Source organism: Tsukamurella pseudospumae (genome assembly GCF_001575205.1).
Classification (GTDB): domain Bacteria; phylum Actinomycetota; class Actinomycetes; order Mycobacteriales; family Mycobacteriaceae; genus Tsukamurella; species Tsukamurella pseudospumae.
The window spans coordinates 57672-102698 of the sequence record NZ_LSRE01000003.1; the positions used below are offsets into that span (position 1 = coordinate 57672).

At 69.5% G+C, this 45027-nt stretch carries 39 protein-coding genes and 3 tRNA genes (1 of these 42 cut by a window edge); 20 read left to right on the forward strand and 22 right to left on the reverse strand.

Going from position 1 to position 45027, the window contains the following annotated elements; translation table 11 throughout:
• Together paaE and paaK are read left to right on the forward strand one after the other, a co-directional pair.
• Nucleotides 1-566, forward strand: the 3' portion of a protein-coding gene (gene paaE, locus AXK61_RS04035) for a 1,2-phenylacetyl-CoA epoxidase subunit PaaE (RefSeq protein ID WP_082789208.1). Its footprint begins 526 nt before the window's first position; only the last 566 of its 1092 coding nucleotides appear in the window; its start codon lies off the left edge, out of view; its stop codon occupies nucleotides 564-566.
• Between the two features lie 50 nt (nucleotides 567-616).
• Entirely contained in the window at nucleotides 617-1906 is a 1290-nt protein-coding gene (paaK, locus tag AXK61_RS04040; RefSeq protein ID WP_068743944.1) for a phenylacetate--CoA ligase PaaK, read from the forward strand.
• Nucleotides 1907-1909: 3 nt separating this feature from the next.
• Here the strand turns inward: paaK and AXK61_RS04045 are convergent, their stop codons facing one another.
• From AXK61_RS04045 to AXK61_RS04065, 5 genes are read right to left on the reverse strand one after another with little or no spacing between them, the layout of a single operon-like run.
• On the reverse strand, nucleotides 1910-3841 hold the full coding sequence (locus AXK61_RS04045; protein ID WP_414929984.1) for a S9 family peptidase: 1932 nt from the start codon (nucleotides 3839-3841) through the stop codon (nucleotides 1910-1912).
• Between the two features lie 44 nt (nucleotides 3842-3885).
• Nucleotides 3886-5070, reverse strand: coding sequence for an alpha/beta hydrolase family protein (locus AXK61_RS04050; RefSeq protein WP_082789205.1), 1185 nt, complete (start codon nucleotides 5068-5070; stop codon nucleotides 3886-3888).
• Between the two features lie 59 nt (nucleotides 5071-5129).
• Entirely contained in the window at nucleotides 5130-5789 is a 660-nt protein-coding gene (locus tag AXK61_RS04055) for a response regulator (protein ID WP_068743948.1), read from the reverse strand.
• Nucleotides 5779-7413: a sensor histidine kinase gene (locus AXK61_RS04060; RefSeq protein WP_175400018.1), complete on the reverse strand. Its 1635-nt coding sequence runs from the start codon at nucleotides 7411-7413 to the stop codon at nucleotides 5779-5781. Before AXK61_RS04060 ends, AXK61_RS04055 begins: the two co-directional genes overlap by 11 nt.
• Before the next feature lie 28 nt (nucleotides 7414-7441).
• Nucleotides 7442-8818 carry a CitMHS family transporter gene (locus AXK61_RS04065; protein ID WP_068571644.1) on the reverse strand — a complete coding sequence of 459 codons (1377 nt, stop codon included), beginning with the start codon at nucleotides 8816-8818 and terminating at the stop codon, nucleotides 7442-7444.
• Nucleotides 8819-8962: 144 nt separating this feature from the next.
• On the opposite strand from AXK61_RS04065, the gene AXK61_RS04070 reads away from it, so the two are divergent.
• The gene (locus tag AXK61_RS04070) at nucleotides 8963-9433 is read left to right on the forward strand and encodes an NUDIX hydrolase (protein WP_068571645.1); all 471 of its coding nucleotides are present in this window, start codon (nucleotides 8963-8965) and stop codon (nucleotides 9431-9433) included.
• Here the strand turns inward: AXK61_RS04070 and AXK61_RS04075 are convergent.
• The 3 genes from AXK61_RS04075 to AXK61_RS04085 all read right to left on the reverse strand — a co-directional run bounded on the left by AXK61_RS04075 (nucleotide 9412) and on the right by AXK61_RS04085 (nucleotide 11581).
• Entirely contained in the window at nucleotides 9412-11106 is a 1695-nt protein-coding gene (locus AXK61_RS04075; RefSeq protein WP_068743949.1) for a redoxin domain-containing protein, read from the reverse strand. The two genes, AXK61_RS04070 and AXK61_RS04075, sit on opposite strands and share 22 nt — an antisense overlap.
• A 1-nt stretch (nucleotide 11107) precedes the next feature.
• Nucleotides 11108-11374 carry a hypothetical protein gene (locus AXK61_RS04080; RefSeq protein ID WP_068571647.1) on the reverse strand — a complete coding sequence of 89 codons (267 nt, stop codon included), beginning with the start codon at nucleotides 11372-11374 and terminating at the stop codon, nucleotides 11108-11110.
• Nucleotides 11375-11507: 133 nt separating this feature from the next.
• Nucleotides 11508-11581: transfer RNA gene (locus AXK61_RS04085), tRNA-Arg, on the reverse strand.
• 109 nt (nucleotides 11582-11690) lie between these two features.
• Between AXK61_RS04085 and AXK61_RS04090 the strand changes: the two genes are divergently transcribed.
• Nucleotides 11691-12245, forward strand: coding sequence for a PadR family transcriptional regulator (locus tag AXK61_RS04090; RefSeq protein WP_068571648.1), 555 nt, complete (start codon nucleotides 11691-11693; stop codon nucleotides 12243-12245).
• 9 nt (nucleotides 12246-12254) lie between these two features.
• Nucleotides 12255-14285: an NADPH-dependent 2,4-dienoyl-CoA reductase gene (locus AXK61_RS04095; protein ID WP_068743951.1), complete on the forward strand. Its 2031-nt coding sequence runs from the start codon at nucleotides 12255-12257 to the stop codon at nucleotides 14283-14285.
• A gap of 33 nt (nucleotides 14286-14318) precedes the next feature.
• Here the strand turns inward: AXK61_RS04095 and AXK61_RS04100 are convergent, their stop codons facing one another.
• Nucleotides 14319-14717: a PPOX class F420-dependent oxidoreductase gene (locus tag AXK61_RS04100; RefSeq protein ID WP_068743953.1), complete on the reverse strand. Its 399-nt coding sequence runs from the start codon at nucleotides 14715-14717 to the stop codon at nucleotides 14319-14321.
• On the reverse strand, nucleotides 14714-15172 hold the full coding sequence (locus tag AXK61_RS04105; RefSeq protein ID WP_068743955.1) for a DoxX family protein: 459 nt from the start codon (nucleotides 15170-15172) through the stop codon (nucleotides 14714-14716). The genes AXK61_RS04100 and AXK61_RS04105 overlap by 4 nt, the downstream gene beginning before the upstream one ends.
• A gap of 187 nt (nucleotides 15173-15359) precedes the next feature.
• On the opposite strand from AXK61_RS04105, the gene cmrA reads away from it, so the two are divergent.
• Both cmrA and AXK61_RS04115 read left to right on the forward strand, forming a co-directional pair.
• Nucleotides 15360-16166 (forward strand): mycolate reductase, encoded by an 807-nt coding sequence (cmrA, locus tag AXK61_RS04110; RefSeq protein ID WP_068743956.1) that lies wholly within the window; start codon nucleotides 15360-15362, stop codon nucleotides 16164-16166.
• An 8-nt stretch (nucleotides 16167-16174) separates the two neighbouring features.
• On the forward strand, nucleotides 16175-16714 hold the full coding sequence (locus AXK61_RS04115; RefSeq protein ID WP_068743958.1) for a hypothetical protein: 540 nt from the start codon (nucleotides 16175-16177) through the stop codon (nucleotides 16712-16714).
• A 67-nt stretch (nucleotides 16715-16781) separates the two neighbouring features.
• Here AXK61_RS04115 and AXK61_RS04120 read toward each other — a convergent pair whose 3' ends face one another.
• Together AXK61_RS04120 and AXK61_RS04125 are read right to left on the reverse strand one after the other, a co-directional pair.
• Nucleotides 16782-18329: a helicase HerA-like domain-containing protein gene (locus AXK61_RS04120; protein WP_068743960.1), complete on the reverse strand. Its 1548-nt coding sequence runs from the start codon at nucleotides 18327-18329 to the stop codon at nucleotides 16782-16784.
• Nucleotides 18330-18356: 27 nt separating this feature from the next.
• Nucleotides 18357-19364 carry a pyridoxamine 5'-phosphate oxidase family protein gene (locus AXK61_RS04125; protein ID WP_068743961.1) on the reverse strand — a complete coding sequence of 336 codons (1008 nt, stop codon included), beginning with the start codon at nucleotides 19362-19364 and terminating at the stop codon, nucleotides 18357-18359.
• A 66-nt stretch (nucleotides 19365-19430) separates the two neighbouring features.
• Between AXK61_RS04125 and orn the strand changes: the two genes are divergently transcribed.
• From orn to AXK61_RS04155, 6 genes are all read left to right on the forward strand, one after another.
• Nucleotides 19431-20027, forward strand: a complete 597-nt coding sequence (gene orn, locus AXK61_RS04130) for an oligoribonuclease (RefSeq protein ID WP_068743963.1) — start codon at nucleotides 19431-19433, stop codon at nucleotides 20025-20027.
• Nucleotides 20028-20128: 101 nt separating this feature from the next.
• Nucleotides 20129-20204 (forward strand) — tRNA-His (locus AXK61_RS04135).
• Nucleotides 20205-20674: 470 nt separating this feature from the next.
• Nucleotides 20675-26209: a glutamate synthase-related protein gene (locus tag AXK61_RS04140; protein ID WP_068743965.1), complete on the forward strand. Its 5535-nt coding sequence runs from the start codon at nucleotides 20675-20677 to the stop codon at nucleotides 26207-26209.
• Nucleotides 26206-27987, forward strand: coding sequence for a sulfite reductase subunit alpha (locus tag AXK61_RS04145; protein WP_068743967.1), 1782 nt, complete (start codon nucleotides 26206-26208; stop codon nucleotides 27985-27987). The genes AXK61_RS04140 and AXK61_RS04145 overlap by 4 nt, the downstream gene beginning before the upstream one ends.
• Nucleotides 27987-28922 carry a hypothetical protein gene (locus AXK61_RS04150; protein ID WP_156485555.1) on the forward strand — a complete coding sequence of 312 codons (936 nt, stop codon included), beginning with the start codon at nucleotides 27987-27989 and terminating at the stop codon, nucleotides 28920-28922. Before AXK61_RS04145 ends, AXK61_RS04150 begins: the two co-directional genes overlap by 1 nt.
• A 143-nt stretch (nucleotides 28923-29065) precedes the next feature.
• On the forward strand, nucleotides 29066-30097 hold the full coding sequence (locus AXK61_RS04155; RefSeq protein ID WP_068743971.1) for an iron-siderophore ABC transporter substrate-binding protein: 1032 nt from the start codon (nucleotides 29066-29068) through the stop codon (nucleotides 30095-30097).
• A gap of 1 nt (nucleotide 30098) precedes the next feature.
• On the opposite strand, the gene AXK61_RS04160 is transcribed toward AXK61_RS04155, so the two are convergent.
• Nucleotides 30099-31313: an MFS transporter gene (locus AXK61_RS04160; RefSeq protein WP_068743973.1), complete on the reverse strand. Its 1215-nt coding sequence runs from the start codon at nucleotides 31311-31313 to the stop codon at nucleotides 30099-30101.
• A 104-nt stretch (nucleotides 31314-31417) separates the two neighbouring features.
• Between AXK61_RS04160 and AXK61_RS24790 the strand changes: the two genes are divergently transcribed.
• Nucleotides 31418-31729, forward strand: a complete 312-nt coding sequence (locus AXK61_RS24790; RefSeq protein WP_156485556.1) for a hypothetical protein — start codon at nucleotides 31418-31420, stop codon at nucleotides 31727-31729.
• A 39-nt stretch (nucleotides 31730-31768) separates the two neighbouring features.
• Here AXK61_RS24790 and putP read toward each other — a convergent pair whose 3' ends face one another.
• A complete protein-coding gene (putP, locus tag AXK61_RS04170; protein ID WP_068743976.1) occupies nucleotides 31769-33268 on the reverse strand; it encodes a sodium/proline symporter PutP in 1500 nt (499 codons plus the stop codon).
• A 194-nt stretch (nucleotides 33269-33462) separates the two neighbouring features.
• On the opposite strand from putP, the gene AXK61_RS04180 reads away from it, so the two are divergent.
• Both AXK61_RS04180 and AXK61_RS04185 read left to right on the forward strand, forming a co-directional pair.
• Nucleotides 33463-34365 (forward strand): chymotrypsin family serine protease, encoded by a 903-nt coding sequence (locus AXK61_RS04180; protein ID WP_156485557.1) that lies wholly within the window; start codon nucleotides 33463-33465, stop codon nucleotides 34363-34365.
• A 48-nt stretch (nucleotides 34366-34413) separates the two neighbouring features.
• On the forward strand, nucleotides 34414-34893 hold the full coding sequence (locus AXK61_RS04185) for a nitroreductase/quinone reductase family protein (RefSeq protein ID WP_068743982.1): 480 nt from the start codon (nucleotides 34414-34416) through the stop codon (nucleotides 34891-34893).
• Here AXK61_RS04185 and AXK61_RS04190 read toward each other — a convergent pair.
• Nucleotides 34880-36412 carry a PH domain-containing protein gene (locus tag AXK61_RS04190; protein WP_068743984.1) on the reverse strand — a complete coding sequence of 511 codons (1533 nt, stop codon included), beginning with the start codon at nucleotides 36410-36412 and terminating at the stop codon, nucleotides 34880-34882. The two genes, AXK61_RS04185 and AXK61_RS04190, sit on opposite strands and share 14 nt — an antisense overlap.
• The gene (locus AXK61_RS04195; protein ID WP_082789206.1) at nucleotides 36399-36941 is read right to left on the reverse strand and encodes a PH domain-containing protein; all 543 of its coding nucleotides are present in this window, start codon (nucleotides 36939-36941) and stop codon (nucleotides 36399-36401) included. The genes AXK61_RS04190 and AXK61_RS04195 overlap by 14 nt, the downstream gene beginning before the upstream one ends.
• A 175-nt stretch (nucleotides 36942-37116) precedes the next feature.
• Between AXK61_RS04195 and AXK61_RS04200 the strand changes: the two genes are divergently transcribed.
• A tRNA-Lys gene (locus tag AXK61_RS04200) sits at nucleotides 37117-37189 on the forward strand.
• Between the two features lie 190 nt (nucleotides 37190-37379).
• Here the strand turns inward: AXK61_RS04200 and AXK61_RS04205 are convergent.
• Entirely contained in the window at nucleotides 37380-38876 is a 1497-nt protein-coding gene (locus AXK61_RS04205) for a serine/threonine protein kinase (RefSeq protein ID WP_068743986.1), read from the reverse strand.
• 52 nt (nucleotides 38877-38928) lie between these two features.
• Entirely contained in the window at nucleotides 38929-39312 is a 384-nt protein-coding gene (locus AXK61_RS24795) for a hypothetical protein (protein WP_156485558.1), read from the reverse strand.
• A gap of 360 nt (nucleotides 39313-39672) precedes the next feature.
• Here AXK61_RS24795 and AXK61_RS25325 point away from each other — a divergent pair, with 360 nt between their 5' ends.
• Together AXK61_RS25325 and AXK61_RS24805 are read left to right on the forward strand one after the other, a co-directional pair.
• Nucleotides 39673-40011, forward strand: coding sequence for a hypothetical protein (locus AXK61_RS25325; RefSeq protein ID WP_068743988.1), 339 nt, complete (start codon nucleotides 39673-39675; stop codon nucleotides 40009-40011).
• 207 nt (nucleotides 40012-40218) lie between these two features.
• The gene (locus tag AXK61_RS24805) at nucleotides 40219-40803 is read left to right on the forward strand and encodes a hypothetical protein (protein ID WP_156485560.1); all 585 of its coding nucleotides are present in this window, start codon (nucleotides 40219-40221) and stop codon (nucleotides 40801-40803) included.
• A gap of 224 nt (nucleotides 40804-41027) precedes the next feature.
• Here AXK61_RS24805 and AXK61_RS04215 read toward each other — a convergent pair whose 3' ends face one another.
• Both AXK61_RS04215 and AXK61_RS04220 read right to left on the reverse strand, forming a co-directional pair.
• Nucleotides 41028-42143 (reverse strand): hypothetical protein, encoded by a 1116-nt coding sequence (locus tag AXK61_RS04215; protein ID WP_068743990.1) that lies wholly within the window; start codon nucleotides 42141-42143, stop codon nucleotides 41028-41030.
• A gap of 279 nt (nucleotides 42144-42422) precedes the next feature.
• Complete coding sequence (locus AXK61_RS04220; protein ID WP_068743991.1) at nucleotides 42423-43103, reverse strand: restriction endonuclease; 681 nt, start codon at nucleotides 43101-43103, stop codon at nucleotides 42423-42425.
• 366 nt (nucleotides 43104-43469) lie between these two features.
• Between AXK61_RS04220 and AXK61_RS04225 the strand changes: the two genes are divergently transcribed.
• Nucleotides 43470-44057 (forward strand): hypothetical protein, encoded by a 588-nt coding sequence (locus AXK61_RS04225; protein WP_068743995.1) that lies wholly within the window; start codon nucleotides 43470-43472, stop codon nucleotides 44055-44057.
• Nucleotides 44058-44070: 13 nt separating this feature from the next.
• On the opposite strand, the gene AXK61_RS04230 is transcribed toward AXK61_RS04225, so the two are convergent.
• Nucleotides 44071-44364, reverse strand: coding sequence for a DUF1330 domain-containing protein (locus AXK61_RS04230; RefSeq protein ID WP_068743996.1), 294 nt, complete (start codon nucleotides 44362-44364; stop codon nucleotides 44071-44073).
• A 239-nt stretch (nucleotides 44365-44603) separates the two neighbouring features.
• The coding region (locus AXK61_RS04235; RefSeq protein ID WP_175400005.1) for an ATP-binding protein at nucleotides 44604-45027 on the reverse strand (424 nt) is incomplete at its 5' end.

Consider the following 45027-nt stretch of genomic DNA (forward strand, 5'->3'; position numbering starts at 1 on the left):
ACGATCGGCTCGACGTGATCCACGTCCTCTCCCGCGAGCCCCGCGACGTCGAGCTGTTCACCGGTCGCGTCGACGCCGAGCGGCTGCGCGAGCTGCTGCGCACCGTCGTGCCCACCGGCGATGTCAACCACTTCTGGCTGTGCGGCCCGCACGGCATGGTCACCGACTCGGAGGCCGTGCTCGCCGAACTCGGCGTGGCGCGCAGCGCGATCCACCGCGAGCTGTTCTACGTCGACGACGGCACCCCACCGCCGCAGGAGAAGCACCGCGAGCCGGGCGTCACCGGCCCGAGCAGCGCGGTCACCGTCGTGCTCGACGGGCGGAGCGCGACCGGCACGATCTCCCAGGACGACACACTGCTCGACGGTGCCGAGAACTTCCGCCCGGATCTGCCCTTCGCCTGCAAGGGCGGCGTGTGCGGCACGTGTCGCGCGAAGGTGCTGTGCGGCACCGTCGACATGCGCCGCAACTACGCCCTCGAGGACGACGAGGTGGCCGCCGGCTTCGTCCTGACCTGCCAGACCTACCCCACCAGCGACACCGTCACCGTCGACTTCGACGCCTGACGCCCGGTCCCCCACGCCCTCCCAGCCGATCCAGCCCCAAGGAGCCCGTCATGACATCGACCGTCGCAGACGACGACATCGAGTTCGCCACCCGCGACCGGATCTCCGCGCTGCAGCTCGAGCGCATGCGGTCCACGCTCGCCCACGCCTACGAGAACGTCCCCCACTACCGCCGGGCCTTCGACGAGGCGGGCGTGCACCCGAGCGACCTCCACGAGCTCTCGGACCTCGCGAAGTTCCCGTTCACGACGAAGGCCGACCTGCGGGAGAACTACCCGTTCGGCATGTTCGCCGTACCACGCGAGCGGGTCTCGCGGATCCACGCCTCCTCCGGCACCACCGGCCGCCCCACCGTCGTGGGCTACACCGCCGACGACATCAGCATGTGGGCCGACGTGGTCGCGCGGTCGCTGCGCGCGGCCGGCGTCCGCGCGGGCGACCGGGTGCACGTCTCCTACGGCTACGGCCTGTTCACCGGGGGCCTCGGCGCGCACTACGGCGCGGAGCGGCTGGGCGCCACGGTGATCCCCATGTCGGGCGGGCAGACGGAGAAGCAGATCCAGCTGATCCAGGACTTCGAGCCCGACGCGATCATGGTCACGCCGAGCTACATGCTCACGATCGTCGACACCATGCTGGCCATGGGCGTCGATCCCCGCGCGACCTCCCTGCGCACGGGGATCTTCGGCGCCGAGCCGTGGACCGACCGGATGCGCACCGAGCTCGAGGAGGAGGTCGGCATCGACGCCGTCGACATCTACGGCCTCTCCGAGGTGATCGGTCCCGGCGTCGCGATGGAGTGCGTGGAGACCAAGGACGGCCTGCACATCTGGGAGGACCACTTCTACCCCGAGGTCATCGATCCGATGACGGGCGAGGTGCTCCCGGACGGCGAGCACGGCGAGCTGGTGTTCACCTCGCTCACCAAGCAGGCCACCCCGATCATCCGGTACCGCACGCGCGACCTCACCCGCCTGCTCCCCGGGACCGCCCGCACCATGCGGCGGATGGAGAAGGTCACCGGCCGCACCGACGACATGATGATCCTGCGCGGCGTCAACGTCTTCCCCACCCAGATCGAGGAGCTGATCCTCGGCATCGACGGCCTCGCGCCCCAGTTCCAGTGCGTGCTGGACCGTCCCGAGCGCATGGACCGGCTCACGGTCAAGGTCGAGAACCGGCACGACCGCCCCGTCGACGAGACCGCCGGCAGCACCCTGACCAAGATCATCAAGGACAAGATCGGCATCTCGGTCGACGTCGACGTGCTCCCTCCGGGCAGCATCGAGCGCACCGTCGGCAAGGCCCGCCGGCTGGTCGACAACCGCCCGAAGGACTGACGCTCAGGCCTGCTCGGCGCGCCCGCCGAGGTGCTCGGCGAGGAACCGCTCGGTGGCACGGAACATGTCGATCGTGTTCTCCGGGTTGACGAAGCCGTGCCCCTCGTCGGCCTTGATCATGTACTCGACCTCCACACCGCGGGCCCGCAGGGCCTCCACGAGGTTGTCGGACTCGGCCTGCACCACGCGCGGATCGTTGGCGCCCTGCACCACGAGCAGCGGAGTGCGGATCTTCTCGACGCGGGTGATCGGTGACCGGGCGAGCATGTCGGCCAACTGATCCGGGTCCGACGGGTCGCCGGCGTATCGGATCCAGTTGTTGGCCAGGTAGGGCCGCGCGATCTCCGGCAGCGTCGCCATGAAGTTCGGCAGGCTCGAGATGCCCACGTAGTCGATCGCCGCGGCGAACTTCTCCGGGGTGAAGGTGACGCCGACCAGCGCCGCGTACCCGCCGTAGGAGCCGCCGAAGATCCCCAGCCGCCGCGGGTCCGCGATGCCCTCCGCCACGGCCCAGTCCACGGCGTCGATGAGGTCGTCGTGCATGGCGCCGGCCAGCTCGCCGATGCCGGCCTGCATGTGGGCCTTGCCGTAACCGGTGGAACCGCGGAAGTTCACCTGCAGCACCGCGTACCCGCGGTTCGCGAGCAGCTGGACCTCGCCGTGATAGCCCCAGGTGTCGCGGAACCACGGCCCGCCGTGCACAAGCAGCACCAGCGGCAGACCCTCGGCCGGCTCGCCCACCGGCAGGGTGAGATACGAGGGCAGTTCCCGCCCGTCGCGCGCGGTCATCGCGACCGGCGCCATCGGAGCGAGCTGCGCCGGGTCCAGGTGCGGAAAGGGCCGGAAGAGCAGCCGCGACTCGCCCGTGCGATGGTCGTAGAGGTAGGTGACGCCGGGGTCGCGGTCGTGGACGAAGGACACCACCCAGCGGTTCCCGTCCAGGTCGGACGAGAGCGCGCCGAGGTCACCGTCGGACAAGGCGCGCAGGGCATCGAGCACCTCCCCGAACCGCGCGTCCAGAGCCCGGATCTCCTGGCGCTCACCGAGGTACCGGACACCGAGCAACGCGCCGGTGCGCGGGTCGACGATGAGCGGCTGCGGCATCGTCGGGGCGACGAGGCCGGTGGTGTCGAGGTCGAGGACGTCGTGCGCGTCGACCTCGGTCTCCTCGCCGGTGGCCCCGTCGAGGTGCACGACCCGCGTGCGGTCGGTGCCCCGGTTCGAGCCCAGCCACAGGCCTCCGTCGGGCGACGGGACGATCGGGAAGACGCCCAGCGGGTAGTCGATGCCGTCGAACGCGGCGATCGGGAGCAGCGCGCGAGCCGCGGAATCCCAGCGGCAGATCGCGATCGCGCCGGTGGCGTCCTGCGTGGACGCGAACAGCGTGCCGTCGGCGCCGTACACCCAGCCGGCCACGTTGCCGGGGTTGCGCTCGATCTCCGTGAGCCCGCCGGTGGCGATGTCGAGCTCGAAGACGTCGAACTCGTCGACCCTGCGCGGGTTCATGGAGACGATCGCGATCCCGGGCCGCGCGATCGGCAGGTCCATGAGAAACGCGGTCGCGCCGTCGAAGGGCGTGAGGTCGACGGCGGGCGCGTCCGGGTCGTCGAGGTCGGCGCGGAAGACGTGCCACCGCTCGTCGCCGCCGTTGTCCTGCAGGTAGATCAGCCAGCGCGGATCGGTGGTCCAGGAGAACATCTGGACACTGCGGGTGGCGTCCGCGGTGACGGCACGGGCGGGCACGGCGTCGTCGAGGCCCTCGACCCACACGTTCAGCCGCCCGTTCGACGGTGCCAGGAAGGCGATCCGGGACCCGTCGGGCGAGATCTTCGCTCCCGCTCGGACGGGCGAGTCGAAGAACTCCTCGACGGTGATGATGCTCGGCAACGGCACGGCGTCTCCTTCTGTCGGTGGTGTGCCTCCAGTGGAAACCATGCCGTCGCGGCATGGTCAAGCGGCGCCGCGACGCGCGCCGCGGTTCAGGAGAGGATACGCGCCAGGAACGGGGTCGAGTCCTTCATGGACTCGAGGACCGCGCCGCTGTGATCGGCGTCCGGGTACTGGTGCAGTTCGACCGCGGTACCGCTCTTCTTCAGCGCCGCCGCCAGGGCGATCGAGGACTGGACGGGGACGTCCGTGTCCTTGAGCCCGACCCCCAGGAACACCGGTCGGTCGTATCCCGACGTAGGTGTTCCCATGTAGCGGTCGAGTGCCTCGCCGGCGCCGGGAACGGTACTGACCTTGGCACTGACGAAGTCCGTCGGCTTCAGTCCCTTCAGGGTCGCGCTGAGCTGTTCGTAGCACTGCACCTCGGCCTTCTCGGCGGCCTGCTTGCCACGCGGGGTGAGCACCGAGTCGAAGTCCACGCCGGGATTCGCCTCGCGGACGCCCGCGAGAATGTAGGCGGTGTAGGCGGTGGCCGCGGAGCTGAGCCCGCCGGGCAGGCTCGTGGTGGGTCCGACGTTCTTGACGACGTCCTCGATCCGGAACGGGGTCCCTGTGGCGACGACGCCGCGGTAGTCCAGCCCGCTGCCGGCGCTGAACTCGCTCGCCCACCGCGCGCTGTTGACGGCTGCGCCCCCGCCCTGCGACTGCCCGACGATGGCCCACTTCTTCGACAGGTTCAGCGACCGGTCCGTGTGCGCGGCGACCACGGAATCGACGACGCTGTGCGCGGTCGACACACTGTTGAGGTAGCTCATCAGCCCGGGTGTGCCGAGCCCCGCGTAGTCGGAGGCGACGATCGCGTAGCCCTGCGACAGCCAGTGCCCGAGGTACTGCCGGTCCCGGGCCGATCGGGGGTTCGCCGAGGGCGCGCAGGTATCGCCCAGGCCGACGGTGCCGTGGGCCCACGCGATCACGGGCCAGCCGCCCGCCGGGGCGGTCCCCTTCGGCAGGAAGACGGCACCCGTGCTCGTCGCCGGCTTGTCGTGCTGATCCGTCGTCGAATAGAGCACCCGCTTGGCGGTCCCGGCTCCGGGCAGGGACAGCGCCGGGTCGAGCGGGACCGACCGGATCTGCACGCCGCCCTTCGCCGGCACGGGGCCGGCGTACTTCGCGGCGTCGAGGCCGGACCAGTCCGGTGCGGCGACGGCGGGCGCCGCGACGAGTCCGGTTCCCAGCAGAGCAGTGATTCCGGCGAGCGCGAACCGCGTGATCCTCATGCCACGGACTCTATCCCCGGCTCGCGCGCCGCACCGGGCGACCGCGCACGGAACCGGGATCAGCTCACTGCGTATCGCTGCCGCGGTCGGCCGGTGGCGCCGTACTGCAGCGCCATCGTCAGCGTGCCGTCCCGCACCAGATCGGCGAGGTAGCGGCGCGCGGTCGCGGGTGAGATCCCCACCTGTCCTGCGATGTCGTCGGCCAGCAGTGGCCCCGACGCCGCCCGCAACGCCTCGACGATGCGCCGCTCGGTGACCGAGCCGCCGTCGTCGCGGCGCGGCGCCGGGCGGTCGCTGCGCAACACCGAGGCGGCTGCGTCGACCTGGTCCTGGGTGACCTCGGCACCGTCGAGGATCCGCCGGTAGGCCGTGTACGCGCCGAGCCGTCGCGCGAGCTCCGTCGCCGGGAAGGGCTTGATGAGGTACTGCAGTGCGCCCGCCGCGAAGCCCGCACGCACGCTGGCCGCATCGTCGGCGGCACCGAGGATGAAGGCGTCGCACCGCATCTCGCGCACCAGGTCGATGCCCGAGCCGTCGGGGAGGTAGACGTCGACGAGCGCCAGGTCGATCCGCTCGCGCTCCAGGGTCGCGCGCGCCTCCGACAGCGTCCGCGCGGAGCCCACCGTGGCGAGCCCGACCATGGTGTCCACGATCTTGGCGTGCAGTGCGGCCACCCGGAAGTCGTCGTCCACCACCAGGATCCGGATGTCACGTGGCATCGTCGAGCACCCCCTGCGGCAGCGTGGCCATGACGGTGGTCGGCTCGTCCGCGCCGGGGCCGCCGCGCTCGACGACGGTGACCTCTCCCCCGTGCCCGCGGGCCACCTGCCGCGCGATGACGAGGCCGAGGCCGCGGCCGCCGGGCACCGTCGGATCGGTGCGGGTGCTGACGCCCTCGACGAAGGGATCTTCGACCGTGAACCCCGGACCGCTGTCGGTGACGATGATCGCGAGATCGTCTCCGTCGCGCAGGACGTCGATCTCGACCTCCCGGGGCTCGTCCCCGTCGGCGGCGGCGTCGATGGCGTTGTCGAGGAGGTTGCCCACCAGGGTGGTGGTGTCCACGGGGTGCGTGAGGACGCCGACCAGCGCGGTGTCGGCACCGACGCGCAGCACGACGCCCCGCTCGCGGGCGCGCGCCGCCTTCGCCGACACGAAGGCCTTCAGGTGCGGCTCATCGAGACTGTCCAGCCCGGAGACGGGCAGGACGCCCGCGCGGCCGGCGATCTCGTCGAGGTAGGCGATGGCCTCGTCGGTGCGGCCGTCGCGGAGCAGGCCCGCGACGACGTGCACCCGGTTGGCCGACTCGTGCCGCTGCGCGCGCAGCGCCGAGCTCATCGCCTGCACCGAGTCGAGCTCGCGGGTGAGCGCCTCGACATCGGTGCGGTCGACGGCGGTGAGCACCGTGCCGAGGTCCGTCTCGCCACGGTGCACGCGGCGCGAGGCGACGAGGACGACCCGCTCGTTCACGGCGGCGGCGACCGGTGTCTCGGTGGGCGTCGCCACGACCCCCGAGACCCGTTCCGTCAGGCCCAGATCCGCCAGCGGCGTGCCCGCCTCCGCGGTCACGCCGAGCAGCTCGCGGGCACGGTCGTTGATCACCCGGACGATCCCCTTCGCGTCGATGGCGATGACGCCCTCCGAGCCCGAGTGCAGGACGGCGTTCTGCTCCCGGATCAGCTCGGCCATCTCCTCCGGCTCGAGCCCCAGCGTCAGGCGGCGCCACCGTCGGGCCAACAGACCGGAACCGACGATCCCGACGGCGAGCGCGAGGGCCGCGAGGCCCGCCAGCAGGAGCAGCGTGCGCCGCGCGGCCTCGGCCACCGTCTCGGTGGAGATACCCACGCTGACCAGGCCCACCACCGTCCCGTCGGGACCGAGGACCGGAGCCTTGGCACGGACGGAGTCGCCGAGGGTTCCGCGTTGCTGGGTGAGCTCGACATCGCCGCCGAGCGCCGTCGACGGATCGGTGCTCAGCGGCGCGCCCAACTGGGACGGGTCGGGGTGGGCGATCCGGTAGCCGGCGTCGTCGGCGATGACCACGAACAGCACCCCCGTGCGCTGGGTGATCGCGACCGCCTGGCGTTGCAGCGGAGCGGCGGCGAGCTCCTCCTGCGTGGCCGGACGGCCCGCGCGCCGCGCCGCGGACTGGGCTGCGGCGCCGGCACGGACATCGGTGTCGGAGGCGACCGTCTCCGCGATCGCCTCCGCCCGGTGCCCGTACTCGGTGCGGGTGTCGGCGTCCACGCGGTGCACCACGATGCCGAATCCGGCTGCCAGGCTGACGATGATGATCACCACCTGGAGCAGGAGGATCTGCGTCCGCAGCCGGATCCTGGGCATCGCCTCAGCCTAGTCATCCGATCCGCGCTCAGAAGGGGATCTGACCGAGGAGGACGCCGACCACGAGCATGACGATCGACACGACGACGGCGCGCCACAGCACCTTCTTGTGGTGATCGGCCAGGCCGACACCCGCCAGCGCGACGAGGAGCAGGATGGCCGGGACCAGGGGGCTCTGCATGTGGAAGGGCTGTCCCGTGATCGAGGCGCGAGCCATCTCGGCGGCGCTGATCCCGTAGTGGCCCGCCGTCTCCGAGAGCACCGGCAGGATGCCGAAGTAGAAGGCGTCGTTGGACATCAGGAAGGTGAACGGGATCGAGAGGATGCCGGTGATGACGGCCAGGTGCGGCCCCATCGACGCGGGGATGATGCCCGTGACCCAGGCGGCCACCGACTCGACCATGCCGGTGCCCTTGAAGACGCCCGTCAGAACCGCTGCGGCGAAGACCATTCCGACCACCGAAACGATCGACTTCGAGTGCCGCGTGATGGCCTCCTGCTGCTCCGCCACCTTGGGGAAGTTCACGGCCAGCGCGATCGCGGCGGCGATCATGAACAGCACCGGGATCGGCAGCAGGTCCAGCGTGAGAACCGCGAGCAGCGCGATGGTGATCGCGGCGTTGAACCACAGGAGCTTCGGGTTGCCGTGCACGCCGAGGGCCGCGGTCAGCGCACCGTCCTTGGTGCCCGACGAATCCTCGTCGGTCCCACCGGTCCCCGCATCGCCACCGATGGTGCCGCCCCCACCCCCGGAGCCCACACCGGAGAGGACGCGATCGCGGATCACGATGCTGCCGATCCGCTTGCGCTCCATGAGCCCGAGGTGCCAGGCGAAGGCGAGGACCACGACCATACCGGCGATGAGCGACGGGATCATCGGCACGAACACCTCGGACGGCGAGATCTTCAGCGCGGCGGCGGCGCGGGCGGTGGGGCCGCCCCAGGGCAGGATGTTCATCGTGCCGTTCGCCAGTCCCGCCACCACCGTGAGCACGACGGGGCTGACGCCGAGCTTGAGGTACAGCGGGAGCAGCGCGGTCGTGGTGACGATGAAGGTCGTGGAGCCGTCACCGTCGAGCGAGACGACCGCGGCCAGGACACCCGTGCCGAGCACGAGCTTGGCCGGGTCCTCGCCGACGACGCGGACGACCGCGCGGATGACCGGGTCGAACAGGCCGACGTCGATCATCACCCCGAAGAAGATGATCGCGAAGAACAGCATCGCCGCGGTGGGTGCGAGGTCCTTGATGCCGTCGGTGATCATCTTGCCGATGCCGGTGCCCGCGCCGGCGAGCAGGCCGAAGACCACCGGGACGGCGATCAGCGCGACGATGGGCGTCGCGCGGCGGGTCATGATGACGACCATGAACGCCGCGACCATGGTCAGTCCCAGGACTGTCAACATGGGATTCTCCTCGTGAGTGAGTGATCGGGGTAACACGAGGAGCATGGACGTGATGGGCTTCACAGCGCGCTCTTGTGCGTGTTAGTCGCACTTCTGCGCGTTTCGCGCGGCGACTCCCGAGCACCCCGACCTACCCTGGGTCCCGTGCACTTCACGGAGTTCCACGTCCGCCTCGCCGCCTACGGACTCGCGGTGAACACTGCCGACGAGGTCCTCGTGACCTGGTTCAACGGAAGCACCGGCGCACCGGCCTGCTGGACGATGCCGGGCGGCGGCGTCGAGTTCGACGAGAACTGTTCCGACGCGGTGATCCGGGAGTTCTTCGAGGAGACCGGGTATCACGTGACGCCCGGCCCGATACTCGGCGAGCACCACACGACCTTCCCCGCCACCGCCGACCGGGCCCCGGTGCGCTCGCAGCGGTTCCTCTTCGCCGTCACCGTCGAATCGGGCGTTCTCGGCACCACCGAGGTCGGCGGGACGACCGAGTTCGCGCGGTGGGTGCCGCGACCGGAACTCCGGTCACTCACGCCTCGCGCGGACATCGTCGACGTGGCCGCGGACGCCCTCGATCGTCCGGCACGCGGCGACGGTCAGCCGAACGTGAACGAGTAGGCCGTCAGGCCGGGGCTCAGGTCGACGGTGACCGTGCCCGTCCCCGAGGCCGGCCGGTCGACGACGGTGCGGATGTCCGGCGGACCGTCGACGGCGATCGTGCGGGTGGCCCCGTCCTGGCTGACGGTGAGCGTGCCCGTGCCGCCGACGTCGAGGTACACGCGCTGCGCGGTGTACGCCAGGGTGAGGCTCGCCCCGCTCCCCGCGCGGATGTCCTCCGCGCCGACGGTCCACGTCCCGGCGAGCGCGAAGGTGTTGGGCTGCACCGTCTCCGGGCGGCCGAACACCCGGGTGCCGACCTCATAGTCGCCGGTCCCGCCGTAGCCCTGCTGCTTCCCGGCGCCGAGGTAGAGCTCGGGCGTGCGGTCGGCGTTACGCGGGGTCGCGTCCGGGACGTCGGTCGCGGGCGGCAGGACCGCGCCGGGGTGCGCCGCGAGCAGCAGGGACCGGATCGCCGCCTCGGTCCGGTCGTAGTGCCCCTCACCGAGGGTGACCAGCCGGATCGCGCCGGTCGCGTCGACGAGGTAGCCGGCGGGCCAGGCCACGTTGCGGTAAGCCGCCCAGGTCGCGGACCGGTTGTCGACGGCGATCGGGAAGGTCAGGCCCAGCTTGCGCGCGCCCGCGGTCACGTTGCCGACGTCGTGCTCGAAGGCGTACTCGGGCGTGTGCACGCCGATCACCTCGAAGCCGAGGTCGCGGTAGTTCTTCCACCAGGCCTCGGCGTGCGGCAGCTCGCGCTGGCAGTTGATGCAGGAATAGGCCCAGAAGTCGACGAGCACGACCTTGCCGCGCAGCCCGTCCATCGTGCGGGGCGCGCCGCCGATCCACGGGTCGATGCCCGCGAACTCCGGTGCCCGCCCGCAGTCGGCGAGCTGCGCCGTTCCGGTGGAGGCCGCCTGCTGGCACTGCTGCAGGGACCCCGTGCCGGAGACCCGGGGCGCGATCGCCGCGGCCCCGAGCCGATCGCCGACGGCCTGTGTGTAGTCGGGCACCCGGCGCTGGATCAGGTCGGTGACGTTCAGCGCCAGCGCGACGGCGAGCGCGATCACCAGTACTCCACCGACGGCGCGGATCGTCCGCTGGCGCCGCTGCAGTGCCCGGACCCGGTCCGCGAGGCGGTGCCCGGTGAGCGCGATGGCCAGCAGCGGGATCGCAGTGCCCACGGCGAACGCCGCGGTGAGCACCAGTGTGCGCGGGCCGATGGTGTCCGTCGCGCCGGCCAGGGCGATCGCCGCGAGGACCGGGCCGGCGCACGGCACGTACACCGCGCCGAGCGCGACGCCCAGCGCGAAGCCGCCCGCGGCACCGTCGCCCCGCAATCCCGGGACGCGCTGCGGAAGTCGGGCGAAGGGCCGCTCGAGCAGGCGCTCCAGCGGCGGGACCAGCATGGCAGCGCCGAGCAGGAGCAGAGCACCGATGCCCACCCAGCGGATCAGTCCGGTGGGCAGGTGCAGGAGCGAGAGGACGACGGTGCCGAACAGCGTGAACAGCGAGAAGCTCAGGACCAGGCCGGCCACGATCGCGACCGGGCGGGCCCGGGAGGTGGGGGCACCGTCGGGCCCGGTCCCGGCGCTACCGAGCAGGACGACCGGGAGCACGGGGAGCACGCAGGGCGAGACTCCCGCGAGGACGCCGCCGACCAGTCCGACCAGCGGCAGCGCGAGGTCGGTCACGTCACCAGGTGGTCCCGTTCATGCCCGGGATCACGCAGTGCCCCCACTTGTCGACGCGACCGATGATCATCATGTCGTAGCCCGTGCAGTTGGAGTTGATCGTCGCGCAGGTGTGGACCGAGGTGATCACCTTGTTCTCACCGGGCTTGCCGCAGTGGGAACCGACGGGTGGCTGTGCGGGCGGCGGATCGGCCGACGCCGTCCCGCCGCTGCCGAACAACGCGGCCGCGCACGCCGCGACCGCGAAGATCCGTACTGATCGCTTCATCGAGCACCTCCTGTGAGGCCCCCACGTCCAGTGCTGATCGTAACGCCGCGCACCGGCTGCGCGACACCCCATTTCACCCGATTTCCGCAGGTCACATCCTGTACGCGTACGCACTGTCGAGTGCCGTCCTGTGCGCCCCCGGCAGGAATCGAACCTGCGACCTAGAGATTAGAAGGCTCTTGCTCTATCCAACTGAGCTACGGAGGCTGGTGGTGCGGTGGTCATCCTATCGGCAACCTCCCATGTCACTGAGTCGTGCATCGACATGATGTGCAACTAGTTGCATATTTGTCGAGGCGACGGTAGCGTCGACAGCGTGGCCCTCGAACACGCACTGCTCGTCTCCCTGAGCGAGCGCTCGGGCACCGGGTACCAGCTCACCCGGCGCTTCGACCGCTCGATCGGGCACTGGTGGCGGGCCTCGCACCAGCAGATCTACAAGACGCTGGCGCGGATGTCCGAGAACGGCCTCGTCACCTACGTCGAACAGGCGCAGGACGGTAAGCCGGACAAGAAGGTCTACACGATCACCGACACCGGGCGGAAGACGCTGTCGGAATGGATCCGCACCCCGGGGAAGGATTCGACGGACCGGCGCGAGCTGGCCACCAGGATCCGGGGCGCGGCACCGTCGGACCTGCCCGACCTGGCGAACGAGGTCCGGCGCGTCCGGGACCTGCACGCCGAGCGGGCCGAACTCTTCCGCACGCTCGAGAGCCGCGACTACCCGACCCCGGCCATCCTCACGGGCACGGAGCTGCAGCAGTACCTCGTACTGCGCGGCGGCGTGCTGTCCGAACAGGGCACCGTCGACTGGCTCGACGAGGTCCTTCGAGCCCTACCCAGCCCAAGCCCTGAATCAGCGGATTAAGGATCAACCATGTCAGCCAAGTACCCCCACCTCTTCGAGCCCCTCGACCTGGGCCACACGACGCTCAAGAACCGCGTCGTCATGGGCTCGATGCACACCGGGCTCGAGGACATGCCCTGGGACATCGGCAAGCTCGCCGCCTACTTCGCGGCGCGCGCCAAGGGCGGCGTCGGCCTCATCATCACCGGCGGCTACTCCCCCAACATCACCGGCTGGCTACTGCCCGCCGGGGCCAAGATGTCCTCGCCGATCGACGCGATCCTGCACAAGCGCGTGACCGACGCCGTGCACAAGGAGGGCGGCAAGATCGCGATGCAGCTGCTGCACGCCGGCCGCTACTCCTACAACCCGCTCAGCGCCTCCGCCAGCGCGATCAAGGCTCCGATCAACCCGTTCAAGCCCCGCGCGATGTCGGGCTTCGAGGTGCGCAAGACCATCCGCGACTTCGGCAACGCCGCGCGCACCGCGCAGAAGGCCGGCTACGACGGCGTCGAGGTGATGGGCGGCGAGGGCTACCTGATCAACCAGTTCCTCGCCGCGCACACCAACAAGCGCACCGACGAGTGGGGCGGCTCCGCCGAGAACCGGCAACGCTTCCCCGTCGAGATCGTCAAGGAGATCCGCAAGCGCTGCGGTAAGGACTTCATCGTCGTGTTCCGGCTGTCGATGGCGGACTTCGTGCCCGACGGACAGACCCGCGACGAGATCCTCACGCTGGCGCACAAGCTCGAGGACGCCGGCGTCGACATCCTCAACACCGACATCGGCTGGCACGAGGCCCGTGTCCCCACCATCGTGACCTCGGTGCCCCGCGCGGCGTTCACCGCGTTCACCGCCGACGTGACCCGCGCCGTGAACATCCCCGTCTGCGCCGCCAACCGGATCAACATGCCCTCCACCGCCGAGGAACTCCTCGAGCGCGGCGACGCGCAGCTGGTCCAGGTCGCCCGCCCACTGCTCGCGGACCCCGAGTGGGCGAACAAGGCGCGCGACGAGCGAGCCGACGAGATCAACACCTGCATCGGGTGCAACCAGGCCTGCCTGGACCACGCCTTCGTGCACAAGAAGGTCTCGTGCCTCGTGAACCCGCGCGCGGGACGCGAGACGGATCTCGTTCTGGCGCCGACCCGTTCGGCCAAGCGCGTGGCGGTCGTGGGCGCGGGACCGGCGGGGCTGTCGGCGGCCGTCAGCGCCGCGGAGTGCGGACACAAGGTGGAACTGTTCGAGGCCTCGGAGAAGATCGGCGGCCAGTTCGGCTACGCCGCGAAGATCCCGGGCAAGGAGGAGTTCAACGAGACCATCCGCTACTTCACGACGATGCTGGACCGGAACCAGGTGGCGGTGCACCTGAACACGCGCGCCGACGTCGAGACCCTGGCCGGCAAGTTCGACGAGGTGATCATCGCGACCGGCGTCGTGCCGCGCGTCCCGTCCTTCCCCGGCGTGGAGCACCCGAAGGTGATCACCTACGCCGAGGCGATCAGCGGCGCCAAGGAGATCGGCGACACCGTCGCCATCATGGGCGCCGGCGGCATCGGCTTCGACGTGGCCGAGTTCGTCACCACCGACAAGTCCCCCACCCTGCACCTGGACGAGTGGAACGCCGAGTGGGGCGTCACCCGCCAGGGCGACGTGCCCGGCTTCATCACCAAGCCGGCCCCGGCACCGTCGACCCGGTCCAAGGTGTACATGCTGCAGCGCAAGAGCACCCCGCAGGGCATCGGCCTGGGCAAGACCACCGGCTGGGTGCACCGCGCCACGGTGAAGATGAAGGGCGTCGAGCAGCTCAAGGGCGTCAACTACGAGAAGGTCGACGACGCGGGTCTGCACATCACCTTCGGCGAGGAGCGCACGGACGCCCGCGTGCTCGACGTCGAGACCGTGATCCTGTGCACCGGGCAGGAATCGGTGCGCGACCTCGACGAGGCGCTCGCCGAGCGCGGCGTGAAGGCGCACGTCATCGGCGGCGCGGCTCTGGCCGCCGAGCTGGACGCCAAGCGGGCGATCCGGCAGGGCACCGAGCTCGCCGCGTCGCTGTAGCGCGGCGGACGAGCGCCTCGGCCTCCGCGGCGGTCAGCCGGCCGCGCGTCCCGACAGCCGGACGGGGCGCACCGCGATCTTCACGCGGTGCGCCGCGTCCTCCGGGACGTGCGGCCCCTCGCCGTAGTGCTCCGACAAGCGCGAATGGAAGGAGCCCGTGGGGTCGGGCTCGATCCGCTCGACCCGGCCGCGTACCTCGAGGTAGTTCTGCGGGTTCGCGGGGTCCGCAACGGCGATCGCGACCCGCGGCTCGTGCTGCAGATTCCGGGACTTCTGCCGGGTGTCGGTGTGGGAGAACCAGATCAGTCCGTCCTCGAACAGGAACCACATCGGGTTGACCTGGGGCGCGCCGTCCGGGCGGACCGTCGCGAGGTCGACGATCAGCGGGCGTTCGAGGAGCGCGCGGGCGGAGTCCGGGATCGGTACGGTCACACCGCAGACTCTGCCTCATCCTTCTGGTCGGCACGGTCCGACGGAGCCTTTGCCTCAGCCCGATCGCCGCCCCGGAGGCGGCCGATCACGGCGTCGACACTGATCGAACCGGCACCGGTGAAGGCGAACAACAGCAGCACCCAGCAGTACAGGACCGACAGCTCACCGTCGTTCGCGAGCGGAGACAGCCCGTCGCCGGCGTGGAACGCGAAGTACGCGTACGCCATGGAGCCCGAGGCGATGATCGCGGCGGGACGGGTGAGTGCGCCGACGGCGATGAGCAGGCCGCCGACGAGCTGGATAGCTGCGCCCCACCAACTGGGCCACGCGAAGACATCCGGGCTCGACCGGCGGCCGTCGAGGAAGCCCCAGAACGTGGCGGCGCCGTGGAGCGCGAAGAGCACGCCCGTCACGATCCGGAGTGCGGACAGGTAGTACGGGGCCCAGCGGTTCATGTCTTCCACCTTCAGCAAGAATATTGGCGAGGCTAACCTAATAGCAGCCCTTCGAGTGCGCCACTCGAAGCGCGTCTTCGCAGGTCCAGCGTGCGCGAATCTCCCCCGCGACCCGCTCTTACTCGGGGCGTCACAGTGCGGTCTTCGCGATATCACGTCGTCCATGCCCTCCCGTACCATCTCCCCCATGCCAGTACCCGCACCCCATCAGTCCGCCCGCGCCGTCGTCACCGGCGGCTCCTCCGGCATCGGTGTCGCCCTCGCGACGGAGCTCGCCCGCCGTGGCCACTCGGTGATCCTCGTCGCCCGCAGCACCGGCCCCATGGAGGAGCTGGCCACGAAACTGCGCGCCGATTTCGGCGTCGAGGCCGAGGTCCGCGGCGTCGACCTGTCCGACCACGCCGCCCGTGGCGTGCTCTGCGAGGAGCTCGCTTCGCGCGAGATCTCCATCCTCTGCAACAACGCCGGCACCGCGACGTTCGGCCGCGTCATCGACCTCGACTTCGACTACGAGCGCGCCCAGCTGGAGCTCAACGCGAACGCAGTGCACGATCTGACGCTGGCCGTGCTGCCGCAGATGGTCAAGCGCGGCAACGGCGGCATCATGATCACCGGCTCCGCGGCCGGCAACATGCCCATCCCGAACAACGCCACCTACGCCGCGTCGAAGGCCTTCGCCAACACCTTCTCCGAGTCGCTGCGTGGCGAACTGAAGAACACCGGCGTGCACGTCACCCTGCTGGCCCCCGGCCCTGTGCGCACCGAGCTCCCCGACCCGGCGGACCGCTCGACGGTCGAGAAGGTCGTCCCCGAGTTCCTGTGGGTCAACACCGAGTACACCGCTCGGGTCACCCTCGACGCGCTGGAGCGCAACAAGATGCGCGTGGTCCCCGGGCTGCTGTCCAAGGGCATGTCCATGGCGGGCCACTACACGCCGCGCGCGATCATGGCGCCGATCGTCGGGCAGATGTACAAGAAGCTCGCCGGGAACTGAGGCAGCCGATGGATCCCCGGCTGCCGGAACGGTCCTTTCCTGCGCTGCAGCACTACTGGGTGGCCGACCAGCGGTCGAGGGCAGACCTCACCAGGTCGGTGCAGAGCGCGATGCTGTGGAATGCGGCTGCCTGGGTGCTCTACGCACTCGTCGCAGTCCTCGTCGTTCTCCAGTTCCTCCTCTCCGTGGTGCTCGGTGTTTTCGCACTGACCGTGTTCGCATTCGTGTTCGGGACGATGTTCGTGGGAGCCCACTGGTACATCAAGCGCGCCGTCGGGGCGATGGTTCCGCTGGGCGCCACCTGGGCGTCGGGCTTCGGGCCCGACTCTCTCGTCCTCGTGAGTCCCATGGCGACGTCCGTGCTGGACTACTCCGCCATCGTGTCCGCTCGGCGGGCGGGTGCCGTCGTCATCTGCCGACTCAAGGGAGACGCGATGTACGAGATCATCCCGGGAATCCTCGTCCCCGACCAGGAGCTGCACGCGCTGCGCAGCCGGATCTCGGCGAGACAGTCCCCGCCGAACCCTCCCGAGCCCGCCCCGCACTGAAAAAAGTCCGGTCATTCGTCTCCAGGATCCTGGAGACGAATGACCGGACTTTTTTCGGCGCGCTCGCTCAGCGGCGTCGCTTCGTACCGAAGATGCTGCGGGAGAGCTCACGACCGGCAGCGGAGGCGGCCGAGCGCAGGAAGGACTTCACGGCGGGGTTGCCCATGACGTCCGACACCCAGCCCGGGTCCTCCTCCTGCTTCTTGGGCGCGGGCGGGGGCGGCGGCGCCTGCTCGGCCGGCGCGTTCTCCTGCTGCGCCTGCTGGGCGTTCTGCGCGAGCTTCTCGAACGCCGAGAGGTTGTCCACGGTCTGCGAGTACTTCGCCCACAGCGGCGAGGCCTGCGCGGCCGAGCGGATGGCATCGTCGCCGATCGCGGACATGAGGGAACGCGGGGCGCGCAACCGGGTCCACGCGACCGGCGTGGGCGCCCCCTTGTCGGAGAGGACCGTGACGATCGCCTCGCCGATGCCGAGGCTGGTCAGGGCCTCGTCGAGCTTGTAGGCAGGCGAGGTCGGGTAGGTCTTGACCGTCTTGGACAGCGCGGCCTGGTCCTCGGGGGTGAAGGCGCGCAGCGCGTGCTGGATGCGGGCGCCGAGCTGGCTGAGCACCGGGTTCGGGATGTCGGTGGGCAGCTGCGAGCAGAAGAACACGCCCACGCCCTTCGAGCGGATCAGCTTGACCGTCTGCTCCACCTGGTCCTTGAAGGCCTTGCTGGCGTCGGCGAAGAGCAGGTGCGCCTCGTCGAAGATGAAGACGAGCTTCGGCTTGTCGAGGTCGCCGGCCTCGGGCAGGTAGTCGAACAGGTCGGCCAGGACCCACATGAGGAAGGTCGAGAACAGCGTGGGTCGCGCGGCCTGGTCGCCGAGCTCGAACAGCGTGACGACGCCCTGGCCGCCGGCGGTGCGGATGAGGTCGCCCATGTCGATCTCGGGCTCGCCGAAGAAGGTGTCACCGCCCTCCGCCTCGAGGTTGACCAGGGCGCGCAGGATCACGCCCGCGGTCTGCTTGCTGACGCCGCCGATGCCCTCGAGATCCGCCTTGCCCTCGGCGGAGGTGAGGTACGCGATGACCGAGCGCAGGTCCTTGAGGTCGAGCAGCTCGAGCTGGTTCTGGTCGGCCCAGTGGAAGATGAGGCCGAGCGTCGACTCCTGGGTGGCATTGAGTCCCAGCACCTTCGACAGCAGGATCGGGCCGAAGGAGGAGATGGTCGCGCGGATCGGGACGCCGACACCGTTCGTGCCGAGGGAGACGAACTCCGTCGGCACGTTGGCCGGCTTCCAGTCGTCGCCGGTGTCGGCGGCGCGCGCGGTGGTCTTGTCGTTCGCCTCGCCGGGCTTGGACAGACCCGCGAGGTCGCCCTTGATGTCGGCGAGCACGACGGGCACGCCGTTGGCGGACAGCTGCTCGACGATGAGCTGCAGCGTCTTCGTCTTACCGGTACCGGTGGCGCCCGCGACGAGACCGTGCCGGTTCATCATCGCCAGGGGGATCCGCACCTTCGCGGACGGGTCGACGGTGCCGTCCACCAGGACGGTGCCGAGCTCCAGCGCGGGGCCCGAGAATTCGTAGCCGGCCGCGATGGTCTGCGCCGGGGAGTTCGCGTTGTCAGTCACGGGGGAAACACTAGCGTGAGACCTGGGTCAATAGAGGTTCTGGCGGTAGTCGAGGTCGACTCCGGCCCGCATGACCCGTTCGTTCGCCACGGCCCGCAACACTCGCGCACCGACGCCGCCGGTCGTGTTGCGTTTGACATGGTCGGTCCAGACGGCGGACGGGCGCGGCAGGTCCGCGGTGTCCGCATGCCGACCGAGGTCCCACAACGCCGCGGCGGCGATCCCCTCGCTCCGAGCCAGCCGCGCACGCGAGACCTCGACGACGACGACCGCCCTCGGCGCCTTCCCGCGTTCGGCGAGCTGCTCGCGCAGTGCGTGATCGGTGCTGATGGTGGCCGTACCGGTCAGCTCCAACGTCCGGCCGTCGCCGGGGACCAGGGCGAGCAGAGCGACCTCGGGGTTGGTGACGATGTTGTGCAGGGTGTCGGTGCGTTTGTTGCCGGGGCGGTCGGCGATCGCGACGGTGGTGGGCCCGAGCACGCGCAGGTCACCGGCGGGGTCGCCGCGAGGGCTGCTATCGGCTCGGCCGTCCTCGTCGCGGGAGCTGATCACCGCGAACGGGGCGGCGGCGAGGAACGCGGCCGCATCCGGTCCGATGGTGGCGGCGTCGGCCACCGCGGCGGCCGCGCTGGGCGGCGCCGACTGCCAGAGCCCGGAGCGGATCACCGCCTTCCCGCAGTGCAGGTAGGCCTCGAGGACCGCGAAGCCGCCGTCGCCGACGGTGCCGTTCACACGGAGCGTCTCGCGCCACCCGGGCACGAGGCCGAGGAGCGAGGCCCCGCCCGCCGCGGCGTCCTCCGGGATGTCCACGTCGAGCCCCGTCGGCGAGGTCTCCGACGCGAAGCCCGGCGCCCCGCCGAGAAGTGTGGTGCGCTGCACCCCGTCGCGGTCGACGTAGCCGAGGACCGCCGCGGTGGAGACCGCGAGGATCGTCCGGCAGTGCTCGTCGAGGTGGTCGATCGTCTTGAGCATCATCGCCGAGACGGGCTTCCCGACGGCTTTTTCGAGCTCCGGCACCGACCCGACTGGATTCATGAGGCCAGGCTACCCTCGCTGTTCGCTCCGGCCCGGCACCTGACGGCGTTGGCTACGCTGATCGGCGTGGACGACAAACTCGTATGGGTCGATTGTGAGATGACCGGCCTCGACCTGACCTCCGACCGACTCATCGAGATCGCCGCCCTGGTGACCGACGGCGACCTGAACGTCCTCGGCGAGGGCGTCGACCTGGTGATCCACGCGGACGACGCAGCGCTCGCGGCCATGCCGCCCGTCGTGCAGGAGATGCACGCCCGCTCAGGCCTGACCGATGAGGTCCGGGCGTCGACGGTGACCGTGCGCGAGGCCGAGGAGGCCGTGCTCGCCTACCTCCGCGAGCACATCGAGGCGGGCGCCGTGCCACTCGCGGGCAACTCGATCGCCACCGACCGCCGGTTCATCGCCAAGGAGATGCCGGAACTGGACGGCTTCCTGCACTACCGGATGGTGGACGTCAGCTCGATCAAGGAGCTGTGCCGGCGCTGGTACCCGCGCATCTACTTCGGCCAGCCCGACAAGGGACTGGCGCACCGCGCGCTCGCGGACATCCGGGAGTCGATCCGGGAGCTGAAGTACTACCGCAGCACCGCCTTCGTGCCCGCCCCCGGGCCGTCGACCGAGCAGATCGCGGCGGCCGTCCAGGAGCTCGGCCCGGCCTGAAACCGCCGGTCACCGCGCTCGACGAGGTGGAGGCCATACCGATTGGATTCCGCCGGAACCGTCGGGTAAAGTTCTTCGAGCCTGGCGATCCCAGGCACCTGGTGGGTGTAGTTCAGTTGGTAGAGCACCAGATTGTGATTCTGGCTGTCGCGGGTTCGAGTCCCGTCATCCACCCCAATCGGTGAAGGCCGGTTGATCAGCAGGAATGCTGGTCGGCCGGCCTTCGTCGTTCGCCAGGCCGGCCGAGAGAGCAGCCCGCCGACCCACCAGTCCTGAGGCTCGCCGTGGAGCATCGCCCGCTGCCGCAGCGCCCCCTCGACGACGAACCCGTTCGACTCCGCGACCGACCGGGACCCGTCGTTGCCCGCCAATCGATGCGATGAATGCCGAGCGTGTCGAAACCCCACTGGCACAGCCGATGTGACGCTTCCACGGTGTAGCCGCGGCGCCGCTGCCCGGGTGCGGCCCGGTACGACGGAGCGTGAGGCGATCGGTGAGCAGCTCGCCGGGGTCCATCTCCGCAGTCTGCGGGGCGCGCAGCTCCGGGGCAATCGAGATTCCGGAGTGACCAACCCCACATGGCAAGATCGTAAGGTTAGCCTTACCATTCTCACTTCAGGTACCGCGCCCCGAGTGAGAGTGATCCGTTGAACGAACCACGCACCGGTCTGTACGACCCCACCCGGGAGTCGAGCGCCTGCGGCGTCGGCTTCATCACCCGCAAGGACGGCACCCAGCATCACGATGTGATCGCCTACGGCGAGCACGCGCTCTGCGCCATCCCCCACCGCGGCGGCATGTCCGCGGAGGGCGTGGGTGACGGGGCCGGCGTCAACGTCGACCTGTCCGTGGAGTTCTTCCGCGCGATCACGGGCCGCGACCTGCAGCGCGGCCGGTTCGGCGTCGCCAACCTCTTCCTGCCCTCCGCCCCGGAGCAGGGACCGGCCGCGCGGGCGCTCGTCCGCGCGGCGCTCGCCGACCACGGCTTCGAAGTGATCACCGAGCGCGACGTCCCCGTCGACCCCACCGCGATCCGCGCGGCGGCACTCCCCTATCAGCTCCCCATCACGCAGTGGGTCTTCACGGCACCGTCGGGCATCCCGAGGATCGACGTGGACCGCGCCGCGAACGCGGCCCTCCTCGCGATCGAAGGGATCGCCTACGGCACCCCGGATCTCGCCGGCCTGTACCCGCTGTCACTGAGCACGCGCACCCAGACCCTCAAGGGGCGACTCAACGCCGACGAGGTGATCCGCTACTTCACCGACCTCGCGGACCCACGGCACTCCGTGTGCACCTTGTACTTCCACACGCGGTTCTCCACCAACACCGAGCCGCATCCCTCGATGGCCCAGCCGTTCCGACTGATGGCACACAACGGCGAGCTCAACACGGACCGCAAGAACCGCCTGGCCGACGACGCCGTCGCCCGCGCAAAGGCGCGCACCATCGTCCGTCCGCCCGGCCAATCGGACTCGAGCCGCCTCGACCAGTCGTTGCAGAGCAGGGTCGTAGACGACGGCCTGGGCCTGGTCGAGGCGGTCGTCTCGCTCATGCCGCCGGCATGGGAGAACGACGGCACGGTGCCGCAACCGGTCCGGGACATGCTCGAGTACTTCTCCCTCGGCGAGGAGAAGAACGACGGCCCGGCCGCGCTCATCTTCTCCGACGGTGACGTGGTCGGCGCGCGCCTGGACCGGCTCGGCCTGCGCCCACTGCGCACCGTCGAAACGGCGGAGTACGTCGTCGTCGCCTCGGAGGCCGGGCAGGTCCCGTTCCCCGCGGACTCGGTGGTCCATCGCGGACGCATCGAGGCCGGAGGCATGCTCTACGTGGACCACCGCGCCGGCGACGCTCGGGTCCGCCGCACGCGCGAGGCACTCGACCTGCTGGCCGCGCGCCGCGACTACGCCGCGCTGCTCGGCGCCGCCCGGGTGAATCTCGCCGATATCGCACCGCCGCCGATTCAGCGCGACGCCGGGACCCTCGGATACCCGGGCGATCTCAGCCTGCACGGCCGGTACGTCGCCTACTCCCTCAACCAGGAGAGCTTCCGGTTCCTGCTCGACCCGATGCTGGCCGACGGCGCGGAGCGGATCTCGGCGATGGGCTACGGCAACGCGATCAACGCCCTGTCGGACCACGAGGGCGGCATGGCCAAGTACTTCTCACAGCGCTTCGCGCAGGTGACGAACCCGCCACTCGACTCGATCCGCGAGACGGAGGCCATGAGCATGCGGGTGGCTCTGGGCAACGCCGAGCACGGCCACACCGCGCCGCAGATCGTCGTCGAGTCACCGATCCTCAGCCACCTCGACATGGTGAAACTCCGCCACCAGCAGGTGACCCGGGTCCGGCAGTTCGACCTGCTGTACCGCCCCGATTCCGCGGATGCGACGGCCAACGCCGACGCCGTGCTCGCCGCGGTCGAGCGGCTGTGCGACGACGTCGAGACCTTCGCCCGCGAGGGTGGCGGCATCGCCGTGCTCACCGACCGCGGCGTCTCCACGTCGCATGCGCCGCTTCCCCTCCTGCTCTCCCTCGCCGCCGCGGACGTCCGGCTCACCGAGACGGGCCTGCGCCTGCGGCTCTCACTCCTCGCCGAGAGCGGCCAGCTGCCGTCCTCCCATCACATCGCCTCGGCGCTGGGGTTCGGCGCGTCGGCGGTGTATTCGCTCTCCGCGCGCCTGCGCGCCGAGGAACGGTTCCCCGCGGACGCGGCGCTCGCCGGCGAGATCACCGACACCGATCGCGCCTTCGACCGGTTCCGCAAGGCTGCGGAGAAGTCGCTCGCCAAGACGATGGGCCGTGTGGGCCTGTGCACGGCGGAGTCGTACATCGGCGGCCAGTTCTTCGAACCGAACTACCTGGATACGCGGGATCCGGTGCTGTCCCGCATCTTCCCGCACCTGGACGCGCCCGTCGGCGGCGTGGGCTTCGCGCGGATCGCGGAGGCCAACTCCGACTGGCACGAGCGAGCGGCCTCCGTCGCCGAGGAGCGCGACGTGCCGCTACTGGGCCTGTTCAAGGAGCGCTCCGACGGTGCCGGGCACTCGTACGGCGTCAACGCCGTGCGCGGCTTCACCCGGATGGCCGAGGAACCCCTCGCCCTGACGGGGCCCGACGGCATCGGTTCCACCTCGCTGCGCCTGCTGACCCTCTCCCGGCTCGAGGACGCCTTCGGGCTCGACGACGACGCGTACCGCAACAGCGGTTTCAACGCGCTGCTCCCGCGCCAGATCGACGGCTTCGAGATCACCGACGGCTATCGGGAGTTCCTCGCCGCCACCCTGGTCGAACGCGAGCGCCGCCCGTCCGCGTTGCGCGACGTGCTGGCGCTGCCCGCGGACGTCACGATGCTCGCGACGGCGCAGGAGTTCCACCGCGAGCTCGCCCGCTTCTCCCTGGAGGGCAATACGAGCCTGCCGACGCGGGGTCTCACCGTCGACACCGTGCCGGACGGCCGGTTCGCAGTGCGCCTGACCGACACCCCGGAGCACCAGGCGGACACCGCCTACGCCGGGTTCGCCGAGTTCCTCCGCGAACTGTTCACCGATGAGGTCACGATCGAAGCGGGCCGAGCGACCGGCGCCCTGATCGCTGCCACGGGACGGGCGCACACCTACCTGACGCTCCTGTGCGCGGCGCCGCGATCGCTTCCACTGGACGATGTGCAACCGGCGCACGAGATCACCCGCACCCTGGCGTCGGGCGCAATGAGCCACGGCGCACTCGTCGCCACCGCCCACGAGGCCGTCGCGCACGGCACGAACATGGTCGGCGGCATGTCCAACTGCGGCGAGGGCGGCGAGCACCGCACGCGGTACGGCACCATCCGCGGCTCGCGGATCAAACAGTTCGCCTCGGGCCGGTTCGGCATCTGGTCGGGCTACCTCGCGGATCCGATGCTCGAGGAACTGGAGATCAAGATCGGCCAGGGCGCCAAGCCCGGCGAAGGTGGACAGCTGCCGGGGCCGAAGGTCACCGTCGACATCGCGGCCGCCCGCGGCGGCACCCCCGGCATCGAACTGATCTCTCCCCCACCGCACCACGACACCTATTCGATCGAGGACCTGGCGCAGCTCATCCACGACTGCAAGGCGGCGCGCGTGCGGGTGATCGTCAAACTCGTCTCCTCCGAGGGCATCGGGACGATCGCGGTCGGCGTCGCGAAGGCCGGCGCCGACGTCATCAACGTCGCCGGCAACACCGGCGGCACCGGCGCGGCAGCCGTGACGAGCCTCAAGTACGCCGGACGGTCCGCGGAGATCGGCGTTGCCGAGGTGCACCAGGCGCTGGTCGCGAACGGCCTGCGTGACAAGGTGACTCTGCGCTGCTCCGGCGCGCACCAGACCGGCGGCGACGTGGTGGTCTCCGCACTGCTCGGCGGTGATTCCTTCGAGTTCGGCACCACCGCCCTGATGATGCTCAAGTGCGTCATGGCCAAGAACTGCAACCTCAAGTGCCCGGCCGGGCTCACCACCAACCCCGAGGTCTTCGACGGGGATCCGCGCGCGCTCGCGCAGTACCTGCTCAACATCGCGCACGACGTCCGCACTCTGCTCGCCCGGCTCGGGCTCCGGTCGCTGCGGGAGGCGCGCGGGCGCACCGACTTGCTCCAGCTGCTCGAACACCCGGCGGCAGTGGGCCATCTCGACGTGCGCGCGATGCTGCACGCACCCGCACCGCGGACCGTCGAGGATCCCGTGTACCTCGAGAAGGACTACGCGGTGGACGACCGCCTCCTGCGCGAGGTGCGCGACCGCCTGTTCGGCGGCGGAGCCGAGTCGATCGTCATCGACGGCGTGGCGCTGGCGAACCCGAACAAGTCGGTGGGCGGCCAACTCGCCATCGACCTGGAACGCATCCTCAATCATCCCGGCGCCGACCAGCGCGGGGCCTTCACGGGCGCGCCGCTGCCCGACGACCACCCCGCGGTGCTCACCGACGAACGCGGACGCCGCTTCCTCGCCGACGGTGCCGTCGTCGTCCGTTCGCACGGCAGCGCCGGACAGTCCTTCGGCGTCTTCTGCACCGACGGGATGGACCTGCAGCACACCGGAACCGCCAACGACGGCGTCGCGAAGAGCCAATGCGGCGGACGCATCGCGGTCCGCTCCCCCGGTGGCGGAGGCGCCGACGCCGGCGCCAACGTCCTGATCGGCAACTTCGCGCTCTTCGGCGCGACCGGCGGCCGCACCTTCGTGCAGGGCGAGGCGGGCGACCGCTTCGCCGTGCGCAACTCGGGCGCCACCGCCGTCGTCGAGGGGGTCGGCGAGTACTGCTGCGAGTACATGACCGGCGGCGCGGTGCTCAACCTCGGCGGCGTGGGCAAGGGCCTGGGCAACGGCATGAGCGGCGGTTTCGTCTACCAGTACGATCCCGAGGGCCGGATCGCCGGAGCGGCGAGCTCGTCGCTGCACGTCGAGACCCTCGTCGGCCCACACACCCCGCCCTTCCACGAGGTCGCGGTGCGGACCATGCTCGCCTGGCACGCGGAGGCGACCGGATCGCCGCTCGCCGCACGCCTCCTCGCGGACTGGGCGGACACCCGCGAGAACATCGTCGTCGGCACGCCCCTCGCGCTGGTGCACTACCAGGACGCCGACCACATCTGGGCCGTGCACGGCCGCAAGGAGCTGCTCGACGAACTGGCGGGCTCCGTCGCCGCGGACCGCCTGCGCGAGTTCAAGCGCTCGCTGCGCGCCGGCACACCCGTCGGCGGCGGCACGGCACCCCAGTTCGGCGACACCCGCTCCCCGCACGCCTTCTCCCTGCTCTCGTCGTTCACGGTCCTGTCGCTCGCACAGGAGGTGGCCGCCGAGCGCGTCTCGGGCGCATCCGGACACGACGATCCGCGGGTCTCGGCGCGCGCCCGGAACCTGGTGCTCACTGAGGACTTCGCGGTCCGGCAGCGTCTCACCAAGTACCTACGCGGTCGGCTCGAGGCCTACGACGACGCCGAACTCGCGGCGCTGATCGCCACCAAACGGCTCGGCGATTACACCACGTCGCTGGAGGAACGGAACGTGCTGAGCATGGACGCCCCCGCCACGTACGGCTGGATCCTGCACCACCGAGCCCGCAACGCCGCTGTGCTCGACGGCGCAACGGTCAACGCCATGCTGGTCGACGGTGCGATGCCCGACCTGGTGCGGTTCGCGAAGGAGACGCTGGCATGAGCACTCCCACCTATGCTCTGCCCGAGGCGGATACGTCCGCCCTCATCGACGTCTTCACCGGGGACCAACGGGCGTGGCTCTCGGGCTTCATCGCGGGCTTGGCAGCGGCGCAGGCCGACACGGCCGACGCCACGAACGCAGCGACGCTGCACGCCACCGTGCTCTACGGCACGCAGACGGGCAACAGCGAGGACCTCGCGGAACGACTGGTAGCGCTCCTGCGGGAGAACGGCCTCGGCGCGGACCTCGCCGCGCTCGACGACGCCGATCCTGACCGGCTGGCCGCGGCGACACATCTTCTGGTGGTCACGTCCACGTACGGCGAGGGCGAGATGCCCGACAACGCGGAGCTGTTCTGGGAGGCTCTGTCCTCCGACACCGCGCCACGACTCGAGCACCTCGAGTTCTCGGTCCTCGCGCTGGGCGACAGCGGCTACGAGGACTTCTGCCGTGCCGGACAGATCCTCGACACCCGGCTCGAACAGCTCGGTGCGTCCCGGCTCGCACCGCGGGTCGACTGCGATGTGGACTTCGAAGAACCGGCGACGGCCTGGCTGACGGACGTCGTGGCGCGGCTGCGCACGCAGTCCACGCACCTCGATCCCGGCGACGCCGCGGCGGTGCCCGTTCCCAGTGCGCCCGCGGCACCGTCGAAGCCCCGATCGCGATGGAACAAGAAGAACCCCTTCCCGTCCCGGCTCGTGGAGAACCGCCTCCTCTCCGCCCCGGGAAGCGCCAAGGAGATCCGCCACTTCGAGTTCGACCTCGGCGACAGCGGTATCGAATACGCCGCGGGCGACGCCCTGAACGTGGTGCCGCGCAACGATCCGGCTCTGGTGGACGCCGTGCTGGCCGCGCTGGGCGCAGCGCCGGATGCGGACGCCGACGGTGCTCCGCTGTCCAGCCGGCTCACCACGGACTGGGAGATCACGACGCCGTCGAAGGATCTGCTCAAGACCCTCGCCGAGCGGTCTCCCCGTTCCGACCTCGCCGCCGTCCTGGCGCGCGGCGAGCGGGACACGTTGGACGCGTGGCTGTGGGGCCGCGACGTCCTCGACCTCCTGTACGAATGCGAGGGTGCGCGTCTCGATCCCGCGGAACTGGCCGAGTTGCTCCGCCCCCTCCAGCCGCGCGCCTACTCCATCTCGTCGAGCCCGCTGACGAGCCCCGACCGCATCCACCTCACCGTCGCGGCGGTGCGGTACGGGCAGGGATCCTGGCGTGAGCACCGTGGCGTGTGCTCGACCTTCCTCGCCGACCGCGCGACCGACCAGGACCCGATCGGGATCCACCTCCAGCCGAACGCGGCCTTCCGCGTTCCGGCCGATCCCGACCGTCCCGTGGTCATGGTCGGCCCCGGCACCGGCATCGCCCCGTTCCGCGCCTTCCTCCACGAGCGCGCGGCGTCCGCGGCGACGGGCCGCAATTGGCTGCTGTTCGGCGACCAGCACCGCGCAACCGACTACATCTACGCCGACGAGCTCGCCGAGTTCACCGCCTCCGGGGTGCTGCACCGCCTGGACCTGGCGTTCTCGCGCGATCAGGCTGAGAAGGTCTACGTCCAGACGCGAATGCTCGAGGCGGCGTCCGAGTTGTACGGGTGGCTCGAGGACGGCGGCTACTTCTACGTGTGCGGTGACGCCGCGCGCATGGCGAAGGACGTGGACCGAACGCTGCGGGAGGTGATCGCCTCCCAGCGGGGCCGTGGCGCCGATGACGCCGACGAGTACGTCGCGACCCTCAAACGGGAGAAGCGCTACGTGCGGGACGTCTACTGATGCGGCCGCGCTCCTGCCCCGGCTGCGGCCGCGACCGGGGGCGGTGCCCCCTGCAGCGCGCACGTGGCTGCGTCAGCGTCGACGGGGCGTCGGCCACCCAGGTGGCGGGCTCCTTCCCCCTGCTCGACGAGGCGGTCGGCGTGACCGAGTCCATGGTCGCGACCCTCGCCCACGAGGGCAGGTACGACCGTCCCACCCGGTGCGGCGAGCCCTTCACCGTGACTCCCGGTCGTATCGCGCTGCGCTTCGCGCCGGACCGCGTCGTCGGCGCGCTCACGGACGACGACACTCCGGGCGGACCAGCGGATGCCAGTATGGTCGGCCTCACCGACCGCCGCGGCGCGGCCTTGCACCGCGCGTTCGTGACCGGAGAGTCCGATCGGATGATCGTGCGCGCCCTCGGCCACCTGGCGCCGTCCGACCCGCATCGCGCGCTGTACTTCGGGACCGAGCCCGAACCTCCGCCCTCCCAGAGCCCCGTCGGAGCGACGGCGAGTATCGACGCGATCCTGACCGGCGGCCGCGAACGACTCCGTTCGCTGTGCGCCGAAGGAAACGAGCGCTACTGCCAGATCACGCCCGACTGGGTGCCACGCATTTTCGAGTTCCTCTGCGACAGCGGCCTTCCGGTCGATCTCGCGGTGGCCTTCGAAGGAATGGCGCAAGCCTGCCGCGGCGAGATCCACGCCGCCCTGCGCGAAGGTCCGCGCCTACTCACAGGGTTCGCCGATGCCGCCGTCGACATCGACCTCGCCCGCGTGGAGGGCTGCGCGGTGGTGCGCTCATCCGGCCCGGCGGGCTCCGTCTCGGCGATCGAGCTGTACGACGCGGGCGGGTCGTGTTCTGCGATGTTGACGCAGTTCGGACCGGTGGATCCCGGGGTCCGCGGCGAGTGGGAGGCGATGGCGCAGTCCCTGTGCGAGAGCGCCGTATGACCGGGCTCCGCGATCGGAGTGGCCGCTCCAGCAGGCCGCCGACCCACCAGTCCTGCGGCTCGCCGCGCAACGACCGCCGCACCGTATGCGATTCCATATAGCTTAGGCTCACCTTCTTCATAGGTTCGAGACAAGGACAACACATGGCCGCATCCATGGATCGCCGCACCGCACTCCGGCTGGGATTCACCTCACTCGCCACCGCCGGCGCAGCTGCGCTCGTCGCCGCCTGCGGCAGTACGGGCGACGATAGGACGTCGCCCAGCAGCGCTGCCGCGGGCGCCGAGCCCGGCGCCTTCCCCGTCACGATCCAGCACGTCCACGGCTCGACCACCATTGCCGTTCCCCCGCGGCGGGTGGCGGTGGTCGGCATCGGTGACCAGGATTCGCTTCTGGCACTGGGAATCACGCCAGTGCTGGCACCCGTGTGGACGGGCTCCACCGACACCGGCATCGGGCAATGGTCGAAGCATCTCGCGGCCGGCGCACCGACCCCGCTTCCGAATGCGACGAGCGCCTTCTCGATCGAACAGGTCGCTGCGACGCGCCCCGATCTGATCCTGGCGGTGAACAACGCGATCACCGCCGAGCGGTACCAGCAGCTCAGCGGGATCGCCCCGACCGTGCTCCATGCGGCGGGAGACACGGACTGGGCTCTCCCCTGGCAGGACGTGACCCGCCGGGTGGGCCGAGCGGTGGGCAAGCCGAACCAGGCGGAGGACCTCATCACAAGTGCCGAAGCGACCGTCGCCAAGGCCAAGGCCGCCAACCCGGCCTTCGCGGGGAAGACCGCCGTTCTCGTGATCCGGTGGAAGGACGGCAAACTGCGCGCTTTCGGGCCCGAGTCCGCGCGGTTCCAGATCCTCCGAGGCTTGGGCTTCACCCCTCCGGCGGCACTCGCCGATCGGTTCGCCGGCGGCAAGCTCAACACCGAGCTGTCCGCCGAGAACTTCCCACTTCTCGACGCGGACGTCCTGGTGTTCGACAACTGGGAGCGCGATCGGGCGCAGGTGGAGAACGAGCCCACGTTCGCATCGCTCCCCGTCGTCGCGCAGAAGCGGCTCGTCGGCTTGGATGCGGTGGTCAGCGATGCCCTTTCCATGCCGAACCCCGTGACCATCCCCTACGTCACGAACGAGATCGTCGGCCGCCTGGCCGCCGCGCTCCCACGCTGACTCACTCGGCCTGCGGGGTCACCGCTCGCAGGCCGAGAGCAGCGACGATGACGACCGCCGCCATGATCGCCCACCCCAGCCAGGCAGGGGCACCGTCGGCGACTCGGTCGTACCCCCAACCCGCGCCGAGCGACACCAGGAGCGAGGTCACACCGCCGAGCGTGGCCAGCATCCCGTAGTGCGCCCCCAGATACCGCTCCCCTGCAAGGACTCCGGCGGCGTCCCTCAGCGGCGGGACCAACAGCATCTGCCCGAGGTGCAGCACCACCACCCACGCGATCACGGCGACGAGGTGACCGCCGTCGGGGTGCCCTGCCGTGGCGACCGGGAGCAGGAACGACATCCCCATGGTGCCGAGCCCCAGCCCGACCGCACGTCTGCGGCCGAGCCGCCGCCCCATGGCGACCGCTGCCGGCTGACCAGCGATGACCAGGACGGCCGCGCCGGCGAAGATCCAGCCGAGCCAGCCCTCCGCGTCGGTCCGCAACAGTTCCACGGGCAACGAGACGTAGACGAGTCCGTAGGCGCCGAGCTGGAGTGAGCCGAACACCGCCAGGAGCATGAACCTGCCGTTGCGGGTCACCGTCCGCCAGGCAACGGCGACTTTCGCGCCCGCATCTCCGGGCGCGGCGTCGTGCGGCAGCAGTCGCCAGAAGCCCACCCACATAACGACGAAAAGGAGCGCCGAGATGACCGTGACGGCGCTGAACGGGGCCCAGATCAACGCCGCGCCCACCGCGGGGCCGACGACGTTCCCTGCGCGGCTGGACATCTGCTCCAGCCCGAAGAGCTCTGCGCGCGGAAGCACGCCTTCATCCTCGAGCCGGCGCCCCCAGATCGCATTGGTGGACTCAACGGCAGGCGCGAACAGCGCGGCGGCGAAGCCGGAGAGGAGCGTGCCGACGACCACCGTGGCAACGCTTCCGGCGAACGCGAGGACGACGAATCCCACCACCCGCATGGCGATGCCGGACAGGATCATCCGGCGCGCCCCGAACCTGTCCGACAGTGCACCGCCGACGAAGAACATGCCCTGCTGCGACAAGGTCCGCAGCCCGAGGACCAGCCCGATCGTCGCTCCCGCCATTCCGAGGGACTCCAGGTGTCCCGCGAGAAAGGGAACCACCAGGTAGAAACCCACGTTGAAAAGGAAGTACGAGGCGAGGAGCAACTGCACGGTGCCGGGCAGGGCTCGGATCCTCACAACCGTGGACATCGGACGAGCCTAGCCGTGCGCGTTCACCCGTCAGGCGGGCTGCTTCTCGGGCATGAGCTGGGACTCGTTCCGAGCGAGCGGGCCGGGAGTGATCTACTTGTCCTGTGACTTCGCAAACCTCGAATAACCACGATGACACGACGCCGGCGTCCGACGCCGCTCCGACGCCCGCTCCGACGCCCGCTCCGACGAGCGGTTCGGCCGCGCCGAAGCCCCGGCAGGTGACTCTCGGGCACATCATCATCACGATCGCCGTGCTGATCAGCGGCCTCCTCGCCTGGCATCCCTGGCAGCAGCCGCCGAAGGCGACCTCGGACCCGGCCGTGCTCGGCGAGCACGCCGAGAAGGGCGGGAAGGTCCGCTGCTACGCGAACGACGCGAACATGTCCTGCGTCTTCATCCCCGACGTGAAGTAGCCCGGGAGGGCCGATCCGTACCCCTCGCCCACCGACTCCCTACGCGGGCACCTTCGCCGCGAGCGCGGCCGCACGGTCGAACTCGGCGTCGACGGCACCGTCGACCTTGAAGGTGGCGAGGCTGACGCCGATGGCGACCACGAGGTTCGCGAGGAAGCCCGGGACGATCTCGTAGAGATCGAAGGGCGGCCACTGGCCCCAGACGAAGGCGACGGCCGCACCGACGATGAGGCCCGACAGCGCGCCCGCGGCAGTGAGCCGGCGCCAGAAGAGCGCCAGGATGACGATCGGGCCGAACGAGGATCCGAAACCGGCCCAGGCGAACCCGACGAGTTCGAGGATGCTGTCGGACGGGTCGATGGCGAGCAGCACCGCGATCACCGCGACGATGAGCACGCCGAGGCGGCCCAGCAGCACGTAGGTCTTGTCGGAGATCTGCGTGTCCCGGCCGGTCTTCTCGGCGAAGATCTTGAACAGGTCCTCCACCAGCGCCGACGAACAGACGACGAGCTGCGAGGACACCGTCGACATGATCGCGGCGAGGACGGCGGCCAGCACCAGGCCCGCGACGAACGGGTGGAACATGATCTGGGCGAGGACCAGGAACACGGTCTCGGGGTCCTTCGGCGCCTTCTCCGGATGCAGGGCGAAGTACGCGATGCCGATGAAGGCGGTGGCGATCGCGCCGAGCGCGGTGGCGACCATCCAGCTGATGCCGAACCGCCGGGCCGTCGTGGCCTCCTGCGGCGTGCGCAGCGCCATGAACCGCACGATGATGTGCGGCTGGCCGAAGTAGCCGAGGCCCCACGCGGCGGCGGAGATGACGCCGAGGGCGGTGCCGCCCGCGAACAGGCTGAAGAAATCAGGGTTCACCGAGTCGACGGTGTCGATGGTGATCGACGGTCCGCCGACCTTGATGAGCGCGACGATCGGGACGGCGACGAGCGCGGCCAGCATGAGCAGGCCCTGCGCGACGTCGGTGAGCGTGGCTCCGAGGAAGCCGCCGAACAGGGTGTAGATCATCGTGACCACGGCGACGATCAGCATGCCGTGCATGTACTGCACGCCGAAGGTGCTGTCGAAGAACTTGCCGGCCGCCACCATGCCGCTCGAGACGTAGAACGTGAAGAACACCAGGATGATCAGGCCGCACACGATGCGCAGGGCACGGGACCGGTCGCGCAGCCGGTGCTCGAGGAAGCTCGGGATGGTGATCGAGTTGCCGGCGACCTCGGTGTACGAGCGCAGACGGGGCGCGACGAACTTCCAGTTCAGCCACGCGCCGATCGTCAGTCCGATCGCGATCCACGCCTCGACGAGCCCCTTGGCGTAGATGGCACCGGGCAGGCCCATCAGCAGCCAGCCCGACATGTCGGAGGCGCCCGCGCTCAGCGCCGCCACCCACGGCTTGAGACCTCGACCGGCGAGCATGTACTCGTCGAGGTTGTCCTTGGTGCGCCGGTAGGCGCTCCAACCGATGTACAGCATCGCGGCGAAATACAGTGTCACGGCGATCGTCTGATAGGTCTGGTCCGACACAGGTGTCCCCTCTTATCCGAGAACCGGAACTGGCTGTTCATGCATGGTTTTGCCGGTGATGAAAGCCCAGTTCGGCACACTGATCTCATTCGAAGCAGTGCACCGGGAATGGTAGGCTCGGCGACGATTTTCTGCGGCGCTTTCGACGCGCGCCGATTCACGACTGGAGACCGAGACCCTAGGAGGGTTCGACCTTGGCCGACGGGACGCGCAACGGTGCGGCACTGCGACGCGGAACGATCGGGGTGGTCACCGCTCTGGTAACGGGAGCCCTGCTGATCCCGGGGACGGCCACCGCGGCTCCAGCTCCTTCGCCGGCCGTTCCGTCCTCGCCCAAGCCGAGCGCTCCTGCGAAGCCGAGCACCTCCGCGACGCCGAAGCCCGGGGCGCCCTCCGCACCGCGGACGAGCACACCGTCGACCCCGAGTACCGCACCGACGCAGACCCCCGCCCCCAAGTCCGTGGCGCCGGGTGACCGCATCGACATCCTGCAGCGCTCGCTCGGTGGCGGCCGCTTCGAATCCCTGCAGTGCACCATGGGTTTCGCGGTCACCGCACCGAACGGCGAGCGGCTGGGCGTCACGGCGGGGCACTGCGGTGCGCCGCAGCAGCCGGTCGGCGTGAAGAAGTGGATCGTCGGCGAGGTCGTCCAGTCCCAGGCCCCCCAGGTCAAGGAGGACCCGAATCGCCCCGGGCACTACTCCCCCGTCGACCCGTTCGGCCCGGACTGGGGCACCTTCCGGCTCACCGACCCGGACGTGAAGCTGCTGGCGTCCGCGCCCGGCATGGCGCCGCGCTCCGTGGGCACCGCGCGCGTCGGTGATCCCGTGTGCCAGCTGGGATCCGTGAACGGCCGACGGTGCGGCAAGGTCACCAAGGTCATGAACGACTGGGTGGTCTCGGACATCGTCACCACGCAGGGCGACAGCGGTGGGCCGCTGGTGCGGACCTCCGACAACGCGGCGATCGGGATCATCACCGACGCCGTGACCCTCACCGACAGCGACTCCGGCCAGGTGACGCAGCGGCTCACGCAGTACTACTCGCTGAACGCGGTGCTCCGCGCCGCGGGCGGCGCCCAGCTCGCGACGCGCTGACACGCCGATCCCCGCGCGGCGGGGCTCGGATGTCATTACACTGCCGCCATGGCGATCCTGGACGACCTCAAGACGCGGTTCCTGCAGCTGGGCAAGCACAAGGCGGTGTCCCGCATGGTGCGCGCCACCGTGCCGCTCGACAAGGCCGTCACCCGGATCAGCGGCGGCGCTGTGCATCTCATCCCCGAGGCGCTGCTCCCCCAGCTCACGCTGACCACGGTGGGCAAGCGGAGCGGACTGGCCCGCACGGTGCCGTTGCTGTACGTGCGCGACGGCGAGGACTACGTGGTGATCGCGTCCAACTTCGGCCAGAAGCACCACCCGGCGTGGTCGTACAACCTCGAGGCGAACCCCGACGCGGAGGTCCTGCTGGGCACCCGCCGCACGCAGGTGCGAGCCCGGAGGGTCTCGGAGGCGGACCGGAAGCGGTTGTGGCCCAGCATCGTCGCGGTGTGGCCCGCCTACGACGACTACATCGATTGGGCCGGCGGCCGCACCATCAAACTGTTCCGACTCACGCCTCGCTGACGGCGCTCCCGCCAGTGGTCAGGAAGGCGGTCACGATCTCGGGTTCGACGGTGCGCGCGACCTCCGCCGCGCGCTCGGGCGTGAGATCGACGGCACCGAAGGCGCCCGCGGCCGTCGCGACGGTCAGCGTCGCAACCCGGGCACGCCGCTGGAAGAAGGTCTCGGTGGTGACGAAGCCGATCACCCCGTCGAACTCGAGGACAGTGCGGGTGCGCGCCAGGGTGGGCGAACCGATGGACACCGTCGATTCGCTCGTCGCCGAACCGAGATGCCGAGCACGGACGGATGCCGCGCCGACGGACCCCAGCAGCAGCACCAGAGCGATCGCGGCCGGGAACAACGCCCACCAGTCGGGGACGAATGCAGCGGCGACCGCCACGCCGCCGAACACGACCACGGGCACGGCCACCGCCGCCACCGCACGGGTGTAGCGGCGACGCACCGCCGCTGGACCGTGCGCGACGAGCGGCGTCTCCACCGCGCCGGGCCGGCCCAGGATGGCGTCCGCGACGTGCACCGCCTCCTCGCGCGGCGCGGGCGGGAGCAACGTCGGATTGCGATCGGTCCCCGTCGCGATCGCTCTGAGCTTCGCGCCGCCCGGGATGCGCATGAGCACCGGTTCGTGCAGCTGGACACCGCGCACGCGCTTGCGCTCGATCGTGGCCGCCACGGTGGAGATGAGGCCGCGGGTGGTGTGCAGCGCACCGTCGGCGCGGCGGACCAGGCGGAAGCCCCAGAACGCGAGCACGTAGGCGACGACCGACACGAGGACCGACAGCACGACGACCAGCACGATCGCGCCCGGGATGATCACAGCCGCACCGAGATCGAGGATCCGGGCGAACCAGGACTCCGCGAGCTCCGAGCCGCGCTCGCGCAGGCCCGCCTCGTCGACGATCCGGAACCCGATGCCCGCGCCGGCCGCCACCACGGCGAACCCGGTGAGCGAGAAGGGGGCGAAGCGGATCCAGCCCGGGCGCAGGCGCGCGAGCTCCTCCTCGGGGCGCTCAGGGGCTACTACGGGCGCGTTATCGCCGTCGGCGTGCGTGTCCGGGTTCGATGGTGCCGTCGGTGCCGCCGTGCGCCGCAGCAGGTCCCGCCCCAGATGCTCCGCGAGCGCGGCCGGGATCGGATCCAGCACGAGCGCGGACTCCTTGCCGCCCACGCCCGTGCCGACGACGACCTTGCGCAGCGACAGGGCGCGCTCGATCGGGCCGGCGGTCACGTCGACGCTGCGGATCCGGTCGCGGCGCGCGGTGGCGGATATCTTGCGCACCAGGCCGTGTCGCAGTTCGAGCTGATCCTCGGTGACGCGCCAGCGGGTGGTGAGCCACGGAAGGAGGCCCACCAGCACGCTGATCGCCACACCGGCGATGACGAAGAAGACGGGCCCCACGGCGCGCCCCAGGAAGAAGACGCCGATCAGGGCGGGGATGAGCGACGGGATCGACTTGATCACGCGGGTCGCGATCCCCCACGGCGACAGCCGGTTCCACTCGGTCTCGTCAGGTCGCGTCATCAGCGTCCTCCGCCGCGCTGACGGTCAGGCTCGCCGCGATGGACTGCGCGGTCTCGGTCGGGAGCCCCGAGATCCGCACGGTGCCCGCAGACGATGCCGTGGTCACCGTCACCGTCGAAAGGCCGAAGGCGCGCTCCAGCGGTCCGGCGACGGTGTCGATCACCTGTACGCGCGAGACGGGGATCAGCACCCGGGTGCGGGTGAGCCAGCCCGCCTGCGAGTACACCGCGACCGGATTGATCTCCCAGCGGTGGAACGCGTACCGGAACCGCGGCATGACGATCAGGTGCACAGCAGCCGGGACGGCGAGGACGAAGAAGGCCAGGAACGCGACGGCCCACGGCACGGCGGGGATGACGGCGAGAACCACTGTGACCACGGGGATCACGATGACCCAGCGGATCGCGGCGCGCACCGTCCACCATGTCTTCGCGCGGGGCGAGACCTGATGAGCCGGTGGTCTGAGCACCTCGGCGGGGCCGGTGGCACCGGCGGCTCCGGGGTCGACGGGGGTTCCGGGGACGGTCATGCGCCCAGCTAAGCAGAGGCTCCGGCGCGGTGCCAGCGCCCACGCGGTGGGCCGGCGCGCAAGCTCGGGCTACGAGCGCAGAAACACCACCTGAACAGCCGATTTCATGTTTCCCGTTCCGTCTTGCTAGAGTACTTCAGCACGCAGCGAGCGAGAGCACGAGGCGAGCAAGTACGCGCCATTAGCTCAATTGGCAGAGCAGCTGACTCTTAATCAGCGGGTTCGGGGTTCGAGTCCCTGATGGCGCACAATAGTTCGAGGACAGACCGGGTTCTTACCCGGTCTTTTCTCGTTTCTGGGGGTCGAGGGCGCGGATACTGGGGGTTATAGGCCACGACCCGATGTGCCGGGCGATCGTGCCCCTGGAGGACACCATGCGGATCACGCCACTGCTCGGGGACATGGGCAGTCAGCGGCCAGACCTTGAAGACGTTGACGCTAAGTCTGACTCACCTCGAAGCGTGAACCCCCTCCCTCGCAGTAGCTCACAATCCCGGTGCGGTCGATCTCGCCGGCCGAGTTCCACATACAGAGGTAGATGCCGACGTCTGCGTAACTGCGGGCCTTGTTCGTCCCCTTGCCGTCATAGAAGTCAGTCATAGTCTGACGCGCCGAAGCACAGGTCACGGACCCCTTGGTGACCGACAACGAGTACGAACCGGGAACCGTCGGGCGTGAATAGGTACCGCACGCCTTCGGACCTGCAACAGTCGTCGTGGTCGGCACGGTCGTGGTAGATGTCGTCGTGGTGACCGCCGTGGTGGTTGTCACCGGCGGTGTCGTCGTCTCGCTCACCGACACCGTTGTTGGGACCAGTGGCACCGACGCAGTGGTCGTCGCTTGCGCAACGGGCGCCTTGTCCCCGCCCGACCGGCTCACGTAGACGCCGAGTCCCGTCGCCGCGACCGCCAGCACCGCCACGACCGCCGCGAGGATCGGCACCGTCCGCGACTTCGTGACCGGCTCAGCTACTGCAGCCCGCAAGTACGTGGCGTCCCCGTCGCCGGCTGCCCCGGTCGCGGCGCGCGCCTCGGTGACCTCATCGGGCGCGATCTCCCGCTTCGGCACCGCCGGCACCACCATCGGGGCGACACCGCTGAGGTGCCCCTCAAAGGCGACGCGCAGAGCATCGCCGAACTCGGCGCAGCTCTGGAAACGGTCGCCAGGACGCTTCGCCAGCACCTTCGCGAAGACCACATCGAGCTCTGCCGGCAGCTGCGGCGCCACCTCGCTCATCGTCGGTGGCAACTGGGTCAGGTGCGCGCTCATCAGCGCGGTGATCGACTTCCCGGTGTAGGGCGGCAGACCAGTCAGCAGGTGGAATGCGGTGCACCCCAGCGAGTACACGTCCGCACGGTTGTCGAGGTCCTCCCCCTCGATCGCCTCCGGCGAGATGTACAACATCGTCCCGACCGTGATCCCCGTCGACGTCAGCGATGTCGACTCGCCCGCGGCCTTGGCGATGCCGAAGTCCGCGAGCTTGACCGCCTCCAGCTCACCGTCATCGACGCCGAGCAGGATGTTGGCGGGCTTGACGTCCCGGTGCGTGATCCGGCTCTTGCGCCATGCGTAATCGAGTGCCGCTCCTGCGCCCGCGACGAGCTCCAATGCCAGCGTCGGCTCGACGGCGCCGACCGCCTTCACGAGCTCAGCTGCGTCGGTACCTGCGACGTACTCCATCGTGATCCACAGCCGGTCCTCGAACTGGCCGCGGTCATAGAGGGTGACGACGTTCGGATGAGACAGCTGCGCGAGCAGGTCCGCCTCGCGCCTGAACCGGGCCTTGAAGTCGTCGTTCCGGCTGACGCCGGCATCGAGGAGCTTGAGCGCGTCCTGACGAGGCAGTCGCGGGTGCTCGACCAGGAACACCTGCCCCATCCCTCCGGCGCCGAGTTGGCGGACGACCCGGTACTCGGCGATCTCGGTGAAGGACATGTGGGCGATTCTGACAGGTCGCTGAACGAGTTGAGCAAGGAGGGTTGGCAGGTCAGAAAGCATTTCGGCTAGAGAATTGTGGTGGTGGTCGAATTCCTTTCGTCGGCCGGCCCTTCCCGTCGAGGGTGACTATCGAGATGCCGAACTCCGCCAGGGTGGCGGCGAAGCGATCGGATCCGTGTCGCCTCCGCGCGGCACCGCGCGCAGCTGAGCCGCGGAGTTCAACGACAAGTCCGTGAGCTGCTTCCATGCCTGTCCGGCATCGGCAACCGCAGCGTCCCCGCTTCATCAATGTGGAGTACCGGACACCCACCGCCTCGATCTCGCCGAGCTGGACGGTCCACGAGGTGCCCGTGCGTGTCGGCGTCACCGTCACGGTGCCGACTTCGCAGTCGACGTCGACGAGGGCGTCGCGGTCGCCGTAGGTGATCGTCATGTGCGGATACTGTCACGCACCGAGGATCCGGTCCCCGCCGAAATTCATCCGATCGGGGGACAGCGCCGGGCGCGGTGACGCTGGGAGCATCGGACGGTGAATACAACGTCGACGGCAGTCCCCCTACCAGCTTGGGTGGGCATTGTGCTGCTCCTGGGCCTGCCCCTGTCCGCCTGCGGCAGCCCCTCCCCGTCGGTGAGCCCTGCAACTACGTCGCCACCACCGGCACTCTCGTCCACGGCAGCGACGGAGCCAGCACCGTCATCACCAGCCGAGCATGCGTCTTCGTCGTCTCCGTCGTCGTCGCCGGTGAACTCGGCATCACGTGCCGCTCCCAGCACGCCTGCCGGTCCCGCGATCTTGTCGATCGCCATCACGATCACCAGCCGCTACTCCGTGGGACCGGACCTCCTGCAAATGGGCGCCGAGGAGGGTGACGGGCCTGAGCCGCGAATCAGCGTTCGCTCGCGGGGCCAGAACGGAAACTTCGACAGTGGAGACTGTGCCATGGTCGTCGACGTCACGGGCCCCGCAGGGTTCAATGAACGCACGAGAGACAACGCTTGCACCTCGTCGAAGGCTGTCCTTCCGAAGCTCACGGTCCCGGGCAAGTACACCATCACGGCTACAGTCATCGCCCCCGGCGAGGCTCCCAAAACGCAGACCCACGACTTCCAGCTGATCGCGCACGGCGCCTGACTGTGCCAGGTTCCGGCCCGGCTGCGGTGGTGATTCGGCAGGCTGTCGCGGGGCGAGGCGGATTCATCCGAACGGATGACGGACAAGGAAGCGCCCAGCGTTCTAGCGTCAGTACGAGCCAGATGACGCACGCCGACTCTGCGTAACGGCGGCGATGACGGCGAGCGCCGCCGGAACACGAGAGAGCAGGCGAGCATGAGGGCACACTTGGCGATCACTGCAGCCGGTCTCGCTGCGTCCCTGATGCTGACAGCATGCACGCAGGACGGCATCAACAGCTCGCACGCATCCGGATCAGCGGGCATCGGCGCCGCAGCTGAGACCGGTGTCCCGAAGACGTTCGAACTCACCCCATTCACTGGAGATTGCGCATCTCTCGGCGGAGCGCCCAATCCGACCTACGAGCAGCTATCTGCAGTCTGGGACAGGCTCGGTGCGCTCAACTTCCAGATCCTCGTGGTTCAGACCAACGTAATGCCTAGCGGCGTCACGGCTGCAGAGGCGGACTACATCCGAAACACGGCTCTTCAAGGCTGGCAACAAAAGCTAACGCCAGAGTGGAAAGCGGTGGTCGACGCCATTCCGGCCGGCGGTGTTGGCCGAGAGCGAGTCGTTGCGTGCGAACTCGGGAAGCAAGCAAGCGCGGGAGGTCACCCGGAACTCCTGAGCGCTATCGCGAAAGAACCGTACTACGCCCTCGCTACGAGTGGCTATCACGCGTGCGTCACAACGAAGGACTACCCCGATGATTGGGGGAAACGGAGTCAGAAAGAGCTCTGCCCGCAGCAGTGAGACCGACCGCCGCCAGGCCGGCCCTGGTGGGGCCGTCGGTCGCAGGCTCGACGATCAAGGACCGCTCGCGATCGTCGAGCCCCCTTTACCCAGTCCGTCCACCAGCAGCCGCCCACTGCCCCTCGAAGACGTCGGGGCGCCGGACTGGGCGAGGTAGCGGCCGCCGAACCGCGAGCTGGGCGGTTTCCGGTCGCGATACGACGTGAGGTCAGCGACTGTGCCTTTCACCCGGAGTCTCCGAGCGCGTGCTCAACCAGAACTGCGAAACCTAGATAGAGGTGCGTCAGGGCCAGTACCGAACTCAGGAACCCGTACAGGTGGTACACGCCGTTACCCTCATCGGACTGGATCTCCACCAGGTCGGCGGCCGAGTCGGTCACGTGCAGAAGGTCGGCGTAGAAGAACGTGGTGAACAGGTCGGACGGCTTCAGGTTGCCGTAGCTGATGATCGGAGGCTCGTACTCCATGGCATGGGCGGGCAGGAGCATGCTGCATACGACTGTGCTCAGCGTCCGGTTGAGCAACGCCGCTCGGGCCTCCCGCCACTGTTTGACCACCGGGGCGAGATCAGGCCGGTCACGGACCAGCCTCATGATCGTCCCCGACGCGCTGGAGAATGCCGTGAGCTTGTCGCGCTCGTTGTTTAGCTGGCGGAATCGCGCGGCGAGGGCCACCATCTGCTCGTCGGGTGGGAATTCGACTCCCATCCACTGTTCCTGGACGCCCGCACGCGCAGTCCACTTCACCGTGAAGGCGCCTGTGAATGACAGCGCCGAGTAACCGGCGAGCTTGCGGCAAACCGTGGTGTAGTGGCACAGCTTCTCGCGGTCTTCGTCGGTGATTTCGTCGAGGGCGGGGAATTGTGCCGGGTCGGGTAACCGGAACGCGTAGGTCAGCTTCTCCCACACCACCTGGAAGGCCTCGGCTGCGGCGTCCGCTGCCAGCTCGGCGTGGGGTGGCTCGAACATCAGCTCCACAGGATGAACGGTGTCCTCCAGCGCGACAGTTTCAAGCTCGTAATCGAACGGCGTGGCCCCCGCCACCTTGCGGGTGATCATCCGGCAGGAGGCGTTCATGTCGTCGGGCCCACTGTTGATCGTCAGGTACTGGCCATCCTCGAACATCTGTGGCGACATCGGGGGCGCGCCGAGGTTCGCGCCCTGCGCCCCGGTGTGCCGGCGCGCCCGCCGTGCTTCTTCACGCTGGGCGAGCCGTCGAGCTGCGCGGTTCGAGTTCACCATGTCCGAAGCGTAGAACGCCACGACGTCGCCGGCGGCGTTCAGCTTGAGCTGCGAACACGACCAGCCCAGTGACGGGCCCACGGTGATCGTCTGCCGCACCTGGACCAGCAGCGCGGCCGGCGGGCCACTCGACCGCCGCCTGGGCGCACCTGGCGAGGGAGCGGCCATCGAACCGCGCAACAGTGGCGCCGGCGACGATGAGGTAGGCAGTCATGCGAGGCAGTGTGACAACTGTGAAGGCGAGTTGCTCAGCGGTACCCGAGCCAGGCGAGCGAGCGGGCGGGCGGGCGGGCGGCAACGTTGCAGCTGTGCGCGGCGCGGCGGACGATCCCGCTACGCAATGGTCAAACGGGTTCGGACACGTTTCGGACGCGTCGGTTACAGGCCGTATCCGTACGCGGCGAGCGCTCGACTGCAGGCTTCGTTGTATTCGCGAACGCGACGACGATGACGGATCATGAGGGCGGCCACGCATATCGACCAGGGGATGAAGATCAGTATCAGTAGAAGGGGAGCGATGACCTGGCCGTCGATCAACAGCAGTACGAACGCGATGGTGACCACGAGCATCGCAATGCCGTTGATCACGAACGGCCGCTCAGAAGGCTGAGGCGGCAGTACTAGCGGTGCCGGCGGCGGAGTGGATCGCCGCGGAGTCTCCGGGGCGCGTTGTTGGGCGGGACCGATCCCGCAGTTCGAGTTGAGGCGGAAGGCAGCCCGTCCGTTCTCGGGCTTGAGGTCACCGAGCGGCGAGTAGGTGAACAGCATGATGCCGACTTCGTCTGCGTAGTCGATCGAGTGGCGGGAGTACCCGGCCGCGCTGAAGAACAGCATCTCTCGGCCAGTGTCGGAACCACGAGCACCGTACAGCCGTTGCAGGGCTGGGCGGCCAGTCTGTGCCGACTCGTGCTTGACCTGGGCGACGGCGCCGCGGGCGATGACGTCGACTCCGCCATCGGGTCCAATCGGAGTCACCTCGGCGTCGGGGAAACCGAGCTCTAGGCGCATCCTGACCGCGGCATTGAGCTCGGCCTGGCGCGCGGACGTGATGCACTCCATCCTGGATAGATACCACCCTGGCCTGACACTCCGTGACAGTTCACGCCCCCTGTGCGGGTGTGCGATTCCACAGCTCGATTGTGGCGTGGCCCACGACTTCCAGCTGATCGCGCACGGCGTCTGACGATCAGATTCCGACCCTCTCGCGGTACGAGGCGAGCTCAGCGGGCGAGCCGGTCGCGGTGACGGTCAGATAGGCGGGGCATGCGTGGCAGACTCGCAGCTGGGGTCGGGCGCCCCGAGCCAGGCGACCGGGCGGCGATCGCGCGGCTGATGTTGTCAAATCGGCAGACGCTGCACCTGGTCGGGCAAGGTCGTCTACTCAGACGACAGACATGGTCGCTGGCATGGTGGAGGATGTCGCACATGGGACTCTGGGAAGACGCGCAGAACGAGTACCTCCCCGAGGACCACATCGCGGCGTTGGCACGACAGCAGCAGCAAGAGATCAGGGAGTTCGTCGAGGCGATGGGGCGCCTAGGTGTCGCGCCGGGCGAACATCAGCTGTACTTCAACAACCACCAGGCGGGCTCCGACGTAGCCGGACGCGACATTGCTATCAAGGGAGCCGCCATCACTGGCTGGTTGCTGGACATCTCAGTCGCGCGTGCGTTCCTCGTAGTGACCCCCGAAGCGGAACTGTGCGACTGCCGCGGCCAACGCAAACCGAAGCGACACTTTGGCATCCGGGAGCCTGTGATCCCCCTTGTCCAGATCCTGCCACGCAATGACCTAACGCAGATTCTCCGAGAGACGCTGGCTCGACAGATCCGCGCAACGAGTAGCTCGCGACCTGCTACACGCCTCGCCCCCGAACGGATTCGTGCGAAACAGGCGGAGCCCGACCTATTCGCCAAGCAGCGCGCCGACGCCAACAGCCTGCACGAACAGAAGCAGGCGGCTCGCGCAGATGCTGAGCGTGCGTGGCGGGAGAGACAGCAGCGGAAGGGATAGACACTCGACGCCGCTACTCCAGCCCCTGCACCAGCAGCCGGACGCTGTCGGCGTTCTCAGTCCGCAGCGGCGCGATCGCCTGGTACTCGGGCGAGACGTTCCAGGCCCGCGCGGCCTCGAGGTCTGGGAACTCGACCAGCACCACCTGATCGGCCGCCCACTCCCCCTCGAGGACGTCGGGGGCGCCGGACCGGGCGAGGTAGCGGCCGCCGAACCTCGCGACGGTGACGCCGACCCGATCGCGGTACGACGCGAGTTGCTGTGCGGAGCCGGTCGCGGTGACGGTGACGATCAAGTAGGCGGTCATGGGGGCAGTCTCGCAGCTGGGTGGGTTGGGCGCTCAGCCCAGCGAGTCCAGCAGCTCCGGCACCGAGGTCGCGACACGCTCCGCGCGGAACCTCGCGTCGGGCGGCAGCGCAGTCCGCATCTCCTCGGACGGCAACATAATGAGCGACATCGGATCAGTAGGCACTGCGCCGCACTGATCAGGCTCATCGAAAGTCCCCAGTGATGCTCATTGAAATTCCTCACCTGGGTGCGGTCGGATTATAGCGGTCGGCGGCTGGGTGCGATTGCTGTGCGGTGGGTTTCGTTGCGGGCGTGGTGGTCTCGTAGTCGGTAGCTGTCGCCGTCGAGTTTGAGGACGACGGAGCGGTGTAGGAGCCTGTCGAGCATGGCCGCGGCGACGGTGGTGTCGCCGAGGACTTCGCCCCATTCGGAGACCGATCGGTTGGTGGTGATGACGATCGATGTTTTCAGATACCGTTGCGCGACAACCTGAAACAACGCTGATGCGGCTTCGGCGGGCAAGGGGAGGTAGCCGAGTTCGTCGATGACGAGCAGCGTCGGGCCAGCGAAGAACCGCATGGTCGTCGACCAGCGGCCTTCGATCGCCGCTTTGTGGCAGCGGGCGGCCAGGTCGGCGGCGGTGGTGACGTAGGTGCGGTATCCGGCGTGCACTGCGGCATGC

What these genes read in the sequence shown, in the direction of transcription:
- paaK (WP_068743944.1), top strand. Translation starts at nt 617, where the DNA reads ATGACATCGACCGTCGCAGACGACGACATCGAGTTCGCCACCCGCGAC.
- AXK61_RS04045 (WP_414929984.1), bottom strand. Translation starts at nt 3,841, where the DNA reads ATGGTTTCCACTGGAGGCACACCACCGACAGAAGGAGACGCCGTGCCG.
- AXK61_RS04050 (WP_082789205.1), bottom strand. Translation starts at nt 5,070, where the DNA reads ATGAGGATCACGCGGTTCGCGCTCGCCGGAATCACTGCTCTGCTGGGA.
- AXK61_RS04055 (WP_068743948.1), bottom strand. Translation starts at nt 5,789, where the DNA reads ATGCCACGTGACATCCGGATCCTGGTGGTGGACGACGACTTCCGGGTG.
- AXK61_RS04060 (WP_175400018.1), bottom strand. Translation starts at nt 7,413, where the DNA reads ATGCCCAGGATCCGGCTGCGGACGCAGATCCTCCTGCTCCAGGTGGTG.
- AXK61_RS04065 (WP_068571644.1), bottom strand. Translation starts at nt 8,818, where the DNA reads ATGTTGACAGTCCTGGGACTGACCATGGTCGCGGCGTTCATGGTCGTC.
- AXK61_RS04080 (WP_068571647.1), bottom strand. Translation starts at nt 11,374, where the DNA reads ATGAAGCGATCAGTACGGATCTTCGCGGTCGCGGCGTGCGCGGCCGCG.
- AXK61_RS04095 (WP_068743951.1), top strand. Translation starts at nt 12,255, where the DNA reads ATGTCAGCCAAGTACCCCCACCTCTTCGAGCCCCTCGACCTGGGCCAC.
- AXK61_RS04105 (WP_068743955.1), bottom strand. Translation starts at nt 15,172, where the DNA reads ATGAACCGCTGGGCCCCGTACTACCTGTCCGCACTCCGGATCGTGACG.
- cmrA (WP_068743956.1), top strand. Translation starts at nt 15,360, where the DNA reads ATGCCAGTACCCGCACCCCATCAGTCCGCCCGCGCCGTCGTCACCGGC.
- AXK61_RS04115 (WP_068743958.1), top strand. Translation starts at nt 16,175, where the DNA reads ATGGATCCCCGGCTGCCGGAACGGTCCTTTCCTGCGCTGCAGCACTAC.
- AXK61_RS04125 (WP_068743961.1), bottom strand. Translation starts at nt 19,364, where the DNA reads ATGAATCCAGTCGGGTCGGTGCCGGAGCTCGAAAAAGCCGTCGGGAAG.
- AXK61_RS04145 (WP_068743967.1), top strand. Translation starts at nt 26,206, where the DNA reads ATGAGCACTCCCACCTATGCTCTGCCCGAGGCGGATACGTCCGCCCTC.
- AXK61_RS04150 (WP_156485555.1), top strand. Translation starts at nt 27,987, where the DNA reads ATGCGGCCGCGCTCCTGCCCCGGCTGCGGCCGCGACCGGGGGCGGTGC.
- AXK61_RS04155 (WP_068743971.1), top strand. Translation starts at nt 29,066, where the DNA reads ATGGCCGCATCCATGGATCGCCGCACCGCACTCCGGCTGGGATTCACC.
- AXK61_RS04160 (WP_068743973.1), bottom strand. Translation starts at nt 31,313, where the DNA reads ATGTCCACGGTTGTGAGGATCCGAGCCCTGCCCGGCACCGTGCAGTTG.
- AXK61_RS04185 (WP_068743982.1), top strand. Translation starts at nt 34,414, where the DNA reads ATGGCGATCCTGGACGACCTCAAGACGCGGTTCCTGCAGCTGGGCAAG.
- AXK61_RS04190 (WP_068743984.1), bottom strand. Translation starts at nt 36,412, where the DNA reads ATGACGCGACCTGACGAGACCGAGTGGAACCGGCTGTCGCCGTGGGGG.
- AXK61_RS04195 (WP_082789206.1), bottom strand. Translation starts at nt 36,941, where the DNA reads ATGACCGTCCCCGGAACCCCCGTCGACCCCGGAGCCGCCGGTGCCACC.
- AXK61_RS04205 (WP_068743986.1), bottom strand. Translation starts at nt 38,876, where the DNA reads ATGTCCTTCACCGAGATCGCCGAGTACCGGGTCGTCCGCCAACTCGGC.
- AXK61_RS24795 (WP_156485558.1), bottom strand. Translation starts at nt 39,312, where the DNA reads ATGACGATCACCTACGGCGACCGCGACGCCCTCGTCGACGTCGACTGC.
- AXK61_RS04220 (WP_068743991.1), bottom strand. Translation starts at nt 43,103, where the DNA reads ATGGAGTGCATCACGTCCGCGCGCCAGGCCGAGCTCAATGCCGCGGTC.
- AXK61_RS04225 (WP_068743995.1), top strand. Translation starts at nt 43,470, where the DNA reads ATGGGACTCTGGGAAGACGCGCAGAACGAGTACCTCCCCGAGGACCAC.
- AXK61_RS04230 (WP_068743996.1), bottom strand. Translation starts at nt 44,364, where the DNA reads ATGACCGCCTACTTGATCGTCACCGTCACCGCGACCGGCTCCGCACAG.